Consider the following 54,908-nt stretch of genomic DNA (forward strand, 5'->3'; position numbering starts at 1 on the left):
GACAGTCCACCTACACAACCTCGCCCGCCAGACCGACCGGCCCGGCCTCGCCGAACCGCCCGCCGAACATCCCCATCCTCGTGTGCTCGCGCTGCTCGACTCGCTGGGCGAGGCTACTCCCGCGATCGTGCTCGGCAGGCGCGGGGACGTGCTCGCCTGGAACCGCACGGGTCACGCGCTGCTCGCCGAACACATGGAATTCGACGCCCCTGCAGACCCAGCTCGTCGTCCCTCCATCCCGAGGATGTTCTTCCTCGACCCCCTCACCCGGGACCTGCACCGCAACTGGGACGAGCTCGCGCGCGTCCACGTCGCGTACCTGAGGCTCACCGCCGGCCGGTTCCCGACCGACGCACGACTGGCGAACCTCATCGGCGAGCTCACCATGCGCAGCGACCAGTTCGCCCAGATGTGGGCAACCGGAGAGGTCGCCGACTGCACCACCGGCGACATGCACCTGCAACACCCCACCGTCGGTACCGCGAGCATCGCCTACCAAGTGTGGCTCCAGCCCGACAGCCCGGACCACCGCCTCGAGATCTACACCCCCAACGACGCATCCTCAGCAGACGCGCTCCACCTCCTCACCCGTCACATCGCGGGCGAGGACGACTCCAACATCAAGGGGACCGAACAGCCCGCCGCTGGTCGAGGTCACGATCGATCCGTCAACAACCTCGCGCCTCGCGACAGGGGCGTCTGGCCATGACCTCGGCATCAGAGAAGGTGATCGGCCTTCCCCGCCTTGATCTCGAGAATCAGCGCACGGAGGGCTTCCCGGCTGTCGGTGAGGTGGTGTTCCTCCTGCCCGGCCACGGCGATATAGGCGTTGCCTTCGGGGTCGGTGCCTATGCGGAAGCAGTTGTTGCCCTCGGCGCAGTAGGGCTCTTCCCAGCTGATCTCGGCCATGGTGACTGCTCCTCAGAGTTGGTGTGCGATGCCGTGGATGAAGTCGCGCGATGCCTTCGAGTCGAGTGACCTGTCGTGCCACCAGTTCATGTGGGCACGGTACTTGGCGAGTTGGGACTCGGCATGGGTGAACTCCCCGCCATGGGCGGAGTCGAGTTGCACTGTGTCCAGTTGAGTGACGGCGCCGCTCGCGTACAGCACGGCATGCCCCGCCCCGGGGAATGCGCCGACCTCGACGGTCAGTACCCGGACGTCCACGTTGTCCCGTTCTGACATCTCGCACAGGTGCTGGAGCTGTTCTCGCGTCGCCCGCTGTCCGCCGAAGCGCATGCGCAGGGCCCACTCATGAACGTATGCGACGTAGCCGACGGGCGTCTCGCGTTCCAGGACCTGCTTCCGCAGCATGCGCTGACTTACTCGCAACTCCACCTCCGACGCGGGGAGCGGAGGCAGCGCGGAGTCGAAGATCGCGCGGGCGTATCCACTGAGCTGCAACAGCCCGGGGATGTGCACGGTCTGCAAGGTCCGCAACCGGGTGGCGTGCCACTCCAACTCCGCTACATCGAGCAGTCCTTGCGGCAGAGCCCCTCGGTACTGCTCCCACCACCCCCGTCGGCGCGACTCGGCCATGTCGACCAGCGCCTCGATGTACGCCTGGTCCGCGCAGTCGTAGTTGCTGGCGAGTATCCGGATGCGTTCGGGCGAGGTGGCGCGGATCCCCGACTCCATGTTGGACACCTTCGTACGGTCCAGCCCCAGCAGTCCGGCGGCGTACTCGGTGGTCCTGCCTGCCGCGAGCCGCATCCTCCGCAACTCGGCGCCCAGTCGCTGCTGGCGCTCCGTCGGCGCGGGCCGTGTCGACATCGGCACCATCCTCCCCTTGGTCGGGCTCAGTCTGCCCCGCCTGCTCCGCTCCTCCAAACCCAAAGGAGGCAATGTGTGAAGAATAGGTGGCACGTGTGCCACATCATCCTCTACGGTCAGTGATGGATCGACTACACACCCCTCCGTCAAACCGGAAGCGCATCACGCGAGCCCGCCCACTCACTCCTGCCCTGGGAGGGGCGGCCCGCGTCAGGGAGACGAGCCACCCGGCGGAGCCCGATCCACCCCGACAACCAAGGGAGTTGCCATGCCCGCACCCGGGACCACCTGCTCGCCCCCGCCCCACACCGTCACCGCCACCCCCGCGCCCCCGACCCCCGAAACCCTCGCCTACAGCCTCACGCTCCCGGCCGCGCTCCAGAGCCCGGCCATCGCCCGCGCAGCGACCCGGACGATCCTGGGAGCCCACGGCCTCGGAGACCTGACCGACGCGGCAGTGCAGGTAGTGAGCGAACTGGCCTCCTGCGCCTGCCGTTTCACCCCCACCGCGGAGATCTACGTATCCCTGCGCTACCGGGATTCCACCCTGCGCGTGATCCTCTACGACGGCCACCCGCGCCACACCAACCCCCGTCTCGCAGCCGCCTGCGACACCCACCGCCGCGCGGCCCTGCGCGTGCTCGCCTGCGTGGTCAGGGCATGCGGCGGCGACTGGGGCTTCGGCGACGCGCGCGAGCCCGGCGGCGGTACGCGCATGTGGGCGGCACTGCCCCACCAGAGCACCGGCGCCTATCTCGGCATGGCAGGTGTGCCACCGCACTAGGCCCGCCCTTGGGCCCCGATGTTGGGCCCAGGACCCATCCCGCCCACAGTCCCCTTCCTACGCTCGGGCCGTGTCGTAGCACGAAGGAGTGAGGGGGCATGGCCTTGTTCGGGGAGTGCCGGGACCTGAGTCCGCAAGGCCGTCAGCCCCGGGCAACCGCCGCACCGTGCACCGCTCACTCGCGATGGCCCTGGCTCTCACCCACGCGATCGGCGGGAAGAAAGGTCCGGCTGGCTCCCACTCACGACGACCTCCACCCGGGCGCCCTCCCGCACCCCCCACCCACTCATCACTCCGGATCCCGCCTCCACCACATGCCGCGCCCGCAACCGAGGCGCCCCCAGCCGCCCCGGCCGCATGGTGCGCACGGCGATGACGCGAAGGTGCCGATCGAGATAGGCGACATCGATCGGCATGCGCATCCGAAAGGTGTGCACGCTGTTGGCCGGGGAGAGCAGAAGCGCCCCGTCGACCGAGTCCCGCCCCAAGAGCCCCTTTGTGCGGGCCCGGTACGAGCAGGCGATCTCCAGCGGCACTCTGGCAGACGGTCCTTCACCACCCCCGTGCACGACCAACTCCCCATGCCCGTCCCGCCAGCGCCGCCCCATACGGGCCCACCTCCGACCGTGCCACCTGGCCTCTGTCACCTGCTGTCCGAACCCGAACGTATCCGCAGGGGAGTAGGCCTCACATAGGCCCATGGGCCAACCCCTTTACCGGGCCCTTTGCTGGTTCATGACTGAAACGCCCCGGCACGGCACTCCAACGGGCCGACAAATCACCGCGTTATGCAACCGTTACGGCTCATGTCGGTCGGCGAATCGCCGTTTTCTCCCCATACAACCCGCCAGTCGACAACCTTCACCCTGGTGCGGCCCCACCCCGCTGTATAGCTTTGGTTCGCTCAAGAGAAGCCTCGCCTCTTACCGGGAGCCGACCGTGAACCGCCGCCACACTCTCCTCGCAGCGCTCACGCTGACCGCCGCCGCGGCCCTGACGCTGTCCGCGTGCGGGAGCGATGACAGCTCCAAGAGCAAGGACAACGACAAGATCGCGGGAGCCGACACGGGAAGCGAAACGTCGGCTTCTCCGACCGCCTCCGCCGCGTCCGCCGCTGAACGACCGAAGATCGATCTTCCGTCCGACCTGTCCTACACCTTCGACTGGCCCAAGACAGGTGACAAGGACAAGGACGCGATCCTGGCGGACAGCGAGCAGTCCATCAAGGCTGTGGACTTGGCGATCGTCAATCAGGACGCGCTCGACAAGGCGTACCTCCACTACTACGAGGGCGAGGCGGCGGCCTCCACGCAGAAGTTCATCCAGAACTACGTCGACCACAAGGCGTCCATCACCGGTGTCTACCGCTTCTACGCCCCCGAAGTGGCCGTCGACAAAGACGGTACGGCGTCCCTCAGCTACTGCGAGGACCAGGGCAAGGCGTATGTGAAGTACCTCAAGACAGACAAGGTCAAGAAGACCGAGGTAACCGCCAAGAGCTACGTCATCTACCACACGTCGCTCAAGAAGAACGACAAGGGCGTCTGGGCGGTCCAGAAGATGGTTTCGCAGAGTGGGAGCCCCAAGTGCCAGCCGTGAGACGTCCGTCGAAGCAGCTGTCCACGGTGGTCATCGCCGGCATGTGCTGGTCTCTCCTCGCGCTTCCCGGCATGGCACGCGCTGACGACACCCTGGGTGGCGACACGCAGGGCGCCAACCAGGAGGCCAACGCCGGCAAGGACGGCACCGTCTCCGTAACCGTAGGTGGCGTCGTCTTCGACCGCTCCAAGAACGGCACCGGCGACTCCGCCGGAGCCCTGAGGGCGTCCACCTCCTGGACGCCACCGCCCTGCTGGTACGCCCCCAAGTACACGCCGGAGCAGCTACAGAAGACCCTGGAGCCGACCTGGGAGGCCGGTTCGACGGGATACGAGTGGGACGCCGAGCAGCGCGACCGCTACGTCAACGGGCACCCGTACAAGGACTTCAACAAGGACAAGACCGGCAAGGGCTACTTCTGGGACTCTTACGTCGACGAGGACTTCCCCCCGGGCTGGGACTCCTGCGATGAGGACATCTTCTGGGTGGACCAAGGTGACCCGCCGCCCGCCAACGTCCCGAACGCCGTCACGCCCAAGATCCTCGCCGACCTCGCCTACGCGGAGATCCGCGTCCCCGGCACCAAGGTCACCATGGCACCCGCCGCCGCGACCAAGGTCAACCTGCCGACCTGGGTCTGGCTGGACGCCGCCGACTTCAAGCCGGTCTCCGTCACCGCGTCCGTACCGGTCATCGGCATCACGGCGACCGCGACCGCCGTACCCCAGTCGCTCAGGATCGAACCGGGCACCAAGGACGCCGTGACCTACCCGGCCTCCGGCGTCTGCGAGATCAACGACGGCCGCATCGGCGAGCCCTACGCCAAGGGCAAGGCCGACCAGACCCCACCCTGCGGAGTCAGGTACCTGCGCTCCTCGGGCAACGGCACCTACCCGCTCCAGGCCACCGTCACCTGGAAAATCGACTGGACCGGCAGCGGCGGCGCAGGCGGCAACCTCCCCGACGGCACGTTCGGCGCCACGCAGGACGTCGTCGTGCAGGAAATCCAGGCCGTCAACCGCTGACGATCTGCGGAACCCACCAGCTTCGAGTCGCCACTCGTCGGTACATTCGGTACATAGGGCGCAAAATTCCTTGTTGGGTACGTCACCGCCCGGGTAGGAAGAGCAGCATGACCGAACTCGGCGCCGTCTTCCGCCCCCAGCTCGCCCCCGAGCGGCTTCGATCCGTCGCCCGCATCGCGGACGAGACCGCCCTCGAGCAACTCTGGCTCTGGGAGGACTGCTTCCGGGAAGGCGGTATCTCCACCGCCGCCGCGGCCCTGGCCTGGACCGAGAACGTACGGATCGGCGTAGGGCTCCTGCCCGTGCCCTTGCGGAACGTCGCCATCACGGCCATGGAGGTCGCCTCGCTGCACCGGATGTTCCCGGGGCGGGCGATCGTGGGTGTGGGGCATGGGGTGCAGAGCTGGATGGGGCAGGTGGGGGCGCGGGTCGAGTCGCCGGTGACCTTGTTGCGGGAGCATCTCGTCGCGCTGCGCGCGCTGCTGGGCGGCGAGCGGGTGAGCACCGACGGACGGTACGTCAGGCTCGACGACGTCGGCCTTGACTGGCCGCCGGAAGACACGGGAGCCGGCGTGCTGGCCGGGGCCACCGGGCCGCGGTCGCTGCGGCTCACCGGGGAGGCCGCCGACGGGACGATCCTCACCGCCTCCACCAACGCCGAGGGCGTGCGGAAGGCACGGCAGCTCATCGACGAGGGGCGGGAGGCAGCCGGGCGCGGGGACGGGCCGCACCCCGTCGTCGTCTATCTGCTCACCGCCACCGGTGCCGGCGCCGCCGACCGGCTCCGTGCCGAGCTGGCCGACGAGGGGGACGAGTCCGTTCAGGATCTCGGGGTCGCCGGGGACGCCGGTGCCGTCGCCAAGGCCGTCGAGCGGCTGGCCGAGGCCGGGGCCGACACCGTGGTGCTGCAACCGACCGGGGACGAGCCCGACCCGGAGGGGTTCGTGCGGTTCGTCGCCGAGGAAGTGCGCCCGTTGGTTCCCTGAGAAGCCTGGCTGTCAGTGGTGGCTGCCACACTCCGGGCATGAGCGAAGACGACGTGGACGTGCGCCTGCGAGACGTGGTGGAAGCCGATCTGGAGTTCTTCCTGGCGTACGAGCACGATCCGGAAGCTGCCCGGCGGTCCAGGTTCACGCCCCGGCCGCGCGACGCGTTCATGCGGCAGTGGAAGGCCAAGGTACTCGGGGACGACACCGTTTTCGTGCAGACCGTGACCGTGGACGGAGACGTCGCCGGCAGTGTCGTCGCCTGGTGGGCCGGGGACCGCCGCTTCCTCGGGTACTGGCTCGGACGCCCGTACTGGGGACGCGGCATCGGCGGCCGGGCCCTGGCCCTCTTCCTGGAGCGGGAGCAGAACCGGCCGCTGTACGCCGACCCCCACAGTGGGAACACCGGCTCCGTTCGGCTCCTGGAGAAGCAGGGCTTCCGACGTGACGGCGTCGTCCGGCACGGAGACGACGAGCATGTCGTGCTGGTCCTCTCGTGAGGCCGCACCGCACCTTCGAGGACCTCGTCGCCGAAGGGGCCTCCGCGCCCACGGAAGGCTGGGACTTCTCCTGGTTCGAGGGGCGGGCCACCGAGGCGCGGCCGTCCTGGGGGTACGCGACGTCGATGGCCGCGCGGCTGGGGCGGGCCAGTGCCGTGCTCGACATCCAGACCGGGGGAGGGGAAGTCCTCGACTTCGCCCTTGCTCAAACGGGCCCCACGCCACCCCGGCTCGCCGTCGCCACCGAAGGCTGGCCGCCCAACGTCGCCAAGGCGACCGCCCTGCTCCGGCCGCGCGGAGTCGCGGTCGTCGCCGCCTCCGAGGACGCCCCGCTGCCTTTCGCCGACGGTGCCTTCGACCTGGTCGTGAGCCGGCATCCCGTCCGTCCGCACTGGGACGAGATCGCCCGGGTCCTCCAGCCCGGAGGGACCTATTTCGCCCAGCACGTCGGGCCGGCCAGCGTCTTCGAACTCGTCGAGTACTTTCTCGGGCGCCAGCCGGACGACGTGCGCGGCGGACGCAGTCCCGACCGTGAGCGCGCTGATGCCGAGGCCGCCGGGCTCGACGTCGGCGATCTGCGGGCGGAGCGGCTGCGGATGGAGTTCCACGACATCGCCGCGGTCGTGCACTTCCTGCGCAAGGTGGTCTGGATGGTGCCCGGCTTCACCGTCGAGGCGTACGAGCCGCAGCTCCGCGCGCTGCACGAGCGGATCCGGGCCGAGGGGCCCTTCGTCGCCCACAGCACCCGGCACCTCTTCGACGCCCGCAAGCCGGGCTCACCCTCTCCCCGCCGCCGCTGATCACGCGTGCGGCCCCACCGTCACCTTCCCCACCACCAGTTCGGCCGTCGCCTCCATCACCTCGCCCACCCGCTCCGCCTGCTCGCCCAGCTCCCGTTCCTGCCGTGCCGTCAGCGGGCCGAGCGGCTCGACCGTGACGGTCGTACGACGGCCCCGGCGCCGCTGGTGCCACACCCCCGCCGCCACACCGTCGACCAGCAGCACCGGATAGTTGCCCGCCTGCCCGCCCGCGAGGGCGCGCTGGGACGCCTCCCCGGGGAAGAGCCGCTCGCGGGGCTGCCCGGCGATGACGTACGCGTCGAAGTAGGGGAGCAGCCGCACACCCCGTGCTGGCCCGTCCGGAAAGGCGGTGTCACCCGCCGCCACCCACGCCGGTGTCCCCTCGAAGCCGACCTCCTCGATGCGGTCCGCGGCTGCCAGCTCGCCGAAGAGAGTGGTGGCCCAGGCGGACGGGGCCGCCAGCCACTTGGCGAACTGCTGGGGGGTGGCCGGCCCGTAGGCGTGCAGATAGCGGCGCACGAACGTGCCCAGCGCCCCGCCCCCGGACTCCGCCCCGCCCCCGGACTCCGCACCGCCCGCGGACTCCGCACCGCCCGCGGACTCCGCACCGCCCGCGGACTCCGCACCGCCCGCGGACTCCGCACCGCCCCCGGACTCCGCACCGCCCCCGGACTCCGCACCGCCCCCGGACCCCGCACCGCCCCCGGACCCCACCCGCGGCGGGCGTGTGTACGTCGCCTTGCGGCCGCGGTTGGGGCCGAAGCACAGCGTGCCCGCCCAGCCCGCCCGGTGCATCACCTGCCGCCAGCGCGGCCACAGGTCCTGGAACGCCGGCATCACCCGATCACCGGCCCACGGGCCCGTGCGGGCGACGATCTCCTCGGTCAGCTCGTCGAGGGTCAGGTACCTGCCGTCGAGTGCGTCACCGATCGCCGTCACGACCTGGCCGGCTTGCTCCTCGGTGAGCCGCACCTCGGGCGGGAAGGGGCTGGGGGCGGTCGGAACCGCCGTCAGGGCGGCCGACCAGAGGGGGAGTTCACGCGCCGGGAGCAGATGGACCGTGCCGCGCGGACCGTACGTCTTGATCAGGGACCGGTCGTCCCAGAGCGCCGTGCGTACGTCCGCCCGCGTCATCCCGGCCGTCCGCACCCCCACCGAGACCTCGGCCGCCGACAGCACCTGCGCGTGCGCTCCCGCCATCGCGCCGACCACCTCGGCGACCGGCGTGCCGCTCCCGGCCGGCCTGGCGAGGAACTGCCGCTCCGCCCGCCGTGCGCTCGCGGAGTCCCATGTGATCCTCACGGTCGTCGTCATGGGGTGACGTTAGGCGCGAATGGGGACAGAAGTTGTCCTCTTGGGCCCTCCCAGGTGGGTCACTCCTTTCACTCACTCCACTTGCGCAACTTCCGTCGATGTTTTTCACATCGTTACCGCCCGCGGCTCGCCTTCGGCGCCGCCCCTCGCGTAAGTTCAGACCAAGGTAATTCGCGTCAGCAAAGCTGCGCGGGCGGTACCGCGCAGTGGAGGGGGCTGCGCGGTGCCAGGGCCTCCCTGTTGAGGCGGCGGCGAGGCCGCTCCGGGGTCAAGTCGGCGTTCGCAGCCCGGTCACCCGTCGGGGGGACGTCGGGGGCAACTCGCCGAGCGGACCCCAAGATGTGTCAAATCCCCCGACCGTTGCCCAGTGGCGCCCGATTTCGCTGCGTATCGGCCGTGTTTCGGTCAAGAACAAGCCATGAGCGAGCGCTTCCGCGGGTCATCGCCCCGTCGTCGGTCGACTCCGGAGAGTAGTTGTGGCACGCCGATGCACGCGGCATCCCTCACGAAGGGTTATGGTGGAAACCCCCCCCTCGGGCCGGTCCGTCTCCCCCCCCACGGACCGGCCCGATTTCTTTTTGCGCGCGAGCGGGCCGGAACACCGGCCGGAATCCTTCGTTCCACACCCATGGGCGGCCCGCGGGCCCGGCGGGGGTAGGCTTCGCCTCCGGGGACTGCCGCACGGGCAGGGACCGCCCGCGGCCACGACCGGGCCGCACATCGCGGCCTGTCCGATCCTTACGGAGGGGCTGACTATCACGTGAACCTGCGCGACAAGCTGCGTGGCCTGCTGGTCAGGCTGTACGCACGCCGGGTGGAAGGTCACCTGGACCACGCTCAGGTGCCCAAGCACATCGGCGTCATCATGGACGGCAACCGGCGCTGGGCGAAGGCAGCCGGTTCCAGCACCGTCGACGGTCACCGGGCCGGTGCCGGAAAGATCGAGGAATTCCTCGGCTGGTGCAGTGAGACCGACGTCGAGGTCGTGACCCTCTGGCTGCTGTCCACGGACAACTTCGACCGGCCCCAGGAGGAGCTCGGCCCGCTGCTCGGCATCATCGAGGACGTGGTGCGCACCCTGGCCGCCGACGGCCGCTGGCGTGTGCACCACGTGGGCACGCCCGACCTGCTGCCCTCCGGGATGCAGACGGTGCTGAAGGAAGCCGAGGAGACCACCGCGCACGTCGACGGGATACTGGTCAACGTCGCCATCGGCTACGGCGGCCGCCAGGAGATCGCCTACGCCGTGCGCTCGATGCTGCTCGACGCCCAGGAGAAGGGCACCTCGATGGAGGAGCTCGCCGAGGCCGTCGACACCGACATGATCGGGCGTCACCTCTACACGAGCGACCAGCCCGACCCCGACCTGGTGATCCGCACCAGCGGCGAGCAGCGGCTGTCCGGATTCATGCTCTGGCAGACCGCGCACTCCGAGTACTACTTCTGCGACGTGTTCTGGCCGGCCTTCCGCAAGGTCGACTTCCTCCGCGCCATGCGTGACTACGCCGCCCGCCACCGGCGCTTCGGCGGCTGAGCCGTACAACGCTGAACATTTCCGGGGGGCCGTGCGGTGCCCGGCAGCCGCCTGGGCACCGTGGTCGCCGCACGTCGTAACGCTTCCCGGTACCCCACAGAAGACACACGTAACACGGAGTTCACCGGCTCGCCGTCATATGCCGTGGCATGGCGACGCTCGTTCGAGGGCATAAGTCAGTCAGGTCGACGCCCGAACCACGGGTGTCGGATCTCAGCGGACGGCACGGGGCCGTCCGCCCGGGAGGCCCTTTGCACCAGCCCGATCGTGCGGTCACAGCACGGATGAAGAGGCGGGAGGGCCGGTTCTCGGCCCGCGCAGGGCGGCCGACGACCGGTCGGGATTTTTCCCACCCCTCCCGGTCCAGCTTCCACTCCGTCGCTCCCCGACCTCATCCGAGGGGGTACGTCCTTCCGTGGTGACCAGCACAAAGCGCCACAAGCCAGACCGGCGCACCTATGTCCTCGACACCAGCGTTCTGCTGGCCGACCCCAACGCCCTGAGCCGCTTCGACGAGCACGAGGTCGTGCTCCCCATCGTCGTGGTGACGGAACTGGAGGCCAAGAGGCACCATCCCGAACTCGGCTACTTCGCCCGGCAGGCCCTGCGTCTGCTCGACGACTACCGGATTCGCCATGGCCGCCTGGATTCCCCGATTCCGATCGGGGACCTCGGCGGGACCGTCCGTGTCGAGCTCAACCACTCGGACCCCAGCGTGCTGCCCAGCGGCTACCGCCTGGGGGACAACGACTCCCGCATCCTCGCGGTCGCCCGCAATCTGCAGGCCGAGGGGTTCGACGTCACCGTCGTGTCGAAGGACCTCCCGCTCAGGATCAAGGCGTCGTCCGTGGGGCTCCTCGCCGAGGAGTACCGCGCGGAACTCGCCATCACGGACTCCTCCGGCTGGACCGGAATGTCCGAACTGACCCTGCCCGGCGAGCAGGTGGACATCCTCTTCGAGGAGGGGCACGTCCACGTTCCCGAGGCCGCCGAACTCCCGGTGCACACGGGCCTGACCATCCAGTCGGAGCGCGGCAAGGCGCTCGGCAGGGTCACGCCCGAGGGCAACATCCGGGTCGTACGCGGGGATCGTGAGGCGTTCGGCATCAAGGGCCGCAGCGCCGAGCAGCGGATCGCGCTCGATCTGCTGCTCGATCCGGACGTCGGGATCGTCTCCATGGGCGGCCGGGCCGGCACCGGCAAGTCGGCGCTGGCGCTGTGCGCGGGCCTGGAGGCCGTGCTGGAGCGCCGTCAGCACCAGAAGGTGATGGTCTTCCGTCCGCTGTACGCGGTGGGCGGGCAGGAGCTCGGCTATCTGCCCGGCTCCGAGGCGGAGAAGATGAGTCCCTGGGCGCAGGCCGTCTTCGACACGCTGTCGGCGGTCACCAGCCGGGAGGTCATCGAGGAGGTCACCGCGCGCGGGATGCTGGAGGTGCTTCCGCTCACGCATATCCGGGGGCGTTCGCTGCACGACGCGTTCGTGATCGTGGACGAGGCGCAGTCACTGGAAAGGAATGTGCTTCTCACCGTTCTGTCCCGGATCGGGGCCAATTCACGGGTGGTTCTCACCCATGACGTGGCCCAGCGGGACAACCTCAGGGTCGGCCGGTACGACGGTGTCGTCGCCGTCGTCGAGAAGCTGAAGGGCCATCCGCTCTTCGCGCACGTGACCCTGACCAGGTCCGAGAGGTCCCAGATCGCCGCCCTTGTGACCGAAATGCTCGAAGACGGGCAGATCTGACCGTCCCGCCCCAAGCGGTGGTGGTTACGCAGTAGTTGGCGCCGTCCGGAAAGGCAAAGAGCCTAGCCGGGCGGCGCCTTCGCGCGCGGTCCTTTCCGTGAAACTCCTGGGCCAAACGGGATGTGAGCTTTCACACCCGGCACAGAATTGCCTTGCCCCGTCGCGTTGCGGCAGAGTCTCACTCCTGTCAGGCCCCGCATACGACACACCTGTACCCCCAGCGGTACGGCACCACCGAAGCAACAGCATCAACTGCATAGCGATGTCGTATGCCGCCCGCGCACCACGCGGCGCTCCCTCCCGAGGGAGTCGCCCACCGGGCCCGTGCCTCCCGTGACCCGTAGTTGGGGAGGCCAGTGTCAGGGGCACGATTGCGTCCGCGAGGGTCACCGAAGCGGGCGATGCTGGAAGGAAACCGTGTGAGCCGGATCTCGGTCCGGGGATTCGCAGTGGCCTCGGCCACGGCGGTCACCGCTGTCGGAAGCGTCGTCGGCGTTGCCTCGGGCAGCACCGCGCAGAACAACGACGCCGAAGCGACGGCAAACGGCACCACGTTGCTCGCGGACATCCCCTCGGGTCAGCAGGCCCAGGTGCAGACCGCGTCGCTGACGCAGCAGGCCGACGTACAGGCCATCGCCGCCGACGTGAGCGCGAAGAAGGACGCCGAGGAGGCCGCCCGCAAGGCCGCCGCCGAGACGGCCATCGCGAAGAAGGCGGCCGCCGAGAAGGCGGCGAAGGAGGCCAAGGAGCGCGCGGAGGCCAAGGAGGCCGCTGCCAGCCGCTCCAAGGACATCTCCGACATCCCCGTCTCGAGCTCCTACACGATCGCGCAGATCCAGGCCATGGCGCGGCAGATCGTGCCCTCCGGTCAGTTCCAGTGCTTCAGCAACATCGTGGACCACGAGTCCGACTGGAACTACAAGGCCGTCAACCCCTCCTCCGGGGCCTACGGCATGTTCCAGGCGCTGCCCGGCACCAAGATGTCGTCCGCCGGCGCCGACTGGCGGACCAACCCGGCCACCCAGATCAAGTGGGGCCTCGGCTACATGAACGACCGTTACGGCAGTCCGTGTGACGCCTGGTCGTTCTGGCAGGCCAACAACTGGTACTGAGCCACCCGGCCTTAGGCCGCAGTCATCTCTTCGCGCGAGCCCCACACCGTCGTACAGGTGTGGGGCTCGCGCGATGTACGGTCGGGTCATGTCGCGAGTGCCAGGGTGGCTCGGCCGGCTCGGCGCCGGACTGACCGAGATGAGCGAGCAGTGGAACGAGCGCCGCGCCGAGGCCGAACGGGAGCGCGGCGACGCCGAGTCCCGGGCGGGGGCCGACGAGTACGTGCCGCCGCCCCCGGACTACGCGCCCGACGTTCCCGCCCGGCCCGACCCCGCGCAGGCCGTGCCCTGGGGGGTGCGGGTCGCCGCGGAGGCCGCCTGGCGGCTGCTCATCCTCGCGGGCACCCTGTGGGTGCTGATGCGGATCATCAGCGCCGTCCAGCTGGTGGTGCTGGCGTTCGTGAGCGCGTTGCTGATCACCGCGCTGCTCCACCCGACCGTGGGGAGGCTGCGGCGGCTCGGAGTGCCGCGCGGGCCGGCCACCGCGCTGACCGCGATCCTCGGCTTCGTCATCATGGGACTGATCGGCTGGTTCGTGACCTGGCAGGTCATGGAGAACATCGACGATCTCTCGGGCCAGATCCAGGACGGCATCGACGAGTTGCGGAACTGGCTGCTGAACAGCCCTTTCCACGTCACGGACAAGCAGATCAACGAGATCGCCGCGAACCTGCGTGAGGCGGTCGGCGCGAACACCGACGCGATCACCTCGGCGGGCCTGGAGGGCGTGACGGTCGTCGTCGAGGCGCTGACCGGGATCCTGCTGGCGGTCTTCTCCACCCTGTTCCTGCTCTACGACGGCAAGCGGATCTGGGAGTGGACGCTGAAGCTGGTTCCGGCGGCGGCGCGGCCGGGAGTGGCCGGGGCCGGGCCGGCCGCGTGGCGGACGCTGACGGCGTATGTGCGGGGCACGGTGATCGTCGCGCTGATCGACGCGATCTTCATCGGGCTGGGGATCTACTTCCTCGATGTGCCGATGGCCGTGCCGCTGGCGGTGTTCATCTTCCTGTTCGCGTTCATCCCGCTGGTGGGCGCGGTGGTGTCCGGGGCGCTGGCGGTGGTGGTCGCGCTGGTCACCCAGGGGGTGTTCACGGCCGTCATGACGCTGGTGGTGGTGCTCGCGGTGCAGCAGATCGAGGGCCACATCCTGCAGCCGTTCATCCTGGGGCGGGCGGTGCGGGTGCATCCGCTGGCGGTGGTGCTGTCCGTCGCGTGCGGGGGCATGGTGGCCGGGATCGGCGGTGCGGTGGTCGCCGTGCCGCTGGTCGCGGTGACGAACACGGTGGCCGGCTATCTGCGGTCGTACTCACGGGGGTCGGCGCTGCGGCACTCGGTACGGCCGCGGGGCGCCACGGCGGTGAGCGCCGAGCCGCCGCCCGCGCCGGACCCGCCGTCGGAGTCGCCCTCGAAGTAGCCCGGGACATGAAGCAGTCCGGGACATGAAGCAGGGCCCCGTCCACCATGCCCAGGTGACGGGGCCCTGCGGTTCATCTGCCCGTGGCCGGAGTTACTCCGCCAGGACCGCCTCGGCGTCCAGCGTCACGCCGACCGCCTGGATCACGGACGCGATCTTGAAGGACTCCTGGATGACGTCGCGGTCGATGCCGGCCTTGCGCAGGACCTGCTCGTGCGAGTCGAGGCACATGCCGCAGCCGTTGATGGCGGAGACCGCGAAGGACCAGAGTTCGAAGTCGACCTTGTCGACGCCGGGGTTGCCGATGACGTTCATCCGCAGGCCCGCGCGCAGGGTGCCGTACTCGTGGTCCGAGAGCAGGTGGCGCGTGCGGTAGAAGACGTTGTTCATCGCCATCACCGCGGCCGCGGCCTTCGCCGCCGTGTAGGCCTCCGGCGACAGGTTCGCCTTCGCCTCCGGCTCCAGCTCGCGCAGCACGATCGGGGAGCGCGAGGCGATGGCCGTGGCCAGCACCGTGCCCCACAGCTGCTGGGCCGGCAGGTCGGAGTTGCCGATGACCGAGCCCAGGTTGAGCTTCAGGTCCTTGGCGTAGTCCGGTATCGCGGACTTGAGGTTGTCGAGGGACATCTCAGATCACTCCCCGGAGAGCAGCGCGACGGGGTCGAGCGTCTCGTCGCCCTTGCTCCAGTTGCAGGGGCAGAGCTCGTCGGTCTGCAGGGCGTCCAGGACCCGCAGGACCTCCTTCGGGTTACGGCCGACCGAACCCGCGGTCACCATCGAGAACTGGATCTCGTTGTTCTGGTCCACGATGAACACCGCGCGCTTGGCGAAGCCGTCCTCGCCCTCGATGCCGAGGTCGCGCATGAGCTCGTGCTTGGAGTCGGCCATCATCGGGAAGGGCAGGTCACGCAGGTCGTCGTGGTCCTTGCGCCAGGCGTGGTGGACGAACTCGGAGTCACCGGAGAAGCCGAGGACCTGCGCGTCGCGGTCGGCGAACTCCTCGTTCAGCTTGCCGAAGGCGGCGATCTCGGTCGGGCACACGAAGGTGAAGTCCTTGGGCCAGGCGAAGATGACCTTCCACTGACCCTCGTAGGTCTTGTGGTTGATCTGCTCGAACTCCGCGCCCTTCTCCAGCGAGACGCAGGCGGTCAGGTCGAACTCGGGGAACTTGTCACCGACGGTGAGCACACACTCTCCTTGCAGCGAAGAAACACCCGGATTGCGGGTGTTTCCCATGGGTTGGACTGTGTTGATGTTGGCACAGCCTCGATTGATTACGGAAATAGCTACACTCGGTCGGGTTGATCGGAGGTAGTTATTAGTGACTGTGGGTAATAAGCGCAGGCAGCCCAGCCTGGCCCAGCTGCGTGCCTTCGCGGCGGTGGCCGAGCATCTGCACTTCCGGGACGCCGCCGGGGCCATCGGCATGAGCCAGCCCGCCCTCTCGGGCGCCGTCTCGGCGCTGGAGGAGACACTCGGAGTGACGCTCCTGGAGCGTACGACGCGCAAGGTGCTGCTCTCACCCGAGGGCGAGCGGATCGCCGTACGGGCCAAGGCGGTGCTGGGCGAGGTGGGCGCGCTGATGGAGGAGGCCGAGGCCGCGCGGGCCCCGTTCACCGGGGTGCTGCGGCTCGGGGTGATCCCGACGGTGGCGCCCTATCTGCTGCCCACGGTCCTGCGGCTCGTCCACGAGCGGTATCCGCACCTCGACCTCCAGGTGCACGAGGAGCAGACCGCCAGCCTGCTCGACGGTCTCACCAGCGGGCGGCTCGACCTGCTGTTGCTCGCAGTTCCGCTCGGCGTCCCGGGCGTGACCGAACTGCCCCTCTTCGACGAGGACTTCGTGCTGGTCACCCCGCTCGGCCACGGGCTCGGCGGGCGCGAGGGCATTCCGCGCCAGGCGCTGCGCGAGCTGAACCTGCTGCTGCTGGACGAGGGGCACTGTCTGCGTGATCAGGCCCTCGACATCTGCCGGGAGGCGGGGCGCGACGATGTGCCGGTCACCACGACCGCAGCCGGGCTGTCCACGCTGGTGCAACTCGTCGCCGGCGGGCTCGGGGTGACGCTGCTGCCGCGCACGGCCCTCACGGTCGAGACCTCCCGCAGCGACCAGCTCCTCACCGGGTATTTCGCCGACCCGGCCCCCACCCGCCGGATCGCTCTGGCGATGCGGACGGGGGCGGCGCGCGGCGGGGAGTACGAGGAACTGGCGCACGCGCTGCGTCAGGCGCTCCGGTCGGCGCCCGTACGGGTGCTGGACCGGAACGCCTGAACGTTCGGCCGGAGCCCTATTCGGTGCGCAGGCCGTCCGGCCGCATCAGCTTCAGCAGCGGCGGGAGGCTGAGCAGCGTCACCACCAGGACGACCCCCGCGCCGATGCCGGTCATCGACAGCACGCTCGGCCAGTCCACGCGGACGGACGTGTCCGTCATCCGCAACAGGACCGCGCCCAGGGCCATGCCCACCGTCGCGGCGAGCAGCAGGCCCAGCCCGATCGGGATCGCCGTCTGCCACAGCACCGACAGGCCGAGGGTGCGCCGCCGGGTACCGAAGGCCACCAGGGACGACAGCAGCTTGCGGCGTTCGCGCAGCTGCTCCAGCTGCGAGACCAGCAGGCTCGCCCCGATCAGCGCCAGCACGCAGGCGGCGCCGACGGACAGGCCGGTGCGGATGGTGGCGTAGCGGTCGTTGCTCTCGGTGCTGTGCCACGTCATCGGCTCGACGGCCGGGGCCAGCCGCGCGGCCGTGTTGCGCACGTGGTCGTACGCGTCCGGCACCGAGAGGTCCAGGCTCAGGAAGAGCCGCGCGGAGGTGGCCGCCGCGAGCTTCTCGGGCAGCGCGCCGGGCGTGACCAGGATGCCGCCGCGCTCGTACCCGGTGGGATCCTCGCGGGACTGGGCCGGGCGGATGTCCTGCGGCACGGTCCAGGGGATCGGGCGCTCGTCCGGGCGGGCAGTCTCCTCGTCCGGTTCGCTCCACAGGGTCGTGCCGGGCTTGGCCAGGTGGTCGCTCTCGCTCTCGTACTCCGAGCCCTTGGCCGCGAAGACGTCCCCGTCGCGGCAGGAGGGGAGCGTGGCCACCTCCCGCAGCGACGCGCAGTCGGCCATGGTGATCTGGACGAAGGAGTCCTCGCTGCGCCGGTCGCGCAGATAGACGTCCGACAGGGCGGTGACCTTGCGCACGCCCTCGGTGTCGCGGTACTTGCCGATGATGGCCGGGGGGTCGTCACCGTCCGGCACGTCCACGCTCATCTGGGCCCGGGAGACGTCGTACCGGGATGCCTTGGTGTACTGGCCCTCCACTCCGGCGAACAGCATCTGCAGGGCGATCGCCCCGGCCACCGCCACCGCGATGCCGTTGACCATCCGGGCCGCCGCGCCACTGCTCAACTGGAGCCTGCGCACGGCCAGCTGCCAGGCGATCCCGCCCGACCCGAGCCGGGCCACGACCGTCTCCACCACCCAGGGGAGCAGCGCCGTGACGCCGATCAGCAGGAGCATCACGCCGCCGACGACGAGGTACTGGTTGAAGTTCCCGCCGTCGTCGCCCTGCCCGATCATCGGGTAGAGCATCGCGAGCCCGCCCACCGGCAGCAGCAGCCGCCACCACAGCCGGCGGCGGGACGGCTTGGCCGTGCGCACCACACCGAGCGGCTCGATGACCACTCCGCGCAGCGCGAAGAGGGTCACGAGCACGGCGGCCGTCGGCACCGCCAGCGCGACCAGGACGGCCAGCACGGGCGAGGGGTTCAGATAGCTCGGGAACACGCTGACGTGGAACACCGCGGCGGAGGCCGCCAGTTCGCGTCCGAGCAGGAAGAACCCGGTGCCGAGGACGAGCCCCAGCACCGAACCGGCGAGCGCCTCGCCGGCGGCGATCCGTCGCGTCATCCGGCTGTCGGAACCGACCAGCCGCAGCGCCGCCAGCCTGCGGTCGCGCCGCTCGCCGCCGAACCGCACGGCCGCGGCGATGAACACGGCGACCGGCATCAGCAGCACCACGAAGACGACCAGGACCAACAGGAGCAGCACCGGGTCCCAGGGATCGGACGGCGCCAGGTCCGGGTTGCCGAAGCTGTCGATCCGGGCCCCGCCGGCGGGTCCCTCCAGCAGCTTCGCGAGCGCCTTGCCGCCCGCGAAGTAGGCGAGTTCCTGCGAGCCGACGAGCCCCTGCTCGCCGATGGTGCCCGCGATGCGGTAGTCCAGCCGCTCCCGCAGCAGCTTGCCCTCGTCGGAGGAGAGCAGTTCCTTCAGCGCGGGGGAGACGACCATCTCGCCCGCCGCCGGGAACTCCGCGACTCCGGGCGGCAGCGGGGCCTGAGGCCCCTCCGGCTCCAGCAGCCGCCCTCGCACGTCCAGGTCCCGGAACGTGGTGTCCGCGTCCACGACCATCAGCGTGTCGTCGGCCTTGGGTATCTCCTGCTGGCCGATGGTGTGGTCGCTGCGCGCCTCCTCGCGCCGGTCCCGCTCCGCCAGCGCGTTCGGGATGGCGGTGGTGAGCAGCAGCAGCGCCACGCCGAGCCCGACGCCGACGGCCGTGAGCAGCGCCCGGGTCCATCCCTCGCGTCCGCCGGCGAAGGCGTACCGGGTGCCCATCGCCAGGTCCCGGCTCCACTGCCGTGCGCTCATACGACGCGCTCCATGTCCCGGGACTTCCCGTCGCGGACGACGATCTCGCGGTCGGAGTAGGCGGCGACCCGCGCCTCGTGCGTGACGAGCACCACGGCCGCGTTGGTGGACCGGGCGGCCTCGGTGAGCAGTTCCATCACGCGCTCGCCGTTGAGCGAGTCGAGCGCGCCGGTCGGCTCGTCGGCGAAGATCACCCGAGGGCTCGTCACCAGCGCGCGGGCCACGGCGACGCGCTGCCCCTGACCGCCGGACACCTCGCCGGGCCGCTTCTTGCGCAGCTCGTCGACCTCGAGACGTTCCATCCACGCCAGCGCGGTCCGCTCGGCCTCCTTGCGGGAGGTACCGTTCAGCCGCAGCGGGAGCGCGACGTTCTCCACACAGGTGAGTTCCGGCACGAGCTGGCCGAACTGGAACACGAACCCGAACTCGGAGCGTCGCAGCGCACTGCGCTCGGCGTCGCTCATCGAGGTCACGTCGCGCCCGCTGTACGTGATCGAGCCCGAGTCGGGCATGACGATCCCGGCGAGGCAGTGCAGCAGCGTCGACTTGCCCGAGCCGGACGGGCCCATCACGGCGACGACCTCACCCGGGTGGATGGAGAACTCGGCGCCGTCGAGCGCGGTGGTCGGGCCGTACGCCTTGCGCAAGTTCTGCGCGGTGAGCAGCGAACCAGCGGGAATGGTCATCGGGTCAGAGCCTCACGGAGTTTTTCGAGTCGGGCCGCGGTCAGTTCCAGCCAGCGCAGGTCGGCCTCCAGGTGGAACAGGGCGTGGTCGCAGATGAGCTGGTCGGCCAGGTCGCCCTTGCGCTTGCGGTCGGTGAGGATCCGCATGCCGCGCAGGTGCTCGGAGCGCTGGGTGTCGAGGATGTCGGCGGCGTCGCGGTGGGTGAGCAGGGCGAGGACGACCTTGGTGTAGAGGGTCGACTGGAGGTACGGCTCCGGCTTCTCCGGGGTGGCGAGCCAGCGCTCGACGTCGGTGATGCCGGCCTCGGTGATCGCGTACCGCTTGCGCTCGGGCCCGTCGCCCGCCTCGATGCCGTCGACCTCGACGAGCCCGTTCTTCAGCAGCCGGGACATCGTCGAGTAGACCTGGCCGTAGTGGAGCGGCCGGTCGTGACCGAACTTCTCGTCGAAGGCCCGCTTCAGGTCGTAGCCGTGGCGCGGGCCGGACTCCAGGAGTCCCAGGAGGGTGTGACCGATGGACATGCCCCGCACTCTACACACCGTGTATACGTTGCATGTATACGCCGGGTGTGCAGTGCATGGTGGGGTGTGCGGGAGCGCAGGTCGGGGCTGGTTGTCACAGTTCTGCGACACCCAGCCCGTCCGGCGCTTGAGGACGAGGCCGTTCAGGCCGACGGGGGTCCGGGGGCGGAGCCCCCGGAGGGCCCGGGCGGCCGCCCACGCCGAGGCAGTGGACCCGTGTCCCGCGGCAGGCGCCCCGCCTCGGCCAGTGCCTTCCGCAGCAGGAACTCGATCTGGGCGTTCGCCGACCGCAGCTCGTCACCGGCCCACCGCGCCAGCGCCTCGTACACCGCCGGGTCCAGCCGCAGCAGCACCTGCTTGCGCTGCTGCTGCGGCCGGCGCTGCGGGCCCGGACCCTCGGACGGTGTGGTCACTGGTAGAGGGACCCGGTATTGAGGACCGGCTGCGCGGCGCGGTCCCCGCACAGCACCACCATCAGGTTGGAGACCATCGTCGCCTTCCGCTCGGAGTCCAGCTCCACGATGTCCCGCTCGGTGATCCGGGCGATCGCGGCCTCCACCATGCCGACCGCTCCGTCCACGATCTGCCGCCGGGCCGCGACGACCGCGCCGGCCTGCTGCCGCTGGAGCATCGCCGAGGCGATCTCGGGGGCGTACGCGAGGTGGGTGAAGCGCGACTCGATGATCTGCACCCCGGCCGCCTCCACGCGCGCGTGCAGTTCGACGGCGAGCTTCTCGGTGATCTCCTCGGCGTTGCCGCGCAGCGAGAGGCCGTCCTCGTCGTGCGCGTCGTAGGGGTACTCGATGGCGATGTGCCGCACGGCCGCCTCGGTCTGGGTGGAGACGAACTCGATGTAGTCGTCCACCTCGAAGGTGGCCTGGGCGGTGTCCTCGACCCGCCACACCACGACCGCGGCGAGCTCGATCGGGTTGCCGTAGGCGTCGTTGACCTTCAGGACGGCGGTCTCGTGGTTGCGGACCCGCGTCGAGATCTTCGTGCGCGAGGTGAGCGGGTTCACCCAGCGCAGGCCGTCCTGGCGGATCGTCCCCCGGTAGCGGCCGAAGAGCTGGACGACCCGGGCCTCGCCGGGCGCCACCATGTTCAGCCCGCACATGGCCAGGAACGCGGCGAGCGCGACCAGGATGCCGCCGATGATCAGGCCGGCCTTCGCGCCGCCGCCGTTCACCGCCGTGGCGGCCGCGATCAGCCCGGCACCGGCCAGCAGTCCGAGCAGGCCGAGGAGCAGAGCGAGCCCGCCTCCGATGCTGTGTGCCGTGAACTCCCGTACGCGTGGCGCCGGCATCTCGGGCACGTCTGCGGTGACCTGCGTGTCGTGTGTGGACATGAGTGAATCCCCCGTTCTTCCGCGGAGCCATCCTGCATAGCGTCCGTCTAGCTAAGTGATATCACATTATCGCGCCCTGGCAACCTTACGCGTGTCTCGAACGTCGGTTCCGTAGGGATGGGTGCTGATTGTCACGCCCGCAAAGGGCCGGATCGGCAGCCCTATCTCTTATCTCCCGGTGTTAGCTTTCTGAGCTGACCTGAGCGGCGAACCTGTGTGACACACGAGCACACATGAACGAAGCGGAGCGGATCGGACCCATGGGACGAGCGGAAGAGAGACGCGCCCGACAGCGCGGTGGGCGCCGGGCGGCACCCAAGAGCCACCGTTCGTCGGCCCCGGCCGGGAAGAGCGGCATACGCAGGCTCTTCACCTGGAAGAAGATCCTCGGCACCTTCTTCGGCCTCTGCCTGCTCGGCATGGGCGCCTTCATCGTGCTGTACATGGTGATCGACATCCCCGAGGGGAACGCCGACGCCAAGCGGCAGAGCAACATCTACAAGTACAGCGACGGCGCGATCATGGCCCGCGACGGCAAGGTCAACCGCGAGGTCGTCGACCTGTCCAAGGTCCCCAAGCCGGTCCGGCAGACCTTCGTCGCCGCCGAGAACAAGACCTTCTACAAGGACGCCGGCGTCGACCTCAAGGGCACCGCCCGCGGTGTGTTCAACACCCTCGCCGGCCGCGGCTCGCAGGGCGGTTCCACGATCACCCAGCAGTACGTCAAGAACTACTACCTGACGCAGGAACAGACCGTCTCGCGCAAGCTGAAGGAACTGGTCATCTCGTTGAAGCTGGACCGGGAGAAGTCCAAGGACTACATCCTCGCCGGCTACATCAACACCAGTTACTACGGCCGCAACGCCTACGGCATCCAGGCCGCCGCCCAGGCCTACTACCGCAAGGACGCCGAGGACCTCACGGTCGCGCAGGGCGCCTACCTCGCCGCGCTCCTCCAGGCACCGAGCCAGTACGACTGGGCGGTCGCCTCCGAGGGCGGTAAGAAACTGGTCAAGGCCCGCTGGAACTACGTACTGAACAACATGGTCGAAGAGGGCTGGCTGAGCCGGTCCGAGCGTGACGGCATGAAGTTCCCGGTGCCCAAGGAGCCCAAGCCCGCCCCCGGCATGGAGGGCCAGAAGGGCTACCTCGTCAACTCGGCCAACGCGACCCTGGAGAAGCAGCTCGTCGCCGACGGCACCGCGAGCACCCGCAAGGAAGCCGAGGCGATGGTCAACGCCGGCGGCTGGACCATCACCCTCAACATCGACAAGAAGAAGCAGGCCGCGCTGGAGAAGTCCGTCCAGCAGCAGCTGACCAGCAATCTCGACCCCGACAAGCGCAAGGTCGACGGGAACGTCCAGGCCGGCGCCGCGTCCGTGAACCCGAAGACGGGCGCCGTGGTCGCGATGTACGGCGGCGAGGACTACTTCAAGCACTACATGAACAACGCCACCCGCGCCGACTACCAGCCGGCCTCCACCTTCAAGCCGGTCATCCTGGCCGCGGCCCTGGAGGAACAGGCACAGACGCAGGACGGCAAGCCGATCACCGCGAACACGGTCTACGACGGCACGAGCAAGCGCCAGGTCATGGAGGACGGCAGCAAGGTCGGCTTCGCCCCCGAGAACGAGGACGACCAGAACTACGGGCCCATCAGCGTCCAGACGGCGATGAACAAGTCCGTCAACTCCGTCTTCGCACAGATGGGCGTCGACGTCGGCATGTCCAAGGTGGTCGACGTCGCCGGCAAGCTCGGCATGGACACCGAGAACATGGAGGCCGTGCCCGCCCAGACCCTCGGCAGCATGGGCGCGAGCCCCCTGCAGATGGCCGGCGTCTACGCGACCCTCGACAACCACGGCAAGAAGGTCACCCCGGCCCTGGTGAAGTCGGCGGAGCACCTGAACCAGAAGGTCACCATGCCCGACCCGGTCGGTGAGCAGGTCATCAGCCCGGAGGCCGCCGACTCCGTCACCTCGGTGCTCACCGGCGTGGTCGACGACGGCACCGCCCAGGCCTCCGTACGGAACAACCCCGCGCGCGACGGCCAGCAGGTTGCCGGCAAGACCGGTACGTCCGACAACAACAAGTCGGCCTGGTTCACCGGCTACACGCCGAACCTGGTCACCTCGGTGGGCCTGTTCGGCGAGGACGCCAAGACCCACGCGCAGGTCGCGATGTACAAGGCGCTCGGCGAGCCCCGCATCGACGGCGGTGGCTTCCCGGCGCGGATCTGGGCGGCGTATACCTTCGGCGTGATGGGTGACGTCACCAAGTTCGACCTGGACACCCAGCAGGGCGCGGCCGTCCAGCCCACGTGGACACCGACACCCACGGAGTCGGAGACCGAGGAGCCCACGCAGGAGCCGACGACCGAGGAGCCGTCGTCGCCCCCGCCGCCGACGACGGAGGAGCCGAGCACCTCGGCGCCGCCGAGCCCGTCGACGTCACCGTCGACCATCACACCGCCGACCTCCCCGGGGACGGTGTCCCCGCCGACCGACGGCGACCCGTTCGACCCGGTCAGGCCGGGCGACGAGGAGTAGGCGACGCGAACGGGCGCCCGGCATCACGCCGGGCGCCCTTTCGCCGTGCTGTTCGGTGCGTCAGCCGCGGTTGAGCTCGAACCAGACGACCTTGCCCGTGCTGAGCCGCGTCGCACCCCAGCGCCGGGCCAGCCGGTTCACCAGGTACAGACCGCGTCCGCCCTCGTCGGTGGCGCGGGCCTGCCGCAGACGCGGCAACTGCGGGACGTCGTCGCCCACTTCGCAGCGCAGGACATCGGTCCGCAGCAGGCGCACCGTGACCGGCCGGGACGCGTACCGCACGGCGTTGGTGACGACCTCGCTGACCAGCAGCTCCACGGAGTCGCTGAGTTCCTCGAGGCCCCAGCGCTGCAGCGCGCGCCGGGCGAGGCGGCGGGCCCGGCCGGGGGCGGCGTCCTCCGGCTCCAGGAACCAGTACGCCACGTCGCTGGGAGCGATCCCGTCGAAGCGGGCGGCGAGCAGCGCGATGTCGTCGTCCCGGTCGCCCGGGCCGAGCATGTCGAGCACCTCGTCGCAGAGCGCCTCCAGGGGCGGCGGATGGTCGGGACCGGTGAGCTGCGCGGTCGCGGCGAGCTTCTCGCGCAGCTGCTCGATGCCGGTCCACACGTCCCTGAGGCGCGACTCCACCAGGCCGTCGGTGTACAGCACCAGGGTCGCGCCGGCGGGCGCGTCCAGCTCCACCGCCTCGAAGTCGACGCCGCCGACCCCGATCGGGGCACCGGCCGGCACACGCAGCACCTCGGCCCGGCCGCCCAGATGGAGCAGGACGGGCGGCGGATGACCGGCGTTGGCGATGGTGATGCGGTGCGATACCGGGTCGTAGACCGCGTACAGGCAGGTCGCCATGCGGTCCACACCGAGGCGCTGGGCCTGTTCGTCGAGGTGGTGCAGCACCTCCTGCGGCGGCAGGTCGAGGCCCGCGAGGGTCTGGGCGGTGGTGCGCAGCTGGCCCATGATCGCGGCCGAGGTCATGGAGTGGCCCATGACGTCACCCACGACCAGGGCGACCCGGCTGCCGGGCAGTGGGATCGCGTCGTACCAGTCGCCGCCGACGCGTGCGGTCTCCGCCGCCGGCAGATAGCGGGAGGCGAGCCGCACGCCCGTCGGGCGGGGCAGCGTCTCGGGCAGCATCGTGCGCTGCAGCTCGTCCGCGATGTACGCCTCACGCCCGTACAGCACCGCCTTGTCGATGCCCAGGGCGCTGTGCGTGGCGAGCTGGGCGGCCACCAGCAGGTCGTCGGGCTCGAAGGCGATGCGTTCCGGGCGGCGCAGGAAGAGAGCGGCACCGATGACCCGGCGCCGGCCGCGCAGCGGGGCCAGGATCGCCCGCTGTCCGTCCGGTACGGCGAACTCGCCGCCCTCACCGAGCAGCTCGGGCAGCGCGGCGCGGGCCGCGGGAGCGTCGGTGAAAACCGGGCGCACGCCCCGCAGGACCTCGGCGAGCGCGCTGCCGGGACGCACCTCGCACAGCTCGGCGCCGACCGCGTCCAGCTCGTCCGGTTCGGGCTGCGCGGCCGGCTGGAAGCCGTTCTCGGTGTCGCGCTCCGCCGGTATCCGGTCGGTACGGCGCAGCCGCAGCACCAGCGGGCCGGTGGGCCGCTCGTCGCCGACGGGCAGCGGGTCGCGCAGGTAGACCAGGATCGCGTCGGAGAACGTGGGCACGGTGGCCCGGCACAGCCCCATCACGATCTCGTCGAGATCGATGCCGCGGGCGATCCGCCGGGTGGCGGCGCCGACGAACCGGAGCCGGTCGCCGTCCCGCCGCATCGGCGTGGGCTTGCCGGGCGGCAGGCTCTGGCCGCTGCGGCGCTCGGGCCCCTCGGGGTTCGGCGCAGGCCGGTCCTGCTCGTCGGCCGGCTGGACCGGGATGCCCTCGGGGGAGGGGCGCGGCCGCGGGGTCTCGCGCTCGGCGGTCTGCTCGGCACCCGGCTGGGAGTGCTCGGAGGCGGGGTCGCTCACGGTGTCCTTGCCCTTGCCGAACGGCGTGGAGGTGCCCGGCTCCGAGGTGCCCGGCGTGGTGTGCGCCGTCGAGGCCGGAACGCTGGCGTCGCCGCACGGGCGGCCCTGTACCGGTAAGGCGCCCGAGCCGGGCGTGCGCGCCGGTGTCGAGGTATGCACGAGCGCCCCGCGGGGGTCCGCGGGGTCGATGCCCGTCTGCGGGCGTTCGAAGGAGGTCGGCTGCTCCGTCACGCGTGTCGAATCCATCCGTCCGGGGCTGCACGCCAGAGGTGCAGGTGGTCCCGCCGAAACTCCGATACCCGGAATACGTGTCCCAGGAACGGAATCCCCGCGTGGTCAGAGGTTGTTTCTGTGCCACCGGCGGGCCGTCTGCGGCCCTCAGGGGCCTGCTGACGGCCCCTGGGGCCCGTGGAGCAGGCCCTGCCGGTGTTGCCCTCGTACCCCTCGCTCACGTCCTGCCGCCCCTCGGTGACGATCGGTCAAGCTCAGCGCGTGCTGCGGTAGTTGCGATGTGCGACCCGCCGCGCGCCCTTGCGGAGGACGATCCTACGTTTCTTGCCCGGGGGCGCATCAAGGGTCTCATGAGGACACATGCGCGGGCGTACGATCCCAGTCCTCAGGCAGTGACGGTACAGCCCAGGACGGATCCGGGCGCCAGTGCTGCCAGCCTTCCGAGAACGGCGGCCCCCACGCGCGGATCACCTCCACCGCCGCCTGCCCCGCCGCTCGTACCTTTTCCGCCTGTTGGCCGTCCATCAACCCGTCCCGCCGGGCCTGGGCGAACTCGTCCTCGTCCCGCCAGTGCCAACTGCGGTCGGGATGGACGGAAATGTCCAGGAAGTGGTCCACGGAGTCCACGCCGCCCTCCCAACGGGCCAGCGGCTCCTCCAGGTTCACGTACCAGTTCTTGAACTGCCAGCCCGGATCCCAGAACAGCCACACCGACCAGGGCTCGCCGGGCCGGGCCAGCTTCAGGACGCCCGTGCCGAACCACCGGTCGCGCTGCACGGTGCGCGGCCTGGTGTAGCGCGACTCCAGCGGCTCCAGGTGCACGGGGGTGCCGTCGGCGAGCACCGGCTTCACGCACTCGGTGCCCGGCGCCAGCCACACGGCGAGCAGCTCCGCGTCGTCCCGTACGACCGTGACGGGACGCACGATGTGCAGACGCGGGCCGCCGTTCTCCCGGTACCGCCACAGGATCCGGCTCCCGGGCGCCCAGAAGCCCGCCGCACCACCCGTTTCCACGCGTCTCACCGCTCCACCCTCTGCCATGCACAGATATTAGGTGCCATAGGCATACGACGCTGCGGCGCGTGTCATGGTTCACGCGCCGGGCGTACTCGCACCACGCATCGTCACGGGTGCGTCATCCGCAGGACATCCAGCGCCTCGTCGAGCTGCTCCCTGGTCAGGTCGCCGCGCTCCACGTACCCGCCGTCCAGCACGACCTGACGGATGGTCTTCCGCTCGGCCAGTGCCTTCTTGGCGACCTTCGCGGCCTCCTCGTACCCGATGTACTTGTTGAGCGGTGTGACGACGGACGGGGAGGACTCCGCGTACTCCCGCGCCCGCTCGCGGTCGGCGGTGACGCCGTCGACCGTCCGGTCGGCGAGCAGCCGCGAGACGTTGGCGAGCAGCCGGATCGACTCCAGCACGTTCTTCGCGATGACCGGCAGCATGACGTTGAGCTCGAAGTTGCCGGCGGCACCCGCCGTGGCCACGGTCGCGTCGTTCCCGACGACCTGGGCCGCCACCATCAGCACGGCCTCCGGAATGACCGGATTCACCTTGCCCGGCATGATCGAGGAACCGGGCTGGAGGTCCGGCAGGGCGATCTCGGCGAGGCCGGTGCGCGGTCCGGAGGACATCCACCGCAGATCGTTGGCGATCTTCGTCAGCCCGACCGCGATGGTCCGCAGCTGCCCGCTGGTCTCGACGACGCCGTCCCGGGCGCCCTGCGCCTCGAAGTGGTCACGGGCCTCGGTCAGGGGCAGCCCGGTCGTCCGGGCGACCTCCTCGATCACGGCGGCGGAGAACCCGGGCGGGGTGTTGATGCCGGTGCCGACGGCCGTGCCGCCGAGGGGCAGTTCGGCGAGCCGGGGGAGGGAGGCCTCAAGGCGCTCGACGCCGTACCGCACCTGGGCGGCGTAGCCGCCGAACTCCTGGCCCAGCGTCACGGGGGTGGCGTCCATCAGATGGGTCCGCCCCGACTTCACGACATCGCCGAACTCCTCGGCCTTGCGCCCGAGGGCGGCCGAAAGATGCTCCAGGGCCGGGACGAGATCGCGGATGACCGCGGCGGTGGCGGCGATGTGGATCGACGAGGGGAAGACGTCGTTCGACGACTGGGAGGCGTTGACGTGGTCGTTGGGATGCACGCTCCTGCCCAGCCGCTCGGTGGCCAGGGTGGCGATGACCTCGTTGGTGTTCATGTTGGACGAGGTCCCGGACCCGGTCTGGAACACGTCGACCGGGAAGTGCTCGTCCCACTTCCCCTCGGCGACCTCGGCGGCGGCCGACTGGATCGCGTCGGCGATCTCCTTGTCCAGGACCCCCAGCTCGGCGTTGACCTTGGCCGCCGCCCCCTTGATCCGCGCCAGCGCCTCGATGTGCGCCCGCTCGATGCGCTGCCCGGAGACCGGGAAGTTCTCCACCGCACGCTGGGTCTGGGCCCGCCACTTGGCGTGGGCGGGCACCCGCACCTCGCCCATGGAGTCGTGCTCGATGCGGTACTCGGTCCTGTCCTGCTCGTCGGTCATCGACGATCACCTCCACGTGGCACAGCGTCCGCGACGCGACCACTGTTCCCCGTGGAGGCGACTAGTCACCCCTCTGACGGCAGCCCGTCCGGCGTTTGAGGACGAGGCCCTTCGTCCGAACGGGGTCCGGGGCGGAGCCCGGGCGGGGTCGAAGGGGCGAAGTCCCTGGAGGACGGGACGGGACGGGCAGGGGCGGCGGGGGCGAGATCCATCCCCCGCCGCACCCGAGGCACTACGCCAGCCCAGGCCCCCGCACCGGAATCGACGTGAACGTCGGCGCGGGCGCCGGGTCCTGGAAGAAGTCGTTGCCCTTGTCGTCCACGACGATGAACGCCGGGAAGTCCTCGACCTCGATCTTCCAGACCGCCTCCATGCCGAGCTCCTCGTACTCGACGACCTCGACCTTCTTGATGCAGTCCTGGGCGAGACGGGCGGCCGGGCCGCCGATGGAGCCGAGGTAGAAGCCGCCGTGCGAGCCGCAGGCGTCGGTGACCTGCTTGCTGCGGTTGCCCTTGGCCAGCATCACCTTGGAGCCGCCCGCCGCCTGGAACTGCTCCACGTAGGAGTCCATCCGGCCGGCCGTGGTGGGGCCGAAGGAGCCGGACGCGTACCCCTCGGGCGTCTTCGCGGGACCCGCGTAGTACACCGGGTGGTCCTTCAGGTACTGCGGCATCTCCTCGCCCGCGTCCAGCCGCTCCTTGATCTTGGCGTGCGCGATGTCACGCGCCACGACCAGCGGGCCGGTCAGCGACAGGCGGGTCTTCACCGGGTACTTCGTGAGCTCGGCCAGGATCTCGTCCATCGGCTGGTTCAGGTCGATCTTGACGACGTCGCCCTCGGACTCCAGCTGCTCGTCCGTCGTCTCCGGCAGGAACCGCGCCGGGTCCTTCTCCAGCTGCTCCAGGAAGACGCCCTCGGCCGTGATCTTCGCGACGGCCTGGCGGTCGGCGGAGCAGGACACCGCGATGGCGACCGGGCAGGACGCCCCGTGCCGGGGCAGCCGCACGACGCGCACGTCGTGGCAGAAGTACTTGCCGCCGAACTGCGCCCCGATCCCGATCTTCTGCGTCAGCTCGAAGACCTTCTGCTCCAGGTCCTCGTCCCGGAAGCCGTGCCCGAGCTCCGAGCCCTCCGACGGGATCTCGTCCAGGTAGTGCGCGGAGGCGTACTTCGCCGTCTTCAGCGCGTACTCGGCGGACGTACCGCCGACCACGATCGCCAGGTGGTACGGCGGGCAGGCGGCCGTACCGAGCGAGCGGATCTTCTCCTCCAGGAACTTCATCATGGAGGCCTCGTTCAGGACGGCCTTCGTCTCCTGGTACAGGAACGACTTGTTGGCCGAGCCGCCGCCCTTGGCCATGAAGAGGAACTTGTAGGCGCCGCCGTCGGTCGCGTACAGCTCGATCTGCGCCGGCAGGTTGGAGCCCGTGTTCTTCTCGTCCCACATGGTCAGCGGGGCCATCTGCGAGTACCGCAGGTTCAGGTTCTGGTACGCGTCGTAGATGCCGCGCGAGAGGGCCGCCTCGTCGCCGCCCTCCGTGAGCACGTTCTGTCCGCGCTTGCCCATGACGATCGCCGTGCCGGTGTCCTGGCACATGGGGAGGACGCCCGCCGCCGCGATGTTCGCGTTCTTCAGCAGGTCCAGCGCCACGAACTTGTCGTTGCCGGACGCCTCGGGGTCGTCGATGATGCGGCGCAGCTGCGTGAGGTGGGCGGGGCGCAGGTAGTGCTGGATGTCGTGGATGGCCTCCTCGGCGAGCTTGCGCAGCGCCTCCGGCTCCACCTTGAGGAAGGTCCGCCCGTCCGGCCCCTCGACCGTGGAGACACCCTCGGAGGTCACCAGCCGGTACGGGGTGGTGTCCTCTCCCTGGGGGAGCAGATCGGTGTACGCGAACTCAGGCATCTCGCCCATTCCTCACTCGACAGACGCGACCCGCCTCCTTTGGCGAGCGCCCACCAGCGTAGAACCTGCCTCCGGCGGCGAGCTTGTGAGGTAAGGCTCAGTTCGTCACGGTCGGGTCGTGGTCAGGGGCTCGCAAAGGACGCGAGTGAGGGGTGTCGCGATCTATCGTGTTTCGGTACGCTGCTGCCGTGGACCTTCAGAAGCAGGACCTTCAGACGCAAGGGGCGCCCGCCGGCTCCGAGTTCCGCGCCTCCGACGCCGAGCGCGACCGCATCGCCGACATCCTGCACGACGCCCTCGCCGAGGGCCGCCTCACCGCGGACGAGCACGCCGAGCGGGTCGACGGGGTGCTGCGCGCCAAGACGGTCGGCGAGCTGGAGGTGTTCATACGGGACCTGCCCGCCGCCCACCGCCGGGGCCCGGCCCCGTCCCCCGCGCCGGCCCCCTACCGCCCTGCCGCCGGCGCCCTTCCGATGGACCCCGACGACAACGTGGTCGCGATCTTCGGCGCCGCCGCCCGCAAGGGCCGCCGGCGAGTGGGCCGCCGCATCCACGCCTACGCGGTCTTCGGCAGTGTCGAGATAGACCTCAGTGAGGCCCTCTTCGACCACCAGCAGGTCGTGATCAAGTCGTTCGCGGTCTTCGGCAGTGTCGACATCCGCGTCCCGGAGAACGTGTCGCTGCGCGGCATGGGCGGCGGTGTGCTCGGCAGCTTCGAGGTGGACACCCTCGACTCGGACGAGCCTCAGGCCCCGGTCGTCTTCGTCGACGGCTGGGCCCTCCTGGGCAGCGTCGAGGCGCGGCCCAAGCGCGGCAGGTTCGTCGCGGACATCCTGGACCGGGTGCAGCGCAAGGTCGACAGGAGTCTGCGCAAGCACCTGGATCATTGACGGTCGCGAATCCGCCCCGGGTCCGGAGCAAATCGGTGCACCGGTGACACGGCCCCACGGACCCTGCGAACGGGGCGAATCCAGCGGTTCGGAACTCAGTGCATAGGCGCGGGTACAGCGGGTAGGCCTTGCTGCATCGTCTCTCGCTCGCGAAGCCGTCGTCAGGAGTAGACCGTGCTGCAACCGCCGCATTCGTCCCTGCAGGTAGCTGCCGTTCCGGCCCCGCGGGTGCCAGCGCGAGACAGGGATCAAGACGCCCCGTGGCACACCGAGGCGGTGTGCCGGCGGGACGAAGCGGGCCTGTTCTTCGCTCCCTCCAAGGAGCCCACCGCGGCCCGGCTCTCCCGCGAGGAGGCGGCGAAGCGGGTCTGCGCCCGCTGTCCGGTGATGGTCGAATGCCGCGAACACGCCCTGCTCCAGCCCGAACCGTACGGCGTCTGGGGCGGCCTGACCGCAGCGGAACGCCGCGTGGTCCTGGCCCGGCGCCGCCGTCGCGACCTGGAGCTGAAGAAGGCGGCCCACTCCTCGGACCGCATAGCCGCGGCAGGCTGAGCGACAGCGGAAGAGGGCGCCCCCACCGCACCGGGGGCGCCCTCTTTTCAGCGGATCCTCCGGGTGGGTCACTTCCCCTTGTCGAAGTCGATCGCGCTGTACGCCCGCAGCTTGCTCAGGCGGTGCTCGGAATCGATTCTGCGGACCGTGCCCGACCGCGACCGCATCACGATGGAGTCGGTCGTGGCGGTCTCCGCACGGTAGCGAACCCCCCGCAGCAGCTCCCCGTCCGTGATCCCGGTCGCCACGAAGAACACGTTCTCGCCGGTGACCAGATCCTCCGTGGTCAGCACCCGGTCCAGATCGTGCCCGGCGTCGAGGGCCCGCTGCCGCTCCTCGTCGTCCTTGGGCCACAGCTTGCCCTGGATCGTGCCGCCCAGGCACTTCACCGCGCAGGCCGAGATGATGCCCTCCGGCGTACCGCCGATGCCGAGCAGCAGGTCGACGCCCGTGCCCTCGCGCAGCGCCAGGATCGAGCCGGCCACGTCGCCGTCGGAGATCAGCCTGATCCGCGCACCGGCCTCCCGGATCTCCTTGATGATGCCCTCGTGCCGCGGCCGGTCAAGGATCACCACCGTCACGTCCTCGGGCGCGGACCGCTTGGCCTTGGCGACCCGGCGGATGTTCACCGACACCGGCGCGTTGATGTCGACGAAGTCGGCGGCCTCGGGGCCGGTGACGAGCTTGTCCATGTAGAAGACCGCCGACGGGTCGAACATGGAGCCGCGCTCGGCCGCGGCCAGCACCGCGATCGCGTTCGTCATGCCCTTCGCGGTCAGCGTGGTGCCGTCGATCGGGTCCACGGCGATGTCGCACTCGGGCCCGGTCCCGTCCCCGACGCGCTCCCCGTTGAACAGCATGGGGGCTTCGTCCTTCTCGCCCTCGCCGATGACGACGACGCCGTTCATCGAGACGGTGGAGACGAGGGTCCGCATGGCGCGCACCGCGGCGCCGTCGGCGCCGTTCTTGTCTCCGCGTCCCACCCAACGGCCCGCGGCCATCGCCGCCGCCTCTGTCACCCGGACCAGTTCCAGGGCGAGGTTGCGGTCGGGGGCCTCGGAGGGCACATCAAGTTCGGACGGCAAGTGATGATGCTCGGTCATCGGAGCGCACCTTTCTGTACGACGACGGCCGGATGAGGGCTTTGTCGCCCGACTCTATCTCCGAGTGCGCAAAATGAGCAGGGGCCCCCACGGATGAGCACTCCGGAGACCTGCGACGATAGGGGGCGTGGCAGGCACGAACGGTAAGCAGAAAACGGCGCGGGACATGATCCTCTCGATGGGCGTCATCGTCCTCGTGGCGGGCTTCGTGTACCTCTTCATCCCGCACGACGACACCCCGCAGGACACCAAGGTGGTCGACTACCGGGTCGAACTGCTCACGGCACGCCGCGCCGCCCCGTACCCCGTGGCCGCGCCCGAGGGCCTGACCGACGGGTGGAAGGCCACCTCCGTCCGCTACCGGGGCGAGGACTTCGACACCTGGCATCTCGGCTTCCACGATCCCGAGGGGGAGTACGTGGCGGTCGAGCAGTCCACTCAGCGGCGCCCCGTCTTCCTCGACGAGGCGACCCAGGGCGCGCGGGAGACCGGGCAGACCGAGAAGATCGCCGGCCGGACGTGGACCCGCTACGAGGGCGGCCGGTACGACGCGCTGGTCCTCGAAGGCGCCAAGGGCTCGACGACGGTCGTCACGGGCACCGCGTCGTTCGCGCAGCTGTCGAAGATGGCGGAGGCGCTGAGGACGGAGTGAGCCGCGCACTCCCGTAGGCATGACGAAGGCCCTCGGCGCGGTGCCGGGGGCCTTGTCCGTGTCCGGGAGGGGTTCTCAGACCGTGGTGACGACCTGGTCGAACTCCAGGCGCGGGGAGCGCGGGTGCCAGGCGTCCGGGCCCGGGCGGCCGATGTTGACGATCATCAGCGGGGTGTGGTCGTCGTCCAGGAACTCCTTGCGCACGCCCTCGAAGTCGAAGCCGGTCATCGGGCCGGCGGCGAGACCGGCGGCGCGGACGCCGACGATGAAGTACGCGGCCTGGAGGGCGGCGTTCAGCCCGGCGGCGTTCTCGCGGACCGGGCGCTCGGTGAAGAAGACGTCCTTGATCTGCGGCGCGGCCGGGAACAGGTGCGGCAGCTCCTCGTGGAACTCGTTGTCCGCGGAGAGGATCGCGACCAGCGGGGCGCTCGCCGTCTTGGCGCGGTTGCCCTCGGCCAGGTGCGGCACCAGGCGCTCGCGGGCCTCGGGGGAGCGGACCAGGGTGATGCGCAGCGGGGTCTGGTTGAAGGCCGTCGGACCGTACTTGACCAGGTCGTAGATCGCCTGCACCTGCTCGTCGGTCACCGGCTCGTCGGTGAAGGCGTTGGCGGTGCGGGCCTCGCGGAACAGCAGGTCCTGGGCGGCGGGGTCAAGAACGAGGGACATGGATGCACTTTCTCGCGACGGTCGGTCCGGAAGATCGGCTGACGTCTTCGACCGTACGCGAGTGAAGTTCAACGTTCAACTAACCTGAGGGTGTCGTGTGTCACCCGGCACGGACCGGCCCGGTCCCGCCCGGCCTACTCGGTGTCCTCGTCCTCCGCGGCCTCCTCGGCCAGCGCCGCGTCCAGCCTCGCCCGCGCCCCGTCCAGCCAGCGCCGGCAGACCTTGGCCAGCTCCTCGCCGCGCTCCCAGAGCGCGAGGGACTCCTCCAGCGTCGTGCCGCCCGCCTCCAGGCGCCGGACGACCTCGATCAGCTCGTCCCGCGCCTGCTCGTACCCGAGCGCCTCGGTCGTGCCCGGCGCCTCATCAACCTCGCTGGTCATCCACCCACCCTATGTGTCCACTCGTACGGAGAACTCACCCTCGGAGACCCGGGCGCGCAGCGCCTCACCGGCCTCCACCTCGCCGGGATCGCGGACGGCGTGCCCGTCCGCCTTCTGCAGCACGGCGTACCCGCGCTTCAGGGTCGCGGCGGGGGAGAGGGCCACCACGCGCGCGTGCGTGTGCGTCAGCTCCGAGTCGGCCCGGTCGAGCTGGTGCCGCAGGCAGCGCCGGCCCCGGTCGAGCAGGTCCGCCACATGGTCGGCGCGCTCGTCGATCATCCGGTGCGGGTCCTCTATCGACGGCCGCGCGAGGGCATGCGCCAGCCCGCGCTCCTCCCGCTCGACCAGCGCCGCCACGCACCGCCGCGCCCGGTCCCGCAGCAGCCGCACCCGCTCGTACTCCTCGCCGACGTCGGGTACGACCTTCTTGGCGGCGTCGGTCGGGGTGGAGGCGCGCAGGTCGGCGACGTGGTCGAGGAGCGGGTTGTCGGGCTCGTGCCCGATCGCGGACACCACGGGCGTACGGCACTGGGAGACCGTCCGGATCAGCTGCTCGTCGGAGAACGGCAGCAGGTCCTCCACACTGCCGCCGCCCCGCGCGACGATGATCACGTCGACGTCCTCGATCGCGTCGAGCTCCTTCACGGCCTGCGCGACCTGCGGCACGGCGTGCACGCCCTGCACGGCGACGTTGCGCACCTCGAAGCGGACGGCGGGCCAGCGGTGCCGGGCGTTCTCCAGGACGTCGCGCTCGGCGGCCGAGGCCCGTCCGCAGACCAGCCCCACGAGCTGCGGCAGGAACGGCAGCGGCTTCTTCCGCTCCGGGGCGAACAGCCCCTCGCGCGCGAGGGCCTTCTTCAGCTGCTCCAGGCGCGCCAGCAGCTCCCCGACACCGACGGGCCTTATCTCGGCGGCCCGCAGCGACAGCTGCCCCCGCGGCGCGTACCACTCCGGCTTCGCGAGGACGACGACCCGGGCGCCCTCGCTCACCACGTCCGCGACGGCGTCGAACACCTGCCGGTAGCAGGTGACGCCGACGGAGATGTCGTACGACGGGTCGCGCAGCGTAAGGAACACCACACCGGCGCCCGGCCGCCGCGACAACTGCGTGATCTGCCCCTCGACCCACACCGCGCCGAGCCGGTCGATCCATCCGCCGATGAGCCGCGACACCTCACCGACGGGGAGCGGGGATTCCGCGGACGTGTTCACAGCCATGCCCGCGAGGGTAGTGGGCGCCGCTGACAACACGGTTCAGCCGCTCGGGAGGTGTCCTCCGTGCTCAGGGCGTCCACGCGTCCCGCCGGCTGTCCCGCGCCGTCGGCACCACCGGACCGGTGCGATCTTCGGCCTGCCGAACGCGGCCTTACGATGGGACGCATGTCTGCTTCGCCTGGCCGCCGTGTCCTGCTCGCCGCCCCCCGTGGCTACTGCGCGGGTGTGGACCGCGCCGTCATCGCCGTCGAGAAAGCGCTGGAGCAGTACGGGGCTCCGGTCTACGTCCGGCATGAGATCGTCCACAACAAGTACGTCGTGCAGACCCTGGAGAAGAAGGGCGCGATCTTCGTCGAGCAGACGGAGGAAGTGCCCCCGGGGAACATCGTCATGTTCTCCGCACACGGCGTTGCCCCTGTCGTCCACGAGGAGGCCGAGCGCGGCCGCCTCGCCACCATCGACGCCACCTGCCCCCTGGTCACCAAGGTCCACAAGGAAGCCGTCCGGTTCGCCAAGGAGGACTACGACATCCTCCTGATCGGCCACGAGGGCCACGAGGAGGTCATCGGCACCTCCGGTGAGGCCCCCGAGCACATCCAGCTGGTCGACGGGCCGGGCGATGTCGCGAAGGTCGAGGTCCGCGACCCGTCCAAGGTCGTCTGGCTCTCCCAGACCACGCTGTCCGTCGACGAGACCATGGAGACCGTCGACGCGTTGCAGGAGAAGTTCCCGCAGCTCATCTCCCCGCCCAGCGACGACATCTGCTACGCCACGCAGAACCGCCAGCTGGCCGTGAAGCAGATGGGCGCCGAGTCGGAGCTGGTGATCGTGGTCGGCTCCCGCAACTCCTCCAACTCCGTGCGGCTCGTGGAGGTCGCCAAGAACGCGGGTGCGCGCGAGGCCTACCTCGTGGACTTCGCCGACGAGATCGACGAGGCCTGGCTGGAGGGCGTCTCCACGGTCGGCGTCACCTCGGGTGCCTCCGTCCCGGAGGTCCTGGTCGAGCAGGTCCTGGAGTGGCTCTCGCAGCGCGGCTTCGAGGACGTCGAGCTCGTCAAGGCGGCCGAGGAGTCCATCACGTTCTCCCTGCCGAAGGAGCTGCGCCGCGACCTGCGCGAGGAGGCGGCGACGCTGGCCGCCGAGCGCGGCGGGGAGGGAACCGGCACTGGCACCGGGAGCGGTACCGGTACCGGGGCCGGTGAAAATTCCGGGGAGTGATCGCGAACGGGCTGGGCGGTGACAGCCGTCCGGCCTGTGACTGTCAGTCGTTCGTCGTAGCGTGGGGCCATGCAGATCTTCGGTGTGGACATCGGCGGTTCCGGGATCAAGGGCGCCCCGGTGGACCTGGACAAGGGTGACCTGGCGCAGGAGCGTCACAAGGTCCTCACCCCGCACCCGGCCACGCCCGACGGGGTGGCCGACGGCGTCAAGGAGGTCGTCGACCACTTCGGCTGGACGGGCCCGATCGGGGTCACCTTCCCGGGCGTGGTCACCGACGGAGCCGTGATCCGTACGGCGGCCAACGTCGACGACAGCTGGATCGACACCGACGCCCGCGCGCTGCTCGGCGAACGGCTGGGCGGCCTGCCGGTGACGGTGGTGAACGACGCGGACGCGGCGGGCGTCGCCGAGATGCACTTCGGCGCCGGCCGCGGCCGCCACGGCACGGTGATCGTGCTCACGCTCGGTACGGGCATCGGCAGCGCGGTCTTCATCGACGGCGCCCTCGTCCCCAACACCGAGCTGGGCCATCTGGAGCTGGACGGGCACGACGCGGAGAAGCGGGCCTCCAGCAAGGCCCGGGAGGACCACGACATGACGTGGGAGCACTGGGCGTCGCACCGCGTGCGCAAGTACCTCGCCCACGTCGAGATGCTGTTCTCGCCGGAGCTGTTCATCATCGGCGGCGGCGTCAGCCGCAAGTCCCACAAGTTCCTGCCCCACATCGAGGGCATCGAGGCGGAGATCGTCCCGGCGCAGCTGCAGAACAACGCGGGGATCGTGGGGGCGGCGATGCGGGCGGCCGGGCACTAGGCCGCTTCAGACGGCTCTTCGGGGCCCGGCAGATGTCACCCCGGCGGACGTGACCCGGCTGCCGCCGCCCGCCGCCGGTGCACCAGCCGGATCCGCCGGACGATGACGATGAGCCCGGCGACGAGCGTTCCCCCGTACAGCCACCCGGCCTGCGTGGCGAGCGCCGTCACCAGTCCCATCAGCCTGCCGCCGGTGCCTCCGTCGCCGTCGGCCATCGGCAGCAGCCCCACGGCGAACGCGATCGGCACGACGACGGGCGCGATCATCAGATCCCCCCGGCGCACCCAGACGGCGGTCAGCACACACACCGGCAGGAACAGCACGCCGTACGCCGTCAGCGACGCGCCGAACAGCACCGCGCACACCCCGCCGAGCAGGAACATCACCACGCCGCTGAACAGTCCGCTGCCCAGCCCGGTCAGCCGGGGATTCGGCAGCCGTCCCGCAGTGGGCGCGGCCCCCGCCGACGCGGGCGCGGGCCGCCGTCCCGCCGCCTCACTGCCGGCTCCTCCCGCTCCTCGTTTCGCCTGGGGCGGCAGTGACGATCCCGGTCCGTCGCGTCGCGGTCCGTGCCGGGCAGGTCGCGTCCTGTATTGCTCCACTGCACCAACGTAGGTCGTTCAATATGCCGAATCGCCCATCAGACACGCCGTGGGCCGAGGCTTGGCCAAGCGTTCGACAGGCCCGCCGGGCGGCTTGCGGGTACGCCGTAGACTGGTGGATCGGCCGGTCCCCTGGCCCCCTGGCCCTCTCCACTCACGGGAAGTCGCAACGTGTCGCTCACGATCGGAATCGTCGGTCTGCCGAATGTCGGCAAGTCGACCCTGTTCAACGCCCTGACCAAGAACGACGTGCTGGCGGCCAACTACCCGTTCGCCACCATCGAGCCGAACGTGGGCGTCGTCGGCGTCCCCGACCCGCGGCTCGGCAAGCTGGCCGAGATCTTCAAGTCAGAGAAGGTCCTCCCGGCCACGGTCGACTTCGTCGACATCGCGGGCATCGTCCGCGGCGCGTCCGAGGGCGAGGGCCTGGGCAACAAGTTCCTGGCGAACATCCGTGAGTCGGACGCGATCTGCCAGGTCATCCGCGCCTTCGCGGACGAGAACGTCGTACACGTCGACGGCAAGGTCTCGCCCAAGGACGACATCGAGACCATCAACACCGAGCTGATCCTGGCGGACCTCCAGACGATCGAGAAGGTCCTTCCGCGCCTCCAGAAGGAGTCGCGCATCAAGAAGGACATCGCCCCGAAGGTCAAGGCCGTCGAGGAGGCCAAGGAGATCCTGGAGAAGGGCGACACCCTCTTCGCCCACGGGATCGTCCAGGGCAGCGAGCGCAACGAGCTCCTGCACGACCTGCACCTGCTCACCACCAAGCCGTTCCTCTACGTCTTCAACGTCGACGAGGACGAACTGGTCGACGAGGACTTCAAGAACGAGCAGCGGGCCCTGGTCGCCCCCGCCGAGGCGATCTTCCTCAACGCCAAGCTGGAGGCGGACCTCGCCGAGCTCGACGAGGACGAGGCCCTCGAACTCCTCCAGTCCGTCGGCCAGGACGAGCCCGGCCTCGCCACCCTCGCCCACGTCGGCTTCAACACCCTCGGCCTCCAGACCTACCTCACGGCCGGCCCCAAGGAATCCCGCGCCTGGACCATCAAGAAGGGCGCCACGGCCCCCGAGGCGGCCGGCGTCATCCACACCGACTTCCAGAAGGGCTTCATCAAGGCGGAGGTCATCTCCTTCGGCGACCTGGTGGAGACGGGCTCGGTCGCGGAGGCCCGCGCGAAGGGGAAGGCGCGTATGGAGGGCAAGGAGTATGTGATGCAGGACGGGGATGTGGTCGAGTTCCGCTTCAATGTGTAGCGGGTGACTCAGCGCCACTTCGCTGATCTGGCAAACGTGCAGGTCAGAAGGGGTTCGACCCTTCGGGGGCGGGCCCCTTGTTCTTTCCCGTGCTGGGATGGTGCTGGGATAGCTGATCCCTCGTCACCTGTCATCACCCCTGCTCATCCCTGCCGTTCTGAGATGGTGCTGGCACGGGATGAGAATGCTCGCCCATGCGTAGGGTGCGGGCGAGTGAACGCAGGACGCTCTCGGAGACGCCGCGTAGGTTCCCGCGTTCCATCCGGGTGGAGTATGCGGTGCTCACGTCCACGAGCTGGGCGACCTCCTCGCGGCGCAGCCCGGGGACGCGGCGCGCACCGCCGAAGACCGTCACGCCGGCTTCCTCGGGGCTGATGCGGCCTGGGAGCGTGTTGGTTGGTCGGCTGCCTCAGGCGCCACTGTTGCTGGTCGGCTTGGAGGGGGGGCTTGATGTCCGGAGCCGGGCGGATGGTGTTCCCCTGCACTGTGGTGGCGACTCGTCCGGAGGCGTCCTCGGTTTGCGCGGTCCCGTTCCCGTGATCCGCATCCCGCCCGGGGCGGGCAGGTATCCAGCGGCGAACCCCTCTGACCTGCGACTCCGCGCTACCGGAAGGGGCTGGCGCTGGGGGGTACTGCTGTGAGGGGTAATGACAGGGCCCCTCAGTCCGGGTGCGGCGAACCTACCCTGGCCTCATGGACAACCGCGCCGAAATCAGTGCGTTTCTGAAGTCTCGCCGTGACAAGATCACGCCCGAGCAGGCCGGTCTGCCCGTGTACGGCCAGCGCCGGGTGGCCGGGCTCCGCAGGAACGAGGTCGCGATGCTCGCCGGGGTCAGCGTCGAGTACTACACGCGTCTGGAGCGCGGCAATCTCAGCGGTGTCTCCGACAGCGTCCTGGAGGCGCTGGCCCAGGCTCTGCGGCTCGACGACACGGAGCGCACGCACCTGTACGACCTGGCCCGAGCGGCGAACAAGACGCCCGCCCGTGTGCGGCGCCGCACTGCCCGGCCGACTGTGCGGCCCAGCGTGCAGCGCATCGTTGACGGGATGCCGGGCATGCCGGCGTTCGTGAAGAACCACCGATTCGACATTCTGGTCGCCAACCCGCTCGGTCGCGCACTGTTCTCGGAGATGTACGCCGATCCGGTCTGCGGGGCGAACACCGTGCGGTTCGTGTTCCTCAGCCCCGCGGCCAGGAGGTTCTACGTCGACTGGGAACGCATCGCCAGGGGCGCTGTGGGTGCGCTGCGGATCGAGGCGGGCAAGAACCCGTACGACCGTGAGTTGTCGAACCTGATCGGTGAGCTGTCGACTCGCAGCGACGCCTTCCGCGTGATGTGGGGCGCCCACGACGTACACGTCTTCCATGACGGGACGAAACGCCTTAGGCATCCGGTCGTCGGCGAGTTGGAGCTCGACTTCGAATCGATGAACCTGCCGGACGGCTCGGGGCTGGTCGTGGCGTTGTACAACGCGGCCCCCGGCTCCGCGGCCGCGGACGCGCTGAACCTGTTGGCGAGCTGGTCCGCCACGGCCGAGGCCGCGGATGTGCAGTCCGCCGAGGCGGACTCCGAGAACTGAACCGACGTCCACAGCCTCGCCTTCTCCGGCTGCCGTCGGCAGTAAGGGCGGGGCTTTGGCCTGCGCATATGCCACTGAGGGTCCCTGCTGTTACCCCTCACAGCGGAGACTCCCTCATCGTGCCCGTTCCCGGTTGCATGGTCAGTGCCCCGCTTTGGGGCCGACCGGTATCGAACCTCGTATCGGTCCGTCCCCGCTCATGCAAGGAACACCATGACCGGCAAGAGCACGATGATCACGCTGAACAACGGCGTGCGGATGCCCGCGCTCGGCCTCGGCGTCTTCCAGAGCCCACCGGAGGAGACCGCCACCGCGGTCACGACCGCGCTCCAGCACGGCTACCGACTGATCGACACCGCCACCGTCTACGGCAACGAGAAGGAGGCCGGCGGGGGCATCGTCGCCTCCGGCGTCGACCGCGGCGAGGTCTTCGTGACCACCAAGCTGTGGCTCTCGGACTTCGGTCACGACGCGACCCTGCGTGCCTTCGACGCCAGCCTGGGCAGGCTGGGCCTGGACTACCTGGACCTGTACCTGCTGCACTTTCCGTACACGTCCGAGTTCGACTCCACGGTCGCCATGTACAAGGCAGCGCAGAAGCTGCTGGCTGACGGGCGGGTGCGGGCGATCGGCGTCTCCAACTTCAGCCCCGAGCGTCTGGACGACCTGATCGAGCGCACCGACGTCGTACCGGCGGTCAATCAGGTCGAGTTGCACCCGTACTTCATCCAGCGCGAGCTGCGCGAGGCGCATACCGGCCTCGGCATCGTCACCCAGGCGTGGTCGCCCCTCGGCGCGGTGAACCTGTACTGGCCCGACGCCCCGCACGCGGGCAAGAGCCCGTTGCAGGACCCGGTCATCACTCGGATCGCCGCCAGGTACGGCAAGACCGCCGCGCAGATCGTGCTGCGCTGGCACATCGAGCACGGCCTGTCCGCGATCCCGAAGTCCGTCACGCCGCACCGCATCGCGGAGAACATCGGCATCTTCGACTTCGCGCTCACCGCCGACGAGACGGCCGCCGTCGACGCCCTCGACACCGGCCTGCGCGGCGGTCCCGACCCGGACAGCGTCAAGGCCGACTCCTCCGGCTGAACCGGCGCCGGCACCCGGCCGCTCCCACGACGCGGCCCCCTGATTCACCCTCACATTCAGCAAAGGCTCTACCTCCGCATGTCTTCTCACCGAGAAAAGCCCGCCAGGCTGCCGTTCGTCGTCCCGCTGCTGGTCCTCGGCACCTTCGTGACGGTCACCAGCGAGTTCATCATCGCGGCCCTCCTGCCCGAGGTGTCCGCCGACCTCGGCGTCAGCGTCTCCCCGGCCGGCCTGCTGATCACGGCGTTCGCGGCCTGACTGGGCCTGATCCTCCTGCTCCTCCTCGCCGCCAGGCGCGCCACCCGGACCGCGGCTCAGGCCCGCCGCGTGGCGGCCTGACTACGGGACAGCATGCGGTGTTCCTGCAACGAACCCACCAACTCGGTTGATTCAGTTTTGTAACTGATCAAACACATAGAAAGGATGAAATGCCATGACTGAAGAACAGACCGCCGCACAGAAGCTGCTCGGCGACTTCGCGCCCGACTGGTCAGGCTCACCGACGACGTCCTCTTCGGCGAGGTGTGGGCGAGCGAGGGCCTGTCCCAACGGGACCGCAGCCTGATCACCGTTGCCACCCTGGTCGCCCTCTACCGCGCCGACCAGCTCGCCTTCCACTTGCCCAGGGCCCTGGAGAACGGGGTGACGAAGGACGAGCTGGTCGAGGCCATCACCCACATCGCGTTCTACGCCGGCTGGCCCAATGCGATGTCCGCGATCACTCAGCTGAAGAACATCGTCGAGGGCGCCGACGCGAGTTGACCGCGCGCCGCCCCGTCTGGAGCAACACCCCATGCGACGACGCGGACTGACCAGACGTCTGGCACACCTCACGACCATCAGGACCCACACCGGCCAGGGCGTCGTCGTCGCTCGTGGCCACTCGGAAGGAGAACGAAATGAAGAAGCGTGAACTGGGAAACAGCGGGCTCGAAGTGTCGTCGATCGGGCTCGGCTGCATGGGAATGACCTTCGGCTACGGCCCGGCCGCGGACACGGGTGAGGCCATCAAGCTGATCCGGGCGGCCGCCGAGCGCGGTGTGACGCTCTTCGACACCGCGGAGGGATACGGAGAGGCGAACGAAAGGCTGGTGGGCCAGGCCCTGGCGCCGGTGCGCGACCAGGTCTCCATCGCCACGAAGTTCGGGTTCAAGGACGGCACCCCCACGGCGGGGCTGGACAGTCGGCCGGAGCGGATCCGGCTGGTCGCCGAGCAGTCCCTGCAGCGTCTGCAGACCGACCGCATCGATCTGTTCTACCAGCACCGGGTGGACCCCGACGTGCCGATCGAAGAGGTCGCCGGCACGGTCAAGGACCTCATCCAGGAAGGCAAGGTCAAGCACTTCGGCCTGTCCGAAGCGGGTGAGGACGTCATCCGCAGGGCCCACGCGGTCCAGCCGGTCACGGCCCTGCAGAGCGAGTACTCACTGTGGTGGCGCGAGCCCGAGGAGAGCGTCCTGCCGACCCTGGAAGAACTGGGCATCGGCTTCGTGCCGTTCAGCCCGCTCGGCAAGGGCTTCCTCACCGGCGCGATCAGTCAGGACACGAAGTTCGAGGCCAACGACATCCGTAACGTGCTGCCGCGCTTCGAGGAAGAGGCGCGTGAGGCCAACCTCGCACTGATCGCGCTGCTGGGTGAGATCGCGGACGCCAAGCAGGCCACCCGGGCTCAGACCGCCATCGCGTGGCTGCTGGCGCAGAAGCCGTGGATCGCACCGATCCCGGGCACGACGAAGCTGCACCGCCTCGAAGAGAACATCGGCGCCGACACCGTGGAGCTGACCTCCGAGGACCTCAGGCGCATCGAAGAGGCCGTTGCCCAGGTGCAGATCAAGGGCGAGCGGTACACCGCAGCGCAGCAGAAGACCATCAACCGGTAAGTCACCGGCCTTGATCGGCCCGTTCCTGACGAAGCGTCCATCGAGGCGCTTCGTCAGGAAGGCCCTGCCCATCAGGAGAAGTCCACAGGGGGTCTTCCACTTCTGACACCAAGCCCCTGAACACCTAGATACCCGTGCGGCGCCGACGCAAGGAACGAAAGAGCGCAATGATCACGAAGAACATATCCATGAAGAAGCCGTTCAAGCTCGCGGCGATCTCCGCGACCGCAGCCGTCATCGTCTCGGCACCGTACGCGTCCGCCGCGACCGGACACGCGGACGCGCAGCCCGCCGTCACCCACGTGAACACCGTGGCCGCCTTCGACTTCGCCACCGGCGACGTGCCCGAGAACATCACCGTCGCCCCGGACAATTCGCTGACCGTCTCGATGGTGGGCACGCCCGCGGGCGAACGGCCGGCACTGGTGCGGATCGCACCGTCCGGGCACCGCACGGTGCTGGTCACCGGGCAGAAGGGCGACGGAATCACCGGCAACACTCGTGGCCACGACGGCACCGTCTACTACAACGTGTGGTCCTCCGACGCCTCCCGGAACGGGGTGTGGAAGCTGCCGCCCGGCGGCACTCCTCATCGCATCGCGGCATTGCCCGCGGGCGGAGTCCCCAACGGTCTGGCCATCGATCCGGCCGGGCGAACCTTGTACGTGGCCGACAGCCGGATGGGCACCGTCTGGGCCGTCCCGGTCTCCGGCGGTCCCGCGACCGCGTGGCTGGTCGACCCCGCCCTCGCGATCAAGGCGTCCGCACCCGTGCCGTACGGTGCGAACGGACTCCGTTTCCACAACGGCGCCGTATGGGTCTCCAACCTCAGCAAGGCAACCCTGCTGCGGATCCCTGTCACCGCCACCGGAGCTCCGGGCCGGGTTCACACCGTCGCCAGCGGCCTCACCGGCATCGATGACTTCAACTTCCTCAGCGACCACTCCAACGTCGTGTTCGCCGCGCTGAACACACAGAACCAGATCGCGGTCGTCTACCCGAACGGCACCACCAGGACCGTGCTGACCGCCTCGGACGGCCTCGCCTCGCCCACCGCCACCGCGGTGCGCGGCAAGCGGCTGTACATCACCGACGGCGGACTCAACGAGCCCCACGACGCGCAAGTGCAGAGCGGGAAGATCGACCTCGGCGCGCTGCTCTCACGCTGAGCGCCCGGCAGCTCCCAGTAATGCAGAGGGCGTGGCCTGCAGGGATGCCACCTGAGGGGTCCCTGCAGGTACCCCTCACAACCGAGACTCCCACGTCATCGCCATTGCCGGTTGCATGGTCAGTGCCCCACTTCCGAGGGGGATGGGACACAACTGGCAAGAGCCCGGTGATCACGCTGGACAGCGCCGCCGAGATGTCCACCCCGAGCCTCGGTGCCTGCCACAGCGCGCCCGCCCAGACCACCACCGTGACGACTCCGTGAGGAGAACAACAGACCATCTACACGGCTGAACCGGGCTCGCCCTCCGGGGAGGGGCCAGCGCCTGCTCGCTTCCTGGGCCGCCACCCAGGGGGCCACCGCACCCGCGCGCTCGGTCAGACGTCCTTGATCTGTACGCGGTCGCCGGCCGCCGTCAGCGACGCCAGGGCGCGGTCCATCGCGGCGTTGAATTCTTCCGGCGTCAGCGGCAGCCGGGACTTGACGTCCCGACTCCACTGGTCGGCGAGGACCTCGGCGGAGCCCGCCTCGACACCGTCGAGCGCCGCGTCGGCCAGGTCCGACGGCGCGATCTTGGCCACGGGCCAGCCCGCGGCCATGTCGGTGTCGGCCAGGCCGAGGTGCACAGCTGTCACGAGTGTGCCCTGCTCGGCGAGTTCCAGGCGGATGCCGTTGGTCATGGCCCAGGCGGCGGCCTTGGTCAGGTGGTAGGCATTGGCGCCCTTGCCCCCGAACCATGACATGGCGGAGAGGACGTTGACGATCGCGCCCCCGCCGTTCCCGGCGAGCGCCGGCGCGAACTCCCGGATCATTCCCAGGTGGCCGAACATGTTGGTCTCCAGCTCGTGCCGTACCGCGTCCAGCGAACCGGTCACCAGGTCGGTCCCCGTCTGGATCCCCGCATTGTTGATGAGCAGCGAGACGTCCGGGGCGGCCTCGGCCGCGGCCCTCACGGATGCGGGATCGGCGATGTCGAGGGGCAGCACCTCGACCCCGGGCAGGTCCACGGTTTCGGGCCGGCGGGCCGTCGCGTAGACCTTGCGGGCGCCCCGTTCGAGCAGGCGCTGGGCGAAGGCGCGGCCCAGGCCGCGGTTGGCTCCGGTGACAAGGGCGACTGAGTTGGTGATGTCCATGCCCCGTACGCTAGAACCTGACGCTAACGTCAGAGGCAAGCGCTGATCATCAGGGCCGGGGGAGAGGAATCACCATGACCGTCACGGAGCCGGCGAGCGAGCGGCTGATCCGCATCGGCGAGGTGGCGCGGGGTGCCGGCGTCTCGGTACGCGCCGTGCGCTACTACGAGCAGCAGGGGCTGCTCATCGCCGAGCGCAGCCCGTCCGGCCAGCGCCTCTACCGGCAGGATGCCGTCACCCTGGTCCGCTTCTTCCAGCAGATGTTCGCCGCCGGCCTGACCAGCCGAAGGATCACGGAACTCCTTCCGTGCTGGGACTCCGGGCACACCGACGCCGACCAACGAGCCATGCTGCGCGCCGAGCGGGACCGCATCCAGGCCAAGGTCGACGACTTGCAGGCCGCCCTGGACCGCCTCGACGAGGTCATCGCGATCACGGACACGCACCCGTAGGCGCGGTCGGTCGGACGTCGCACCAGCGATCTTGAGGGGCGCCGAGGAGACAGGTGGCCAGCGTCGATCGTCTGGACGAGATCGGCCACGTCATCGGGGGCGTCCGTTCCTTCTCGGCCTACGCGAGTCCGCCGAGACGGAGGGCGTCCCTTGTCTCGCTGAGCTTCGCGGTCGTCGCCGGGGTTCACTCCTTCGCCTGTTCACCGAGTCGGAGGGCATCCTCGATCTCGCCGAGCTTCGCGGAGGGCAGGGCGCCCGCCCGCTCGATCAGGTCGTCTCGGGACACGGTGGTCAGCCACGTGCAAGGGGTAAAGCCTGGACGCGGGATCGCGAACCGCAGCACGCCTTCAAAGGGCAGTCCTTCCATGGCGCCAACCCGGACTTCGACGCCCAGACCGCTGATGTCGACGCCCGCCGGAGCGACGACCTGCATCGCCCGGATCCCGGACGCGTCGTCTCCCGACAGCAGTACGACCAGCCGCCGCTCGTCGAACTCGACCCACCAGACTTCGCCACGTTGCACATGTCCTCCTGACACGGGACGGCAGGCGGACGCCGCGCGACCCTGACGCGCTGTGGAGACGGTGCGGCCACTGTTGATCATCGGTGTGTGAAGACTGAGGATCATGCGGTGGCGGCAGGTCACAGCGTAGACCCTGCCCGCTGACAGGAGGCGTTTCGAGGGCCTGATGAGCCGGATAGCGGGGCGGTTTGCGCGGGTCGAACCCCGGCGTCGGGCTAGGCAGTTGGTGCTCGGGTTGTTTCCGAGTCACCCTCGACGGGCAGAGCGTCGACACCACCTTGAACGACAGCCCCGCCGCCCGTGACCTCGCCTCCCTGCTCCCGCTCACCGTGGATCTGGAGGACTTCCACGGAACGGAGCGGATCGGTGACCCGCCGCGCGAACTGACCACCGAGCATGCCCCAGCGCCTGTCGCGCCCAAGGCCGGGGACATCGCCTACTACGCCCCGTGGGGCGACCTCGCCCTCTTCTGCAAGGACGGCCCCGCCGCCTCGGCCGATCCGCTGGTCCTCGGCCACATCGACGCCGATCCCGCCCAGATCGGCAGGGTCGGCCGCATCACCGTCGAGGCAGCCTCCTGACCTCGTCCGGGTGCCGGCCGCCGGCACCCGTCGACGCCGTCCGCCCGATCCGGGACGCCGTCGTGCAGCTCGTGCAGCTCGTGCGCGGTCTGCTCGCCGAACTCGGCGTCCCGGACGGGTCAGTGAACTGACGGACCTTCACGCACAGGGATCAGAACTGCAGCGCCCAGGCGTCGATCCGCCCCGTGTCCAGGCGGGCGTTGTCGCTCACCCGGAGGGTCCACGTGCCGTTCGCGGTCTCGGCCGAGGCGTTCACGGAGTACGTGGTGTCGATGTTGTCCGCACTGCCGCCGGTGCCGTACGACTTCAGCGTGTACGCCGTGCCGTCAGGGGCGATCAGCTGGACCTGGAGGTCACCGATGTACGTGTGGACGATGTGGACCTCGACGGCCAGGGCCGAGGGCGCGTTGCCGGAGACGCCGGAGACGGTCACCGGGGACTCGGCGGTGGAGTTGTCGGCGATGGCCTGGTCGGCGGTGTTCTCGAAGCGCGGGCCGGGCGGGGTGGTCGTACCGCCGCCGACGTACAGGAGCCGGTTGGGGGAGCCGCTGCCGGGGCTGGTCACGACGCCGGTGGTGGCGGCGGCCGTCAGCGCGGCGGAGACCTGCGCGGGCGTGGCCGTGGGGTTGGCGGCCAGGTGCAGGGCGGCGGCTCCGGCGACGTGCGGGCTCGCCATCGACGTACCGGAGATGGTGTTGGTCGCCGAGTCGCTGGAGTTCCAGGCCGAGGTGATGGAGGAGCCGGGCGCGAACAGGTCGAGCACCGTGCCGTAGTTGGAGTAGCTCGCCTTCGCGTCGCTCGACGTGGTGGCGCCGACGGTGACGGCCTCGGTGACGCGGGCCGGGGACCGGGTGGAGGCGTTGGTGGACTCGTTGCCGGCCGCGACGACGAAGGTGACGCCGGAGGTGACGGCGTTGCGTACGGCGGTGTCGATGGCCGTGTCGGCCGGGCCGCCGAGGGACATGTTCGCGACGGCCGGCTTGACCGCGTTCCGCGCGACCCAGTCGATGCCCGCGACGACCTGGGCGGTGGTGCCCTGGCCGGAGTTGTTCAGCACCCGGACACCGACGACCTTGGCCTGCTTGGCGACGCCGTAGGCGCTCCCGGCGACGGTGCCGGCGACGTGTGTGCCGTGACCGTGGCCGTCCTGGGCGGTGTTGTCGTTGTCGACGGCGTCGTAGCCGTTGGAGGCGCGTCCGCCGAAGTCGCTGTGGGTGATGCGGACGCCGGTGTCGATGACGTACGCCGTGACGCCCTGGCCGGCCGAATCCGGGTACGTGTACGAGCTGTTCAGCGGCAGGTTCTTCTGGTCGATGCGGTCCAGGCCCCAGGAGGGCGGGCTGGGTTGCGTTCCGGTGACGCTGTAGATCCTGTCCTGGACGACGGAGGCGATGGCCGGGTCGGCGGCGAGACGTTTCGCCTCGGACTCGGACGCCTCGACGGCGTAGCCGTTCAGGGCCTTGGTGTACGTCCGCTCGATCTCGGCGCCGTACTTGTGCGCCAGGGCGCGGCCCTCGGCGGAACCTGCCTTCTCCGTCTTCAGGGTGACGATGTAGCTGCCGGTGACGGCGTTCGCGGCGCCCTCGTACTGGACGCGTCCCTCGGCGGCGACCGGGGCCGCGTCGGCGGGGAGGGCGGAGACGAGGCTCGCGACGAGCGCCGCGGTGGCCGTCGCGCCGAGCGCGGCCAGTCTTCGCCGGGTGGATCCGTGCGGGGTGCGGGGAGTACGCATCACTGCCATCTGAGGGGTCCTCCTCATCGGTGGTGCGCTGTGGGGTGTGGTGCACGCCCGTCGGAGCCACCCGGAAGCCTGGAGTCATGGTCATGTCAGACAGAGGGTGACTCCTGTGCGTCAGCCGAAAGATTGAGGCCTCCACAGGAATTGCACAAGGGCCCTGCGCGTACGTACAGGGCCCCGGCCCGTCAACGCGTCGAGGTGGACTGCTCCAGCGCCTCGGCCGGCAGGGCACCCTCGGCGCCGATGACCTCGATGCCGAGCAGCCGGCCCGACGCGTCGACGTCGAGCAACACCTGGGCGTCCGCCCCGATCCCGGTGACGGGGATCTGCCGGACGGCGGCGCCGTCCGGGATGTGCGCGACGAGCGACACATAGGCGGTGTCGTTCTCGCGGTCGTGGTCGATGTGCATGGTTCGCCTCTCTGGAACTTCCCGGCCTTGTTGACGACGACCCAGATTCTGCCGACATCCCCTGCCCCGGTGCCCGAGCGGTCGGACTGTGCAGCCCTCCGGGCCGAAATGCCGCCGTCCCACCCTGCCGCGCCCGCTTACGATGCGCGCAGCCGTACGACAGACCCCCGCCCCCCGGCCCACCGCCCCGCCTCAGCCAGGAGCCCTCAACCCGTGTCGACACCCCCGCCCCCTGGGCACCCGCAGCCCCAGGACCCGTACGGCCGGCCTCCGGCCAACTGGCCCCAGGCGCACCGTCCGTACGGCACCCCCGTCTCCGTCAACGCGCTCGCCGTGGCCGCTCTCGTGCTCGGCGTGCTCTGCTTCCTGCCCGCCGCGGGGCTCGTGCTGGGGCTGGTCGCGCTGTGGCAGATCCGGCGGTCCGGGCAGAGCGGTCGGGGCATGGCGATCGCCGGGGTGGCACTGTCGGCCGTCGGAGCCGTGCTGTGGGGAGTGGTGCTGGCCACGGGCGTCGCGTCCGACGTCTGGGCGAAGTTCGAGGACGGCGCGCGGGGCAACCAGAGCCTGTCGCTGCGCACGGGCGACTGCTTCGACGCGCCGGACGGTCTGGAGGGCGACACCTACGACGTCGACCCGGTCTCCTGCGAAGGCGGGCACGACGGCGAGGTGTTCGGGGTCGTCACGCTGCCGGGCGGCGCCTTCCCGGGCGACGGCGAGGTCACCGACATCGCCGACGAGCGGTGCTACCCGCTCGAGTCCCAGTACGCCATGGACACCTGGGCGATGCCGGCCGATGTCGACGTGTACTACCTCATGCCGTCCCGGGAGACCTGGCGCTACGGCGACCGCGCGATCATCTGCGTCTTCGGCAGCACCGACGCGAAGGCCGAACTCACCGGCTCCCTGCGCGAGGACCCCACCACGCTCGACACCGACCAGGTCGTCTTCCTGTCCACGGCCAACGCCGTCGACGCGGCACTGTACGAGGAGCCGGAGGAGCCCCCGGAGAGCGACCTCGCCGGCGCCCGGGCCTGGGCCGCGCAGGTGCGCGACGTGCTCGGCGAACAGACCAGGGCGCTGCGCGGCCACTCCTGGCCGTCGGCTGCCCGAGAGCCCGTCGCCGACCTTGCCGAGGAGATGGCGGACGCCGGCGAGGAGTGGTCGAAGGCGAGCGAGGCCGGTGACGTGGACACCTGGTTCACGCACTACGAGAAGGCGTACGCGTACGTCGACGGCCCGGAGGCCGTCACCGCGCGCAAGGCCCTCGGACTGGACACCACCCCGCGGTCGTTCGACGACAGCGACAAGGGGAACTCCGAAATCGAGGTGTGACGGTTGCTATAGCGGGGAGAAAGTGCCTGCGTAAAGCCCCCAGGGCCACCATGTCATCACATCGAGTGATTCTCTGGCCTTTGCTTGCATCGCACAACCTACGGTTGCCACGCTGTTGCTGTCTGTACAACCTGATGGGAGCGGCCAGTGACATTCGGTGAGCAGCCGGCGTACCTGCGCGTCGCGGGTGATCTCCGCCAGAAGATCGTCGACGGTCAGCTGCCACCGCACACCCGCCTCCCCTCCCAGGCCAGAATCCGCCAGGAGTACGGCGTCTCGGACACCGTCGCCCTGGAGGCCCGCAAGGTGCTCATGGCGGAGGGACTGGTCGAGGGCCGATCCGGCTCGGGGACGTATGTGCGCGAGCGGCCCGTCCCCCGGCGCGTCTCCCGCTCCGGCTACCGCCCGCCCGGCGGGGCCACGCCGTTCCGCCAGGAGCAGGCCGACGGTGAGGGGCGTGGCACCTGGGAGTCGAGCAGCGAGCAGTCCGAGGCGAGTGTCGCGGTCGCCGAGCGGCTGGACATCGAGCCGGGTGACCGGGTGATGTGCACGAAGTACCTCTTCCGCGAGGGCGGCGAGGCGATGATGCTCTCCACGTCCTGGGAGCCGCTCGCCGTGACGGGCCGGACGCCCGTGATGCTGCCGGAGGAGGGCCCGCTCGGCGGCATGGGCGTCGTCGAGCGCATGCGCGCGATCGAGGTGATCGTGGACAACGTCACCGAGGAGGTCGGCGCCCGTCCCGGGCTCGCCGAGGAACTGCTCGTGCTGGGCGGCGTCCCCGGCCATGTGGTGGTGGTCGTCCACCGTACGTTCTACGCCTCCGGCCGTCCGGTCGAGACGGCCGATGTGGTGATTCCGGCCGATCGGTATCGGGTCGCCTACCACCTTCCGGTCAAGTAGCGAACGCTCACATCCGTCCCGGGGCGCGCTCCCTGCGCGCCCCGCTCACGGCATCACCGAGGCGGCCGTCGTCGGACAGGGCGGTCCGCATCCCCTGACAGGTTGTCGTCCTCGCAGGTCGACCGTGGTGTACGCGGGTCGACAGCGGTGTATGCGGTATGCCCGCGCCCGGGTGTGATGAGGCACTCGGACGGCGCGTTCATGGGCGCGCGCCCCCTGCGTTCTGGCTGGTTGCGTACCTCTTTGTGAAAACCCGTATTCGCTCCGTGAAGGTTAGGCGTAGGCTCGGGCATATGCGCATTGCGGTTTCCTTAGCGGGTGGGGCGCGGCACAGGCCGCGGGTGGGAAGTGGAGGGGCGCGATGAACGACAGCACGATCACTCTTCCCTGGCTCGTGATACGAGAAGACGACAACGGCAACCGGTACCGGGTGGGCCGGTACGCGACCAGGACCGAGGCCCAGAAGATCGCGGACAGTCTCGACGGCCGCGGTCACAAGCAGCTGTACTGGGTCGAGCGGCTGGGGCAGAACGGGGCGGGCGCGTGACGCACGACTGACCCCCGGCCGCCCGTGCCCTGAGTGGGTCTTTGGCCGTGCTGCCGTCGTAGGCTCCCCGCATGAGTGAGCGGATCGTCGTCGTAGGTGCCGCGCTGGTCGACGAGGGGCGGTTGCTGGCGGCCCGGCGCAGTGCGCCCGTGGAGCTGGCCGGGCGCTGGGAGTTGCCCGGCGGCAAGGTCGAGCCCGGGGAGACGGCCGACGCGGCGCTGGTACGGGAACTGCGCGAGGAACTCGGCGTCGACGCCGAGGCCCGCGGGCGCGTCCCGGGGGAGTGGCCCTTGAAGTCGCCCTACGTCCTGCAGGTCTGGACGGCACGGCTGCGACCCGGCTCCGCCGCCCCCGAGCCCCTCGAGGACCACGACGAACTGCGCTGGCTCGGCCCGGGCGAGATCTGGGACGTGCACTGGCTCGATCAGGACGTCCCGGCCGTACGGCAGACCCTTGCGCACCTCGGAACCCCGGAAGGCTCCTCCGCGTCAGGTCTCACCGCTTCCGGCCTCACCGCTTCCGGCCTCACCACGCCCGGCCCCACCGCATCCGGCCCCACCGCATCAGGCCCCTGCTCTTCCAGTCCCGGCGCGGAGGAAGTCCCCGGCGCCTGAGGCCAACCGGGGGCGTGCGGTGTCGGGCAAGTGCCGTACGGGCGCCCCCTGTACTTTTCGTGCCACTGCGCGCCGCCCCGTGCGGTACTCCGCCCCGGATATCGGGTATGTGCCCATTAACCCCATGAAACCGGACATGGGCGGGCCTCTTGGCTGGGAAGTGATCGGCGTGACCGACACCGAAGGTGACTGCGCCGAGTGGACCTTTCCCGCCGAACCGGGCGCCGTGCGCACCGCCCGCCAGGTCGTCCGAGGCCAACTCCGCGGCTGGGGCCTCGACAGCCTGTCCGACCTCGCGGCGTTGCTGGTCAGCGAGTTGGTCACCAACGCCCTGCGGCACGCGACCGGACCCATCGGGGTACGCCTGCTCCGCCCGTCCGGCCTGGACGGCGTCCTGAGGGTCGAGGTCTCCGACCCGCTCCCGGACCCGCCGCGCGAGCGCGCCCCCCGGCTCGACGACGAGAGCGGCCGCGGACTGCAACTGGTCGCCTCCTCCTGCCGCCGCTGGGGCACCCGGCCCGGCGTCGCCGGTAAGACGGTGTGGTTCGAACTCACCGTGCCGGGGTGAAAAATCGGTGTACGTACGCCCTGTCACTGTCGAGCGATTGGTTCAGGCCAGTGGCGGTTGTCGGCAGACGTGATTCGACGACGTGTCCGCTGGTTAGAAG

The 54,908-nt window shown here is 70.0% G+C and carries 56 protein-coding genes and 1 pseudogene (1 of these 57 only partly in view); 32 read left to right on the forward strand and 25 right to left on the reverse strand.

Features of this window, described 5'->3' with window-relative positions; genetic code table 11:
• On the forward strand, positions 1-709 hold the 3' portion of the coding sequence (locus tag ACFZBT_RS07590; protein ID WP_391099588.1) for a helix-turn-helix domain-containing protein. It extends 254 nt beyond the left edge of the window; only the last 709 of its 963 coding nucleotides appear in the window; the start codon falls outside the window, past its left edge; the stop codon is at positions 707-709.
• An 8-nt stretch (positions 710-717) separates the two neighbouring features.
• Here the strand turns inward: ACFZBT_RS07590 and ACFZBT_RS07595 are convergent, their stop codons facing one another.
• Together ACFZBT_RS07595 and ACFZBT_RS07600 are read right to left on the reverse strand one after the other, a co-directional pair.
• Positions 718-909: a hypothetical protein gene (locus tag ACFZBT_RS07595; protein WP_391099590.1), complete on the reverse strand. Its 192-nt coding sequence runs from the start codon at positions 907-909 to the stop codon at positions 718-720.
• Between the two features lie 12 nt (positions 910-921).
• Positions 922-1,773: a Scr1 family TA system antitoxin-like transcriptional regulator gene (locus ACFZBT_RS07600; RefSeq protein WP_391099593.1), complete on the reverse strand. Its 852-nt coding sequence runs from the start codon at positions 1,771-1,773 to the stop codon at positions 922-924.
• A 268-nt stretch (positions 1,774-2,041) separates the two neighbouring features.
• Between ACFZBT_RS07600 and ACFZBT_RS07605 the strand changes: the two genes are divergently transcribed.
• On the forward strand, positions 2,042-2,557 hold the full coding sequence (locus tag ACFZBT_RS07605; RefSeq protein ID WP_391099595.1) for an ATP-binding protein: 516 nt from the start codon (positions 2,042-2,044) through the stop codon (positions 2,555-2,557).
• A gap of 197 nt (positions 2,558-2,754) precedes the next feature.
• Here the strand turns inward: ACFZBT_RS07605 and ACFZBT_RS07610 are convergent, their stop codons facing one another.
• On the reverse strand, positions 2,755-3,165 hold the full coding sequence (locus tag ACFZBT_RS07610) for a DUF192 domain-containing protein (protein ID WP_391099597.1): 411 nt from the start codon (positions 3,163-3,165) through the stop codon (positions 2,755-2,757).
• Positions 3,166-3,496: 331 nt separating this feature from the next.
• Here ACFZBT_RS07610 and ACFZBT_RS07615 point away from each other — a divergent pair, with 331 nt between their 5' ends.
• The 5 genes from ACFZBT_RS07615 (at position 3,497) to ACFZBT_RS07635 (ending at position 7,467) form a co-directional block, all read left to right on the forward strand.
• Entirely contained in the window at positions 3,497-4,156 is a 660-nt protein-coding gene (locus tag ACFZBT_RS07615) for a hypothetical protein (protein WP_391099599.1), read from the forward strand.
• Positions 4,144-5,181 carry a hypothetical protein gene (locus ACFZBT_RS07620; protein WP_391099602.1) on the forward strand — a complete coding sequence of 346 codons (1,038 nt, stop codon included), beginning with the start codon at positions 4,144-4,146 and terminating at the stop codon, positions 5,179-5,181. Before ACFZBT_RS07615 ends, ACFZBT_RS07620 begins: the two co-directional genes overlap by 13 nt.
• A gap of 107 nt (positions 5,182-5,288) precedes the next feature.
• Positions 5,289-6,167: an LLM class flavin-dependent oxidoreductase gene (locus ACFZBT_RS07625; protein WP_391099605.1), complete on the forward strand. Its 879-nt coding sequence runs from the start codon at positions 5,289-5,291 to the stop codon at positions 6,165-6,167.
• Between the two features lie 38 nt (positions 6,168-6,205).
• A complete protein-coding gene (locus ACFZBT_RS07630) occupies positions 6,206-6,667 on the forward strand; it encodes a GNAT family N-acetyltransferase (RefSeq protein ID WP_391099607.1) in 462 nt (153 codons plus the stop codon).
• Complete coding sequence (locus tag ACFZBT_RS07635) at positions 6,664-7,467, forward strand: methyltransferase domain-containing protein (RefSeq protein ID WP_391099609.1); 804 nt, start codon at positions 6,664-6,666, stop codon at positions 7,465-7,467. Before ACFZBT_RS07630 ends, ACFZBT_RS07635 begins: the two co-directional genes overlap by 4 nt.
• Here ACFZBT_RS07635 and ACFZBT_RS07640 read toward each other — a convergent pair whose 3' ends face one another.
• Positions 7,468-8,781, reverse strand: coding sequence for a DNA glycosylase AlkZ-like family protein (locus ACFZBT_RS07640; RefSeq protein WP_391099611.1), 1,314 nt, complete (start codon positions 8,779-8,781; stop codon positions 7,468-7,470).
• A 760-nt stretch (positions 8,782-9,541) separates the two neighbouring features.
• Here ACFZBT_RS07640 and ACFZBT_RS07645 point away from each other — a divergent pair.
• The 4 genes from ACFZBT_RS07645 (at position 9,542) to ACFZBT_RS07660 (ending at position 14,582) form a co-directional block, all read left to right on the forward strand.
• On the forward strand, positions 9,542-10,315 hold the full coding sequence (locus tag ACFZBT_RS07645; RefSeq protein WP_391099613.1) for an isoprenyl transferase: 774 nt from the start codon (positions 9,542-9,544) through the stop codon (positions 10,313-10,315).
• 415 nt (positions 10,316-10,730) lie between these two features.
• A complete protein-coding gene (locus tag ACFZBT_RS07650; protein ID WP_391099615.1) occupies positions 10,731-12,056 on the forward strand; it encodes a PhoH family protein in 1,326 nt (441 codons plus the stop codon).
• A gap of 419 nt (positions 12,057-12,475) precedes the next feature.
• The gene (locus ACFZBT_RS07655) at positions 12,476-13,168 is read left to right on the forward strand and encodes a transglycosylase SLT domain-containing protein (RefSeq protein WP_391099617.1); all 693 of its coding nucleotides are present in this window, start codon (positions 12,476-12,478) and stop codon (positions 13,166-13,168) included.
• Between the two features lie 88 nt (positions 13,169-13,256).
• Positions 13,257-14,582, forward strand: coding sequence for an AI-2E family transporter (locus tag ACFZBT_RS07660; protein ID WP_391099619.1), 1,326 nt, complete (start codon positions 13,257-13,259; stop codon positions 14,580-14,582).
• A gap of 93 nt (positions 14,583-14,675) precedes the next feature.
• Here ACFZBT_RS07660 and ACFZBT_RS07665 read toward each other — a convergent pair whose 3' ends face one another.
• Both ACFZBT_RS07665 and ACFZBT_RS07670 read right to left on the reverse strand, forming a co-directional pair.
• The gene (locus ACFZBT_RS07665; protein WP_215118847.1) at positions 14,676-15,209 is read right to left on the reverse strand and encodes an alkyl hydroperoxide reductase; all 534 of its coding nucleotides are present in this window, start codon (positions 15,207-15,209) and stop codon (positions 14,676-14,678) included.
• Between the two features lie 6 nt (positions 15,210-15,215).
• Entirely contained in the window at positions 15,216-15,770 is a 555-nt protein-coding gene (locus ACFZBT_RS07670; protein WP_184590931.1) for a peroxiredoxin, read from the reverse strand.
• A gap of 133 nt (positions 15,771-15,903) precedes the next feature.
• Between ACFZBT_RS07670 and ACFZBT_RS07675 the strand changes: the two genes are divergently transcribed.
• The gene (locus tag ACFZBT_RS07675) at positions 15,904-16,854 is read left to right on the forward strand and encodes a LysR substrate-binding domain-containing protein (RefSeq protein WP_391099623.1); all 951 of its coding nucleotides are present in this window, start codon (positions 15,904-15,906) and stop codon (positions 16,852-16,854) included.
• Between the two features lie 16 nt (positions 16,855-16,870).
• Here ACFZBT_RS07675 and ACFZBT_RS07680 read toward each other — a convergent pair whose 3' ends face one another.
• From ACFZBT_RS07680 to ACFZBT_RS07700, 5 genes are all read right to left on the reverse strand, one after another.
• Complete coding sequence (locus ACFZBT_RS07680) at positions 16,871-19,210, reverse strand: FtsX-like permease family protein (protein ID WP_391099625.1); 2,340 nt, start codon at positions 19,208-19,210, stop codon at positions 16,871-16,873.
• Complete coding sequence (locus ACFZBT_RS07685) at positions 19,207-19,896, reverse strand: ATP-binding cassette domain-containing protein (protein ID WP_391099627.1); 690 nt, start codon at positions 19,894-19,896, stop codon at positions 19,207-19,209. The genes ACFZBT_RS07680 and ACFZBT_RS07685 overlap by 4 nt, the downstream gene beginning before the upstream one ends.
• On the reverse strand, positions 19,893-20,417 hold the full coding sequence (locus tag ACFZBT_RS07690) for a helix-turn-helix transcriptional regulator (RefSeq protein ID WP_391099629.1): 525 nt from the start codon (positions 20,415-20,417) through the stop codon (positions 19,893-19,895). Before ACFZBT_RS07690 ends, ACFZBT_RS07685 begins: the two co-directional genes overlap by 4 nt.
• Before the next feature lie 143 nt (positions 20,418-20,560).
• Positions 20,561-20,830: a hypothetical protein gene (locus ACFZBT_RS07695; protein WP_391099631.1), complete on the reverse strand. Its 270-nt coding sequence runs from the start codon at positions 20,828-20,830 to the stop codon at positions 20,561-20,563.
• On the reverse strand, positions 20,827-21,762 hold the full coding sequence (locus tag ACFZBT_RS07700) for an SPFH domain-containing protein (RefSeq protein WP_391099633.1): 936 nt from the start codon (positions 21,760-21,762) through the stop codon (positions 20,827-20,829). The genes ACFZBT_RS07695 and ACFZBT_RS07700 overlap by 4 nt, the downstream gene beginning before the upstream one ends.
• A gap of 260 nt (positions 21,763-22,022) precedes the next feature.
• On the opposite strand from ACFZBT_RS07700, the gene ACFZBT_RS07705 reads away from it, so the two are divergent.
• Positions 22,023-24,311, forward strand: a complete 2,289-nt coding sequence (locus ACFZBT_RS07705; protein WP_391099635.1) for a transglycosylase domain-containing protein — start codon at positions 22,023-22,025, stop codon at positions 24,309-24,311.
• Between the two features lie 60 nt (positions 24,312-24,371).
• On the opposite strand, the gene ACFZBT_RS07710 is transcribed toward ACFZBT_RS07705, so the two are convergent.
• The 4 genes from ACFZBT_RS07710 to ACFZBT_RS07725 form a co-directional block, all read right to left on the reverse strand.
• Positions 24,372-26,516 carry a SpoIIE family protein phosphatase gene (locus ACFZBT_RS07710; protein ID WP_391099637.1) on the reverse strand — a complete coding sequence of 715 codons (2,145 nt, stop codon included), beginning with the start codon at positions 26,514-26,516 and terminating at the stop codon, positions 24,372-24,374.
• Between the two features lie 333 nt (positions 26,517-26,849).
• Positions 26,850-27,542, reverse strand: a complete 693-nt coding sequence (locus ACFZBT_RS07715) for a DUF402 domain-containing protein (protein WP_391099639.1) — start codon at positions 27,540-27,542, stop codon at positions 26,850-26,852.
• An 83-nt stretch (positions 27,543-27,625) separates the two neighbouring features.
• Positions 27,626-29,029 (reverse strand): aspartate ammonia-lyase, encoded by a 1,404-nt coding sequence (locus ACFZBT_RS07720; protein ID WP_391099641.1) that lies wholly within the window; start codon positions 29,027-29,029, stop codon positions 27,626-27,628.
• Between the two features lie 232 nt (positions 29,030-29,261).
• Positions 29,262-30,932 carry a FumA C-terminus/TtdB family hydratase beta subunit gene (locus ACFZBT_RS07725; RefSeq protein ID WP_391099644.1) on the reverse strand — a complete coding sequence of 557 codons (1,671 nt, stop codon included), beginning with the start codon at positions 30,930-30,932 and terminating at the stop codon, positions 29,262-29,264.
• Positions 30,933-31,120: 188 nt separating this feature from the next.
• Here ACFZBT_RS07725 and ACFZBT_RS07730 point away from each other — a divergent pair, with 188 nt between their 5' ends.
• Both ACFZBT_RS07730 and ACFZBT_RS07735 read left to right on the forward strand, forming a co-directional pair.
• Positions 31,121-31,822: a DUF1707 domain-containing protein gene (locus ACFZBT_RS07730; RefSeq protein WP_391099647.1), complete on the forward strand. Its 702-nt coding sequence runs from the start codon at positions 31,121-31,123 to the stop codon at positions 31,820-31,822.
• Between the two features lie 174 nt (positions 31,823-31,996).
• Positions 31,997-32,374: a WhiB family transcriptional regulator gene (locus ACFZBT_RS07735; protein ID WP_215118824.1), complete on the forward strand. Its 378-nt coding sequence runs from the start codon at positions 31,997-31,999 to the stop codon at positions 32,372-32,374.
• 68 nt (positions 32,375-32,442) lie between these two features.
• Here ACFZBT_RS07735 and glpX read toward each other — a convergent pair whose 3' ends face one another.
• The gene (gene glpX / locus ACFZBT_RS07740) at positions 32,443-33,477 is read right to left on the reverse strand and encodes a class II fructose-bisphosphatase (RefSeq protein WP_382490272.1); all 1,035 of its coding nucleotides are present in this window, start codon (positions 33,475-33,477) and stop codon (positions 32,443-32,445) included.
• A 127-nt stretch (positions 33,478-33,604) separates the two neighbouring features.
• Between glpX and ACFZBT_RS07745 the strand changes: the two genes are divergently transcribed.
• A complete protein-coding gene (locus tag ACFZBT_RS07745) occupies positions 33,605-34,129 on the forward strand; it encodes a DUF4245 family protein (protein WP_391099650.1) in 525 nt (174 codons plus the stop codon).
• A 75-nt stretch (positions 34,130-34,204) separates the two neighbouring features.
• Here ACFZBT_RS07745 and ACFZBT_RS07750 read toward each other — a convergent pair whose 3' ends face one another.
• From ACFZBT_RS07750 to xseA, 3 genes are all read right to left on the reverse strand, one after another.
• The gene (locus ACFZBT_RS07750) at positions 34,205-34,795 is read right to left on the reverse strand and encodes a malonic semialdehyde reductase (protein WP_391099653.1); all 591 of its coding nucleotides are present in this window, start codon (positions 34,793-34,795) and stop codon (positions 34,205-34,207) included.
• A 134-nt stretch (positions 34,796-34,929) separates the two neighbouring features.
• Positions 34,930-35,175, reverse strand: a complete 246-nt coding sequence (locus ACFZBT_RS07755) for an exodeoxyribonuclease VII small subunit (RefSeq protein WP_391099656.1) — start codon at positions 35,173-35,175, stop codon at positions 34,930-34,932.
• A 9-nt stretch (positions 35,176-35,184) separates the two neighbouring features.
• Positions 35,185-36,393: an exodeoxyribonuclease VII large subunit gene (xseA, locus tag ACFZBT_RS07760; RefSeq protein ID WP_391099658.1), complete on the reverse strand. Its 1,209-nt coding sequence runs from the start codon at positions 36,391-36,393 to the stop codon at positions 35,185-35,187.
• A gap of 153 nt (positions 36,394-36,546) precedes the next feature.
• On the opposite strand from xseA, the gene ACFZBT_RS07765 reads away from it, so the two are divergent.
• Together ACFZBT_RS07765 and ppgK are read left to right on the forward strand one after the other, a co-directional pair.
• Positions 36,547-37,608: a 4-hydroxy-3-methylbut-2-enyl diphosphate reductase gene (locus ACFZBT_RS07765; protein WP_391099661.1), complete on the forward strand. Its 1,062-nt coding sequence runs from the start codon at positions 36,547-36,549 to the stop codon at positions 37,606-37,608.
• Positions 37,609-37,677: 69 nt separating this feature from the next.
• Positions 37,678-38,424 (forward strand): polyphosphate--glucose phosphotransferase, encoded by a 747-nt coding sequence (gene ppgK, locus ACFZBT_RS07770; protein WP_391099663.1) that lies wholly within the window; start codon positions 37,678-37,680, stop codon positions 38,422-38,424.
• Between the two features lie 35 nt (positions 38,425-38,459).
• Here ppgK and ACFZBT_RS07775 read toward each other — a convergent pair whose 3' ends face one another.
• On the reverse strand, positions 38,460-39,026 hold the full coding sequence (locus ACFZBT_RS07775; protein ID WP_391099665.1) for a DUF6542 domain-containing protein: 567 nt from the start codon (positions 39,024-39,026) through the stop codon (positions 38,460-38,462).
• 171 nt (positions 39,027-39,197) lie between these two features.
• Between ACFZBT_RS07775 and ychF the strand changes: the two genes are divergently transcribed.
• A complete protein-coding gene (gene ychF / locus ACFZBT_RS07780; protein WP_391099668.1) occupies positions 39,198-40,286 on the forward strand; it encodes a redox-regulated ATPase YchF in 1,089 nt (362 codons plus the stop codon).
• A gap of 133 nt (positions 40,287-40,419) precedes the next feature.
• Here the strand turns inward: ychF and ACFZBT_RS07785 are convergent, their stop codons facing one another.
• The gene (locus tag ACFZBT_RS07785) at positions 40,420-40,641 is read right to left on the reverse strand and encodes a helix-turn-helix domain-containing protein (protein ID WP_391099670.1); all 222 of its coding nucleotides are present in this window, start codon (positions 40,639-40,641) and stop codon (positions 40,420-40,422) included.
• A 338-nt stretch (positions 40,642-40,979) separates the two neighbouring features.
• Between ACFZBT_RS07785 and ACFZBT_RS07790 the strand changes: the two genes are divergently transcribed.
• The 6 genes and pseudogenes from ACFZBT_RS07790 to ACFZBT_RS07815 all read left to right on the forward strand — a co-directional run bounded on the left by ACFZBT_RS07790 (position 40,980) and on the right by ACFZBT_RS07815 (position 46,011).
• Complete coding sequence (locus ACFZBT_RS07790; protein WP_391099673.1) at positions 40,980-41,867, forward strand: helix-turn-helix domain-containing protein; 888 nt, start codon at positions 40,980-40,982, stop codon at positions 41,865-41,867.
• A gap of 213 nt (positions 41,868-42,080) precedes the next feature.
• Positions 42,081-42,962 (forward strand): aldo/keto reductase, encoded by an 882-nt coding sequence (locus ACFZBT_RS07795; RefSeq protein ID WP_391099676.1) that lies wholly within the window; start codon positions 42,081-42,083, stop codon positions 42,960-42,962.
• Between the two features lie 78 nt (positions 42,963-43,040).
• A complete protein-coding gene (locus ACFZBT_RS07800; RefSeq protein ID WP_391099678.1) occupies positions 43,041-43,220 on the forward strand; it encodes a hypothetical protein in 180 nt (59 codons plus the stop codon).
• Positions 43,221-43,395: 175 nt separating this feature from the next.
• A pseudogene (locus tag ACFZBT_RS07805) lies at positions 43,396-43,724 on the forward strand (carboxymuconolactone decarboxylase family protein).
• A gap of 137 nt (positions 43,725-43,861) precedes the next feature.
• Positions 43,862-44,842, forward strand: coding sequence for an aldo/keto reductase (locus ACFZBT_RS07810; protein ID WP_391099680.1), 981 nt, complete (start codon positions 43,862-43,864; stop codon positions 44,840-44,842).
• Positions 44,843-45,009: 167 nt separating this feature from the next.
• A complete protein-coding gene (locus ACFZBT_RS07815) occupies positions 45,010-46,011 on the forward strand; it encodes an SMP-30/gluconolactonase/LRE family protein (RefSeq protein ID WP_391099682.1) in 1,002 nt (333 codons plus the stop codon).
• A 376-nt stretch (positions 46,012-46,387) separates the two neighbouring features.
• Here the strand turns inward: ACFZBT_RS07815 and ACFZBT_RS07820 are convergent, their stop codons facing one another.
• Positions 46,388-47,143, reverse strand: coding sequence for an SDR family oxidoreductase (locus ACFZBT_RS07820; RefSeq protein WP_391099684.1), 756 nt, complete (start codon positions 47,141-47,143; stop codon positions 46,388-46,390).
• Positions 47,144-47,217: 74 nt separating this feature from the next.
• Here ACFZBT_RS07820 and ACFZBT_RS07825 point away from each other — a divergent pair, with 74 nt between their 5' ends.
• Complete coding sequence (locus tag ACFZBT_RS07825) at positions 47,218-47,595, forward strand: MerR family transcriptional regulator (RefSeq protein ID WP_391099686.1); 378 nt, start codon at positions 47,218-47,220, stop codon at positions 47,593-47,595.
• A 184-nt stretch (positions 47,596-47,779) separates the two neighbouring features.
• On the opposite strand, the gene ACFZBT_RS07830 is transcribed toward ACFZBT_RS07825, so the two are convergent.
• Positions 47,780-48,118, reverse strand: a complete 339-nt coding sequence (locus ACFZBT_RS07830; RefSeq protein WP_391099688.1) for a type II toxin-antitoxin system PemK/MazF family toxin — start codon at positions 48,116-48,118, stop codon at positions 47,780-47,782.
• Between the two features lie 278 nt (positions 48,119-48,396).
• On the opposite strand from ACFZBT_RS07830, the gene ACFZBT_RS07835 reads away from it, so the two are divergent.
• Positions 48,397-48,699 (forward strand): cyclophilin-like fold protein, encoded by a 303-nt coding sequence (locus ACFZBT_RS07835; RefSeq protein ID WP_391099690.1) that lies wholly within the window; start codon positions 48,397-48,399, stop codon positions 48,697-48,699.
• Positions 48,700-48,850: 151 nt separating this feature from the next.
• On the opposite strand, the gene ACFZBT_RS07840 is transcribed toward ACFZBT_RS07835, so the two are convergent.
• Entirely contained in the window at positions 48,851-50,440 is a 1,590-nt protein-coding gene (locus tag ACFZBT_RS07840; RefSeq protein ID WP_391099693.1) for a S8 family serine peptidase, read from the reverse strand.
• 182 nt (positions 50,441-50,622) lie between these two features.
• Positions 50,623-50,847: a DUF2283 domain-containing protein gene (locus ACFZBT_RS07845; RefSeq protein ID WP_391099695.1), complete on the reverse strand. Its 225-nt coding sequence runs from the start codon at positions 50,845-50,847 to the stop codon at positions 50,623-50,625.
• Positions 50,848-51,060: 213 nt separating this feature from the next.
• Between ACFZBT_RS07845 and ACFZBT_RS07850 the strand changes: the two genes are divergently transcribed.
• From ACFZBT_RS07850 to ACFZBT_RS07870, 5 genes are all read left to right on the forward strand, one after another.
• The gene (locus ACFZBT_RS07850; RefSeq protein WP_391099698.1) at positions 51,061-52,179 is read left to right on the forward strand and encodes a septum formation family protein; all 1,119 of its coding nucleotides are present in this window, start codon (positions 51,061-51,063) and stop codon (positions 52,177-52,179) included.
• Positions 52,180-52,326: 147 nt separating this feature from the next.
• On the forward strand, positions 52,327-53,079 hold the full coding sequence (locus ACFZBT_RS07855; RefSeq protein WP_215118791.1) for a GntR family transcriptional regulator: 753 nt from the start codon (positions 52,327-52,329) through the stop codon (positions 53,077-53,079).
• A 361-nt stretch (positions 53,080-53,440) separates the two neighbouring features.
• Positions 53,441-53,626: an SPOR domain-containing protein gene (locus tag ACFZBT_RS07860; RefSeq protein ID WP_215118789.1), complete on the forward strand. Its 186-nt coding sequence runs from the start codon at positions 53,441-53,443 to the stop codon at positions 53,624-53,626.
• A gap of 71 nt (positions 53,627-53,697) precedes the next feature.
• Complete coding sequence (locus ACFZBT_RS07865; RefSeq protein WP_391099701.1) at positions 53,698-54,240, forward strand: NUDIX domain-containing protein; 543 nt, start codon at positions 53,698-53,700, stop codon at positions 54,238-54,240.
• A gap of 124 nt (positions 54,241-54,364) precedes the next feature.
• Positions 54,365-54,808 (forward strand): ATP-binding protein, encoded by a 444-nt coding sequence (locus ACFZBT_RS07870; protein ID WP_391099704.1) that lies wholly within the window; start codon positions 54,365-54,367, stop codon positions 54,806-54,808.
• The last annotated feature ends 100 nt before the right edge of the window (positions 54,809-54,908 follow it).

This window comes from Streptomyces sp. NPDC008137 (assembly GCF_042957035.1).
GTDB lineage: Bacteria > Actinomycetota > Actinomycetes > Streptomycetales > Streptomycetaceae > Streptomyces.

What these genes read in the sequence shown, in the direction of transcription:
- ACFZBT_RS07595 (WP_391099590.1), bottom strand. Translation starts at nt 909, where the DNA reads ATGGCCGAGATCAGCTGGGAAGAGCCCTACTGCGCCGAGGGCAACAAC.
- ACFZBT_RS07600 (WP_391099593.1), bottom strand. Translation starts at nt 1,773, where the DNA reads ATGTCGACACGGCCCGCGCCGACGGAGCGCCAGCAGCGACTGGGCGCC.
- ACFZBT_RS07605 (WP_391099595.1), top strand. Translation starts at nt 2,042, where the DNA reads ATGCCCGCACCCGGGACCACCTGCTCGCCCCCGCCCCACACCGTCACC.
- ACFZBT_RS07610 (WP_391099597.1), bottom strand. Translation starts at nt 3,165, where the DNA reads ATGGGGCGGCGCTGGCGGGACGGGCATGGGGAGTTGGTCGTGCACGGG.
- ACFZBT_RS07625 (WP_391099605.1), top strand. Translation starts at nt 5,289, where the DNA reads ATGACCGAACTCGGCGCCGTCTTCCGCCCCCAGCTCGCCCCCGAGCGG.
- ACFZBT_RS07630 (WP_391099607.1), top strand. Translation starts at nt 6,206, where the DNA reads ATGAGCGAAGACGACGTGGACGTGCGCCTGCGAGACGTGGTGGAAGCC.
- ACFZBT_RS07640 (WP_391099611.1), bottom strand. Translation starts at nt 8,781, where the DNA reads ATGACGACGACCGTGAGGATCACATGGGACTCCGCGAGCGCACGGCGG.
- ACFZBT_RS07660 (WP_391099619.1), top strand. Translation starts at nt 13,257, where the DNA reads ATGTCGCGAGTGCCAGGGTGGCTCGGCCGGCTCGGCGCCGGACTGACC.
- ACFZBT_RS07665 (WP_215118847.1), bottom strand. Translation starts at nt 15,209, where the DNA reads ATGTCCCTCGACAACCTCAAGTCCGCGATACCGGACTACGCCAAGGAC.
- ACFZBT_RS07680 (WP_391099625.1), bottom strand. Translation starts at nt 19,210, where the DNA reads ATGAGCGCACGGCAGTGGAGCCGGGACCTGGCGATGGGCACCCGGTAC.
- ACFZBT_RS07685 (WP_391099627.1), bottom strand. Translation starts at nt 19,896, where the DNA reads ATGACCATTCCCGCTGGTTCGCTGCTCACCGCGCAGAACTTGCGCAAG.
- ACFZBT_RS07690 (WP_391099629.1), bottom strand. Translation starts at nt 20,417, where the DNA reads ATGTCCATCGGTCACACCCTCCTGGGACTCCTGGAGTCCGGCCCGCGC.
- ACFZBT_RS07700 (WP_391099633.1), bottom strand. Translation starts at nt 21,762, where the DNA reads ATGTCCACACACGACACGCAGGTCACCGCAGACGTGCCCGAGATGCCG.
- ACFZBT_RS07705 (WP_391099635.1), top strand. Translation starts at nt 22,023, where the DNA reads ATGGGACGAGCGGAAGAGAGACGCGCCCGACAGCGCGGTGGGCGCCGG.
- ACFZBT_RS07710 (WP_391099637.1), bottom strand. Translation starts at nt 26,516, where the DNA reads ATGGATTCGACACGCGTGACGGAGCAGCCGACCTCCTTCGAACGCCCG.
- ACFZBT_RS07715 (WP_391099639.1), bottom strand. Translation starts at nt 27,542, where the DNA reads ATGGCAGAGGGTGGAGCGGTGAGACGCGTGGAAACGGGTGGTGCGGCG.
- ACFZBT_RS07720 (WP_391099641.1), bottom strand. Translation starts at nt 29,029, where the DNA reads ATGACCGACGAGCAGGACAGGACCGAGTACCGCATCGAGCACGACTCC.
- ACFZBT_RS07725 (WP_391099644.1), bottom strand. Translation starts at nt 30,932, where the DNA reads ATGCCTGAGTTCGCGTACACCGATCTGCTCCCCCAGGGAGAGGACACC.
- glpX (WP_382490272.1), bottom strand. Translation starts at nt 33,477, where the DNA reads ATGACCGAGCATCATCACTTGCCGTCCGAACTTGATGTGCCCTCCGAG.
- ACFZBT_RS07750 (WP_391099653.1), bottom strand. Translation starts at nt 34,795, where the DNA reads ATGTCCCTCGTTCTTGACCCCGCCGCCCAGGACCTGCTGTTCCGCGAG.
- ACFZBT_RS07755 (WP_391099656.1), bottom strand. Translation starts at nt 35,175, where the DNA reads ATGACCAGCGAGGTTGATGAGGCGCCGGGCACGACCGAGGCGCTCGGG.
- xseA (WP_391099658.1), bottom strand. Translation starts at nt 36,393, where the DNA reads ATGGCTGTGAACACGTCCGCGGAATCCCCGCTCCCCGTCGGTGAGGTG.
- ACFZBT_RS07765 (WP_391099661.1), top strand. Translation starts at nt 36,547, where the DNA reads ATGGGACGCATGTCTGCTTCGCCTGGCCGCCGTGTCCTGCTCGCCGCC.
- ppgK (WP_391099663.1), top strand. Translation starts at nt 37,678, where the DNA reads ATGCAGATCTTCGGTGTGGACATCGGCGGTTCCGGGATCAAGGGCGCC.
- ACFZBT_RS07790 (WP_391099673.1), top strand. Translation starts at nt 40,980, where the DNA reads ATGGACAACCGCGCCGAAATCAGTGCGTTTCTGAAGTCTCGCCGTGAC.
- ACFZBT_RS07795 (WP_391099676.1), top strand. Translation starts at nt 42,081, where the DNA reads ATGACCGGCAAGAGCACGATGATCACGCTGAACAACGGCGTGCGGATG.
- ACFZBT_RS07800 (WP_391099678.1), top strand. Translation starts at nt 43,041, where the DNA reads ATGTCTTCTCACCGAGAAAAGCCCGCCAGGCTGCCGTTCGTCGTCCCG.
- ACFZBT_RS07810 (WP_391099680.1), top strand. Translation starts at nt 43,862, where the DNA reads ATGAAGAAGCGTGAACTGGGAAACAGCGGGCTCGAAGTGTCGTCGATC.
- ACFZBT_RS07815 (WP_391099682.1), top strand. Translation starts at nt 45,010, where the DNA reads ATGATCACGAAGAACATATCCATGAAGAAGCCGTTCAAGCTCGCGGCG.
- ACFZBT_RS07820 (WP_391099684.1), bottom strand. Translation starts at nt 47,143, where the DNA reads ATGGACATCACCAACTCAGTCGCCCTTGTCACCGGAGCCAACCGCGGC.
- ACFZBT_RS07825 (WP_391099686.1), top strand. Translation starts at nt 47,218, where the DNA reads ATGACCGTCACGGAGCCGGCGAGCGAGCGGCTGATCCGCATCGGCGAG.
- ACFZBT_RS07840 (WP_391099693.1), bottom strand. Translation starts at nt 50,440, where the DNA reads ATGGCAGTGATGCGTACTCCCCGCACCCCGCACGGATCCACCCGGCGA.
- ACFZBT_RS07845 (WP_391099695.1), bottom strand. Translation starts at nt 50,847, where the DNA reads ATGCACATCGACCACGACCGCGAGAACGACACCGCCTATGTGTCGCTC.
- ACFZBT_RS07860 (WP_215118789.1), top strand. Translation starts at nt 53,441, where the DNA reads ATGAACGACAGCACGATCACTCTTCCCTGGCTCGTGATACGAGAAGAC.
- ACFZBT_RS07865 (WP_391099701.1), top strand. Translation starts at nt 53,698, where the DNA reads ATGAGTGAGCGGATCGTCGTCGTAGGTGCCGCGCTGGTCGACGAGGGG.
- ACFZBT_RS07870 (WP_391099704.1), top strand. Translation starts at nt 54,365, where the DNA reads ATGAAACCGGACATGGGCGGGCCTCTTGGCTGGGAAGTGATCGGCGTG.